Source organism: Hydrogenophaga sp. L99, assembly GCF_058731905.1.
On sequence record NZ_CM178972.1, the window covers coordinates 2,794,685 to 2,851,927 of the forward strand.

Annotated in this window: 51 protein-coding genes and 1 pseudogene (3 of these 52 cut by a window edge); 19 read left to right on the forward strand and 33 right to left on the reverse strand. The window is 62.1% G+C overall.

Going from position 1 to position 57,243, the window contains the following annotated elements; translation table 11 throughout:
* The 3 genes from AC4QBL_RS13305 to AC4QBL_RS13315 all read right to left on the reverse strand — a co-directional run.
* Positions 1-401, reverse strand: partial view of a mechanosensitive ion channel family protein gene (locus AC4QBL_RS13305; protein ID WP_472907010.1) — the 5' end (the start) only. 430 nt of this gene lie to the left of the window's left edge; only the first 401 of its 831 coding nucleotides appear in the window; the start codon lies at positions 399-401; its stop codon lies beyond the left edge, outside the window.
* A gap of 137 nt (positions 402-538) precedes the next feature.
* Positions 539-832, reverse strand: coding sequence for a hypothetical protein (locus AC4QBL_RS13310; protein WP_492131591.1), 294 nt, complete (start codon positions 830-832; stop codon positions 539-541).
* Positions 832-1,470, reverse strand: coding sequence for an exopolysaccharide biosynthesis protein (locus AC4QBL_RS13315; RefSeq protein WP_472900254.1), 639 nt, complete (start codon positions 1,468-1,470; stop codon positions 832-834). Before AC4QBL_RS13315 ends, AC4QBL_RS13310 begins: the two co-directional genes overlap by 1 nt.
* A gap of 338 nt (positions 1,471-1,808) precedes the next feature.
* Between AC4QBL_RS13315 and AC4QBL_RS13320 the strand changes: the two genes are divergently transcribed.
* A complete protein-coding gene (locus AC4QBL_RS13320) occupies positions 1,809-2,861 on the forward strand; it encodes a calcium/sodium antiporter (RefSeq protein WP_492131664.1) in 1,053 nt (350 codons plus the stop codon).
* Positions 2,862-3,073: 212 nt separating this feature from the next.
* On the opposite strand, the gene AC4QBL_RS13325 is transcribed toward AC4QBL_RS13320, so the two are convergent.
* Positions 3,074-4,882: an SLC13 family permease gene (locus AC4QBL_RS13325; RefSeq protein ID WP_472900252.1), complete on the reverse strand. Its 1,809-nt coding sequence runs from the start codon at positions 4,880-4,882 to the stop codon at positions 3,074-3,076.
* Positions 4,883-5,178: 296 nt separating this feature from the next.
* Between AC4QBL_RS13325 and AC4QBL_RS13330 the strand changes: the two genes are divergently transcribed.
* Together AC4QBL_RS13330 and groL are read left to right on the forward strand one after the other, a co-directional pair.
* Positions 5,179-5,472: a co-chaperone GroES gene (locus tag AC4QBL_RS13330; RefSeq protein WP_305334028.1), complete on the forward strand. Its 294-nt coding sequence runs from the start codon at positions 5,179-5,181 to the stop codon at positions 5,470-5,472.
* A gap of 80 nt (positions 5,473-5,552) precedes the next feature.
* Entirely contained in the window at positions 5,553-7,199 is a 1,647-nt protein-coding gene (gene groL / locus AC4QBL_RS13335; protein ID WP_472900251.1) for a chaperonin GroEL, read from the forward strand.
* A gap of 190 nt (positions 7,200-7,389) precedes the next feature.
* On the opposite strand, the gene tal is transcribed toward groL, so the two are convergent.
* Positions 7,390-8,331, reverse strand: a complete 942-nt coding sequence (gene tal, locus AC4QBL_RS13340) for a transaldolase (RefSeq protein WP_472900250.1) — start codon at positions 8,329-8,331, stop codon at positions 7,390-7,392.
* A 70-nt stretch (positions 8,332-8,401) separates the two neighbouring features.
* On the opposite strand from tal, the gene AC4QBL_RS13345 reads away from it, so the two are divergent.
* On the forward strand, positions 8,402-9,250 hold the full coding sequence (locus tag AC4QBL_RS13345; protein ID WP_472907009.1) for a MurR/RpiR family transcriptional regulator: 849 nt from the start codon (positions 8,402-8,404) through the stop codon (positions 9,248-9,250).
* A 386-nt stretch (positions 9,251-9,636) separates the two neighbouring features.
* Here the strand turns inward: AC4QBL_RS13345 and AC4QBL_RS13350 are convergent, their stop codons facing one another.
* The 8 genes from AC4QBL_RS13350 to AC4QBL_RS13385 form a co-directional block, all read right to left on the reverse strand.
* Positions 9,637-10,704 (reverse strand): ABC transporter ATP-binding protein, encoded by a 1,068-nt coding sequence (locus AC4QBL_RS13350; RefSeq protein WP_472907008.1) that lies wholly within the window; start codon positions 10,702-10,704, stop codon positions 9,637-9,639.
* Positions 10,701-11,690: an ABC transporter ATP-binding protein gene (locus AC4QBL_RS13355; RefSeq protein WP_472900248.1), complete on the reverse strand. Its 990-nt coding sequence runs from the start codon at positions 11,688-11,690 to the stop codon at positions 10,701-10,703. Before AC4QBL_RS13355 ends, AC4QBL_RS13350 begins: the two co-directional genes overlap by 4 nt.
* A gap of 7 nt (positions 11,691-11,697) precedes the next feature.
* Entirely contained in the window at positions 11,698-12,609 is a 912-nt protein-coding gene (locus tag AC4QBL_RS13360) for an ABC transporter permease (RefSeq protein WP_472907007.1), read from the reverse strand.
* Positions 12,610-12,737: 128 nt separating this feature from the next.
* Complete coding sequence (locus AC4QBL_RS13365) at positions 12,738-14,315, reverse strand: ABC transporter substrate-binding protein (protein WP_472907006.1); 1,578 nt, start codon at positions 14,313-14,315, stop codon at positions 12,738-12,740.
* Positions 14,316-14,376: 61 nt separating this feature from the next.
* A complete protein-coding gene (locus tag AC4QBL_RS13370) occupies positions 14,377-15,603 on the reverse strand; it encodes a M20 aminoacylase family protein (RefSeq protein ID WP_472900245.1) in 1,227 nt (408 codons plus the stop codon).
* A gap of 41 nt (positions 15,604-15,644) precedes the next feature.
* Positions 15,645-16,625: an ABC transporter permease gene (locus tag AC4QBL_RS13375; protein WP_472907005.1), complete on the reverse strand. Its 981-nt coding sequence runs from the start codon at positions 16,623-16,625 to the stop codon at positions 15,645-15,647.
* Between the two features lie 64 nt (positions 16,626-16,689).
* Positions 16,690-18,261 (reverse strand): ABC transporter substrate-binding protein, encoded by a 1,572-nt coding sequence (locus AC4QBL_RS13380; protein ID WP_472900243.1) that lies wholly within the window; start codon positions 18,259-18,261, stop codon positions 16,690-16,692.
* 184 nt (positions 18,262-18,445) lie between these two features.
* A complete protein-coding gene (locus AC4QBL_RS13385; protein WP_472907004.1) occupies positions 18,446-19,246 on the reverse strand; it encodes a DUF3047 domain-containing protein in 801 nt (266 codons plus the stop codon).
* 316 nt (positions 19,247-19,562) lie between these two features.
* Here AC4QBL_RS13385 and AC4QBL_RS13390 point away from each other — a divergent pair, with 316 nt between their 5' ends.
* The 4 genes from AC4QBL_RS13390 to AC4QBL_RS13405 all read left to right on the forward strand — a co-directional run bounded on the left by AC4QBL_RS13390 (position 19,563) and on the right by AC4QBL_RS13405 (position 22,147).
* Positions 19,563-19,913, forward strand: a complete 351-nt coding sequence (locus AC4QBL_RS13390; RefSeq protein WP_472907003.1) for a ComEA family DNA-binding protein — start codon at positions 19,563-19,565, stop codon at positions 19,911-19,913.
* 260 nt (positions 19,914-20,173) lie between these two features.
* On the forward strand, positions 20,174-21,388 hold the full coding sequence (locus AC4QBL_RS13395; protein ID WP_472907002.1) for a tyrosine-type recombinase/integrase: 1,215 nt from the start codon (positions 20,174-20,176) through the stop codon (positions 21,386-21,388).
* Positions 21,389-21,463: 75 nt separating this feature from the next.
* Positions 21,464-21,823: a type II toxin-antitoxin system RelE/ParE family toxin gene (locus AC4QBL_RS13400; protein WP_472907001.1), complete on the forward strand. Its 360-nt coding sequence runs from the start codon at positions 21,464-21,466 to the stop codon at positions 21,821-21,823.
* A 3-nt stretch (positions 21,824-21,826) separates the two neighbouring features.
* Positions 21,827-22,147 carry a helix-turn-helix domain-containing protein gene (locus AC4QBL_RS13405; protein WP_472907000.1) on the forward strand — a complete coding sequence of 107 codons (321 nt, stop codon included), beginning with the start codon at positions 21,827-21,829 and terminating at the stop codon, positions 22,145-22,147.
* 365 nt (positions 22,148-22,512) lie between these two features.
* On the opposite strand, the gene AC4QBL_RS13410 is transcribed toward AC4QBL_RS13405, so the two are convergent.
* The 8 genes from AC4QBL_RS13410 to AC4QBL_RS13445 form a co-directional block, all read right to left on the reverse strand.
* Positions 22,513-25,428: a Tn3 family transposase gene (locus AC4QBL_RS13410; RefSeq protein WP_492131592.1), complete on the reverse strand. Its 2,916-nt coding sequence runs from the start codon at positions 25,426-25,428 to the stop codon at positions 22,513-22,515.
* A gap of 310 nt (positions 25,429-25,738) precedes the next feature.
* A complete protein-coding gene (locus tag AC4QBL_RS13415; protein ID WP_472908468.1) occupies positions 25,739-26,530 on the reverse strand; it encodes a phosphodiesterase in 792 nt (263 codons plus the stop codon).
* Between the two features lie 15 nt (positions 26,531-26,545).
* Positions 26,546-27,808 carry an ABC transporter substrate-binding protein gene (locus AC4QBL_RS13420; RefSeq protein WP_031942803.1) on the reverse strand — a complete coding sequence of 421 codons (1,263 nt, stop codon included), beginning with the start codon at positions 27,806-27,808 and terminating at the stop codon, positions 26,546-26,548.
* A gap of 18 nt (positions 27,809-27,826) precedes the next feature.
* Positions 27,827-28,660 carry a carbohydrate ABC transporter permease gene (locus AC4QBL_RS13425; RefSeq protein ID WP_026062489.1) on the reverse strand — a complete coding sequence of 278 codons (834 nt, stop codon included), beginning with the start codon at positions 28,658-28,660 and terminating at the stop codon, positions 27,827-27,829.
* On the reverse strand, positions 28,657-29,529 hold the full coding sequence (locus tag AC4QBL_RS13430) for a carbohydrate ABC transporter permease (protein WP_167544086.1): 873 nt from the start codon (positions 29,527-29,529) through the stop codon (positions 28,657-28,659). The genes AC4QBL_RS13425 and AC4QBL_RS13430 overlap by 4 nt, the downstream gene beginning before the upstream one ends.
* Positions 29,530-29,538: 9 nt before the next feature.
* Positions 29,539-30,681, reverse strand: a complete 1,143-nt coding sequence (locus tag AC4QBL_RS13435; RefSeq protein ID WP_472908467.1) for an ABC transporter ATP-binding protein — start codon at positions 30,679-30,681, stop codon at positions 29,539-29,541.
* Positions 30,674-31,387 (reverse strand): HAD family hydrolase, encoded by a 714-nt coding sequence (locus tag AC4QBL_RS13440; protein WP_472908466.1) that lies wholly within the window; start codon positions 31,385-31,387, stop codon positions 30,674-30,676. Before AC4QBL_RS13440 ends, AC4QBL_RS13435 begins: the two co-directional genes overlap by 8 nt.
* Positions 31,388-31,694: 307 nt before the next feature.
* The gene (locus AC4QBL_RS13445) at positions 31,695-34,610 is read right to left on the reverse strand and encodes a Tn3-like element IS1071 family transposase (protein ID WP_377553405.1); all 2,916 of its coding nucleotides are present in this window, start codon (positions 34,608-34,610) and stop codon (positions 31,695-31,697) included.
* 258 nt (positions 34,611-34,868) lie between these two features.
* On the opposite strand from AC4QBL_RS13445, the gene AC4QBL_RS13450 reads away from it, so the two are divergent.
* Positions 34,869-35,981, forward strand: coding sequence for a hypothetical protein (locus AC4QBL_RS13450; protein WP_162015742.1), 1,113 nt, complete (start codon positions 34,869-34,871; stop codon positions 35,979-35,981).
* Between the two features lie 440 nt (positions 35,982-36,421).
* Here the strand turns inward: AC4QBL_RS13450 and AC4QBL_RS13455 are convergent, their stop codons facing one another.
* The 5 genes from AC4QBL_RS13455 to AC4QBL_RS13475 all read right to left on the reverse strand — a co-directional run bounded on the left by AC4QBL_RS13455 (position 36,422) and on the right by AC4QBL_RS13475 (position 43,038).
* Complete coding sequence (locus AC4QBL_RS13455) at positions 36,422-37,774, reverse strand: alpha/beta hydrolase family protein (RefSeq protein WP_162015743.1); 1,353 nt, start codon at positions 37,772-37,774, stop codon at positions 36,422-36,424.
* Between the two features lie 266 nt (positions 37,775-38,040).
* Complete coding sequence (locus AC4QBL_RS13460) at positions 38,041-39,093, reverse strand: IS3 family transposase (RefSeq protein WP_162015744.1); 1,053 nt, start codon at positions 39,091-39,093, stop codon at positions 38,041-38,043.
* 211 nt (positions 39,094-39,304) lie between these two features.
* Positions 39,305-42,220: a Tn3-like element IS1071 family transposase gene (locus tag AC4QBL_RS13465; RefSeq protein ID WP_003049965.1), complete on the reverse strand. Its 2,916-nt coding sequence runs from the start codon at positions 42,218-42,220 to the stop codon at positions 39,305-39,307.
* Positions 42,221-42,334: 114 nt separating this feature from the next.
* Positions 42,335-42,604 carry a cytochrome b gene (locus AC4QBL_RS13470; RefSeq protein ID WP_472908500.1) on the reverse strand — a complete coding sequence of 90 codons (270 nt, stop codon included), beginning with the start codon at positions 42,602-42,604 and terminating at the stop codon, positions 42,335-42,337.
* Positions 42,601-43,038 carry a MarR family winged helix-turn-helix transcriptional regulator gene (locus tag AC4QBL_RS13475; protein ID WP_472908499.1) on the reverse strand — a complete coding sequence of 146 codons (438 nt, stop codon included), beginning with the start codon at positions 43,036-43,038 and terminating at the stop codon, positions 42,601-42,603. Before AC4QBL_RS13475 ends, AC4QBL_RS13470 begins: the two co-directional genes overlap by 4 nt.
* Positions 43,039-43,140: 102 nt before the next feature.
* Between AC4QBL_RS13475 and AC4QBL_RS13480 the strand changes: the two genes are divergently transcribed.
* The gene (locus AC4QBL_RS13480; RefSeq protein ID WP_472908498.1) at positions 43,141-43,545 is read left to right on the forward strand and encodes a thiol-disulfide oxidoreductase DCC family protein; all 405 of its coding nucleotides are present in this window, start codon (positions 43,141-43,143) and stop codon (positions 43,543-43,545) included.
* Positions 43,546-43,576: 31 nt separating this feature from the next.
* Here the strand turns inward: AC4QBL_RS13480 and moaE are convergent, their stop codons facing one another.
* The 5 genes and pseudogenes from moaE to AC4QBL_RS13505 form a co-directional block, all read right to left on the reverse strand.
* On the reverse strand, positions 43,577-43,981 hold the full coding sequence (gene moaE / locus AC4QBL_RS13485; protein ID WP_492131665.1) for a molybdopterin synthase catalytic subunit MoaE: 405 nt from the start codon (positions 43,979-43,981) through the stop codon (positions 43,577-43,579).
* Between the two features lie 114 nt (positions 43,982-44,095).
* A pseudogene (locus AC4QBL_RS13490) lies at positions 44,096-44,476 on the reverse strand (transporter substrate-binding domain-containing protein); the annotation flags it as partial.
* Positions 44,477-44,560: 84 nt separating this feature from the next.
* The gene (locus tag AC4QBL_RS13495) at positions 44,561-45,250 is read right to left on the reverse strand and encodes a haloacid dehalogenase type II (protein ID WP_472908497.1); all 690 of its coding nucleotides are present in this window, start codon (positions 45,248-45,250) and stop codon (positions 44,561-44,563) included.
* A 3-nt stretch (positions 45,251-45,253) separates the two neighbouring features.
* Positions 45,254-45,562: a hypothetical protein gene (locus AC4QBL_RS13500; RefSeq protein WP_472908496.1), complete on the reverse strand. Its 309-nt coding sequence runs from the start codon at positions 45,560-45,562 to the stop codon at positions 45,254-45,256.
* A 640-nt stretch (positions 45,563-46,202) separates the two neighbouring features.
* Positions 46,203-49,118, reverse strand: a complete 2,916-nt coding sequence (locus AC4QBL_RS13505; protein ID WP_457278531.1) for a Tn3-like element IS1071 family transposase — start codon at positions 49,116-49,118, stop codon at positions 46,203-46,205.
* A gap of 144 nt (positions 49,119-49,262) precedes the next feature.
* Here AC4QBL_RS13505 and AC4QBL_RS13510 point away from each other — a divergent pair, with 144 nt between their 5' ends.
* The gene (locus AC4QBL_RS13510) at positions 49,263-50,897 is read left to right on the forward strand and encodes a chromosome partitioning protein ParB (protein WP_472907682.1); all 1,635 of its coding nucleotides are present in this window, start codon (positions 49,263-49,265) and stop codon (positions 50,895-50,897) included.
* A gap of 179 nt (positions 50,898-51,076) precedes the next feature.
* On the opposite strand, the gene AC4QBL_RS13515 is transcribed toward AC4QBL_RS13510, so the two are convergent.
* A complete protein-coding gene (locus AC4QBL_RS13515; protein WP_472907678.1) occupies positions 51,077-51,595 on the reverse strand; it encodes a GNAT family N-acetyltransferase in 519 nt (172 codons plus the stop codon).
* Positions 51,596-52,410: 815 nt separating this feature from the next.
* Here AC4QBL_RS13515 and AC4QBL_RS13520 point away from each other — a divergent pair.
* The gene (locus AC4QBL_RS13520; RefSeq protein WP_472907681.1) at positions 52,411-52,725 is read left to right on the forward strand and encodes a DUF736 domain-containing protein; all 315 of its coding nucleotides are present in this window, start codon (positions 52,411-52,413) and stop codon (positions 52,723-52,725) included.
* 393 nt (positions 52,726-53,118) lie between these two features.
* Here the strand turns inward: AC4QBL_RS13520 and AC4QBL_RS13525 are convergent, their stop codons facing one another.
* Positions 53,119-53,412 carry a helix-turn-helix domain-containing protein gene (locus AC4QBL_RS13525; RefSeq protein WP_472907677.1) on the reverse strand — a complete coding sequence of 98 codons (294 nt, stop codon included), beginning with the start codon at positions 53,410-53,412 and terminating at the stop codon, positions 53,119-53,121.
* 223 nt (positions 53,413-53,635) lie between these two features.
* On the opposite strand from AC4QBL_RS13525, the gene AC4QBL_RS13530 reads away from it, so the two are divergent.
* Positions 53,636-53,983, forward strand: coding sequence for a DUF2958 domain-containing protein (locus AC4QBL_RS13530; RefSeq protein WP_472907676.1), 348 nt, complete (start codon positions 53,636-53,638; stop codon positions 53,981-53,983).
* Positions 53,980-54,282 carry a hypothetical protein gene (locus AC4QBL_RS13535; protein ID WP_492131593.1) on the forward strand — a complete coding sequence of 101 codons (303 nt, stop codon included), beginning with the start codon at positions 53,980-53,982 and terminating at the stop codon, positions 54,280-54,282. The genes AC4QBL_RS13530 and AC4QBL_RS13535 overlap by 4 nt, the downstream gene beginning before the upstream one ends.
* 42 nt (positions 54,283-54,324) lie before the next feature.
* A complete protein-coding gene (locus tag AC4QBL_RS13540) occupies positions 54,325-55,119 on the forward strand; it encodes a DUF2285 domain-containing protein (RefSeq protein WP_472907675.1) in 795 nt (264 codons plus the stop codon).
* Between the two features lie 83 nt (positions 55,120-55,202).
* The gene (locus AC4QBL_RS13545) at positions 55,203-55,493 is read left to right on the forward strand and encodes a helix-turn-helix transcriptional regulator (RefSeq protein ID WP_472907674.1); all 291 of its coding nucleotides are present in this window, start codon (positions 55,203-55,205) and stop codon (positions 55,491-55,493) included.
* Positions 55,494-55,507: 14 nt separating this feature from the next.
* Positions 55,508-56,353 (forward strand): replication initiator protein A, encoded by an 846-nt coding sequence (locus tag AC4QBL_RS13550; protein WP_472907673.1) that lies wholly within the window; start codon positions 55,508-55,510, stop codon positions 56,351-56,353.
* 253 nt (positions 56,354-56,606) lie between these two features.
* On the forward strand, positions 56,607-57,243 hold the 5' portion of the coding sequence (gene parA, locus AC4QBL_RS13555) for a ParA family partition ATPase (protein ID WP_472907672.1). It continues 2 nt past the right edge of the window; only the first 637 of its 639 coding nucleotides appear in the window; the start codon lies at positions 56,607-56,609; its stop codon straddles the right edge of the window (only 1 of its three bases is visible, at position 57,243).
* Positions 57,242-57,243, forward strand: a 2-nt sliver of a protein-coding gene (locus AC4QBL_RS13560; protein ID WP_472907671.1) for a chromosome partitioning protein ParB. Its footprint extends 259 nt past the window's final position; just 2 of its 261 coding nucleotides fall inside the window; its start codon straddles the right edge of the window (only 2 of its three bases are visible, at positions 57,242-57,243); the stop codon falls past the right edge of the window. Before parA ends, AC4QBL_RS13560 begins: the two co-directional genes overlap by 4 nt.

The window sequence follows — 57,243 nt, forward strand, 5'->3', positions numbered from 1 at the left end:
TCGGTCAGCGTGGTGGCGAACATGTCGATGTCGATCACCCGGCCCTTGAGGGCGCCAAATTCGATGACATCACCCACCTTGAACGGCTGAACCAAGGTGACATAGAGGTAGCCGTGCACGCACATCACCAACTCTTTGCTCACAATCAACAGCGCACCCGCCACGGCGGCCAGCGAAAGCGCAAAACCCGCGATCGTGGAAGCCCACAGCGAAATGATCGCGAGCAAGGCAGCGAACCAAATAATGTTGCGCGCCCACACCAGGTGCAGCCTGCGTTTCTGCGCAGAAATCTGCCCGCGGGCCAGATACCGGGCCCAAATTTGAGAAAAAAGCAGCGCGAGGCCGATGAGGATCACCGAGACGATGACCTTGTCCCAATGACCTGGGATCAACAGCGCCAACCGCTCGAACGTCGAGTCAAACGTTGAAATAGACATATCGGCTCATTTTCCACCCTTGACGTACATGTTTTTTGGGCCAGCGCAATGTCCACCCACAAAGCACCTGAACACTCGCAGGTACAGCCCTGAGACGGGACTCAGATAGCAAAAGCCACCAGCAACCAGACAGCGGATGCAGCCCTCATCCAAGGTGGTGTTTTCGCATGGCGCCATATCGACACCACCAAAAACGCGTTGTAAGGGATGACCAACGCATGCACAGCAAACACCCATGCCCAGTCCACCCGTTTTGCCAGCATCAGCAGTGAGACAAATCCAAAGAGCAAGTTCAACACGGTCGCTGTCGCGAGCAAGTCGATCCAGAACAAACGCGGCAACGGCGTCTTGCCTCGCCACCGCTCACGAAAAAAATGGAACACAACCGGGCGCATCAATGAAACAACTGACCAACAAGGAAGACAGCCGCCTGGAGCATGGCGAACACCACGCCAGACACCACCGTGGCGGCAAGCGCTGCAGCCACGAAGCCAGCCAGAACCCAGAGACCGTCTTTTTCCAGCACACCGAGAGCCAAAATACCGATGGCCAAGGCAGGCAATGTGTTTCCCAGCGGAATGGGCAGCGCCAGCGTGACCGACAACAACAGACACAGCAGCCCAATCACGTTCTCTATGGGCGGCGTCGAAAGCACCGCGTAACGAGGGCGCAACAGGCGCTCCGCCCTGACCAACCACGGAAGAATTCGGCGGATCAGCGCCTGGAAGTCGCTACGAAGCAGCGAGCGCTGGCTGATGATGGCCGGCAGCCAGGGGCGCAAATCTAGCATCAACTGGACCGACAGAAAAATCAGCGGCGTGCCCAGGATGGTGGACACACCGGGTGGAACTGGCAGGATGCCAGGGACCGCAAAGACAAACATCAGCGCACCGATGGCTCGATCCCCGAGGGCATCCAACAGGTCTTTGATGCAGATTCGCTCGCTCTTGCCCTGATGGGCCAGATCCGCCAGAACCTGCGACAAAGATTTCCCGCGCATCTGACCACCCGGACGGCTATCCAAAGATTTCATGTTGTTTTTTGCTTGACCCTGAACCACCAAAGCACAGGTCGAATCGCCGACTCGGGCATATGAAGACGCAGCCCATGTGTGCGTTTTTGCCGGGCAGGACCGCGGTTTGGCCAGCAATCATGTCAACTATGCCTCATCTCAAACCCCGCACTTTCACCGGAAGAAGTATCAGCCAAAAGCTGAATTAACTCCCTCTAACCCACAAATTTTTTCTCATATGATTACGGGTTTAGCTCTTTTTGTTTGCGGTTCCTCGACGTTTCACCTGCGGCCCCTCGGCCGCCTAAAAGTGGGTCAATATGCTCTGGATACAGTCGTTGTGGTTTGCAGCAGGCTTGGTGGCCTTGGTCGCCGGTGCCAACTCGCTCGTTCGCGGAGCGTCGAAGCTGGCGCTTTCGTTTGGACTCTCGCCACTGGTGGTCGGGCTGACCATCGTGGCATTTGGCACCAGCGCCCCAGAAATGGCTGTGTCGACCGGTGCTGTGCTTGAGGGTAAAGGCGATATCGCCATTGGCAACGTCGTCGGCAGCAACATCTTCAACGTGCTGTTCATTCTCGGCATCAGCGCGCTGATCGTGCCGCTGGTGGTCCACGTACAGCTGATTCGGCAAGAAATTCCCATCATGTTGGGGGCTTCCCTGCTGCTGCTCGTGATGGCGCTTGACGGCAATATTCAGGTCTGGGAGGGCCTGCTCTTGCTGGTCTTGATGGTGTCCTACACGGCGTTTCTGGTCATTCAGTCGAGAAAAGAAAGCGCACAACAGGCGACCGAATTCGATGCCGAAGTGCGTCCTGCCCAGCAGGGCGCGTGGGATGCGCACTGGGCCGGCCAACTCGGCTTGATCGTTGTTGGGCTCGCGCTGCTGGTCGTCGGGTCCGACTGGCTGGTGAGCTCATCCGTGGTTTTTGCGAAGTCCTTTGGGGTGAGTGATGTGGTTATCGGCCTCACCATCGTGGCAGCAGGCACCTCCATGCCGGAGGTGGCCACCTCGTTGACTGCAGCCATCAAGGGTGAGCGCGACATTGCTGTGGGCAACGTCGTTGGCAGCAACACGTTCAACATTCTTGGCTGTGTAGGCCTGAGCGGACTGGTGGCCGGCAGCGACGGCTTGGCGATTGCACCGTCGATGCTCAACTTTGACATCTGGGTCATGCTGGCCGTTGCGCTGGCCTGCTTGCCCATTTTCGTCACCGGGCGTGAAATTGCGCGCTGGGAAGGCGCCGTGTTTCTGGGCTACTACGTGGCTTACGTAGCCTATCTGCTTCTGGCCGCTCAGCAGCACGCTGCCCTGCCCGCCTTCTCTGCCACGATGATCGGTTTTGTAATTCCACTGACCGTTGTGACGCTGGTGGTGGTGTGGCTGCGCCAACCCAAAAACCACACGACTTAAGCAACATCAGCCCCCGGCATGCGCGGTCTTTGCCGCCGGAGGCGGGGGGCTGTTCAGTGCACGGGCAATCTAGGTGCACGCCGTCTCAGCCAACGGCATTGAGCTTCCGCACTGAGCATCCGGCTGCAGGCGGTCAGCTGTCTGGAAAACCCAACCCAAACTCCACCACTGGCCATACAACGGTGCCTGATCCGTCTGAAGCCGGGCCATCCTCAACTTGTATAAAACGGCCAGAACAGGGGAATCAGCAAGCTGGACGCCGCCCAGGTGAGCATGTTCATGGGCACGCCCAGGCGCGCGAAGTCGCTGAATCGGTAGTTGCCGGCGCTGTAGACCAGGGTGTTGGTTTGGTAGCCGATGGGGGTGGCAAAGCTGAAGCTGGCCGCAAACATGATGCCAACCACAAAGGGCCGGGGGTCCACGCCCAGCTCCAGCGCCACCCCGATCACCACCGGCGTGAACAGCACCGCCACCGCGTTGTTGCTGATGAACTCGGTGGCAATGGACGTGGCCAGGATCACCAGCGACAGCACCAGCCATGGCGAGAGCCCGCCGCCCCACTGCACCAGCGACTGCGCGGCCAGCGCCGACAGGCCCGAATCGCGCATGGCCACGCTCACCGCCAGCATGCCGTAGATCAGCATCAGGATCGGCCACTCGATGGACTTGTAGGCCTCTTCGGGCTTGAGGCAGCCGGTCAGTACCACCAGCACCGCGCCAATCAGCGCCAGCCCCTCGATGGGCATCACGTCAAACGCCGCCAGTGCCATCACCCCCACCATGGTGCCCACTGCGACGGGCGCCTTGCCACGCCGCTGCAGCGCGGGCTGGCGCTCGGTGATGGCGAACAGGTCGCCGTTGTCGCAAAAGCGCTGGATCTGGCGCGGTGCGCCCTCCACCAGCAGCACGTCGCCAAACTGCAGCTGGAAGTCGTCGCCAATATCGGCGATGGATGCGTTCTTGCGGTGCACCGCGATCAGGTGGATGCCGTAGCGCGAGGCCAGGTCCAGGTCGCGGATGGGGCGCATCACATAGCGCGAGGTCTGCCCCACCAGCGCCTCGACGATCACCACATCCCGCTGGCGCAGGGTTTCCAGATCAGTGCCGCTGCCCTGTGGCGCGGGCGCGTGCAGGCCGATCAGATCACTGCCGCGCAGGTCCACCATGGCGCTGCTGCGTGAGTGCACCACCAGGCGGTCGCCGGTCTGCAAGCGAGTCTCAGGCGCGGGCGCGCTCCATTCTTCTTCGCCCCGGAACAGCTTGAGCACCTGCACGCTGCCGTTGGCCAGGCGGGCGTCTTGCAGGCTGCGGCCGTCCAGCCGCGAACCGGCGGGCACAAACAGCTCGGTCATGAACAGGCGGTCGGTGTGGCCGGTGAACTGCTGCGTCAGCGTCTCGCGCGCGGGCAGCCAGCGCCGCGCAAACAGCAGCATGAAAGTGCAACCGAACAACGCGATCACCAGCGCGGGCGCGGTGATCTCGAACATGCTGAACGGCGCCAGCCCCATGCTGCGCGCCACCCCGTCCACCAGGATGTTGGTGGACGTGCCCACCAATGTGACCGTACCGCCCAAGATGGTGGCGTAAGACAGCGGAATCAGCAGCCGCGACGGGCTCAGCGACAGGCGCGTGGCCAGGCTGATCACCACCGGAATCATCACCATCACCACCGGCGTGTTGTTGATGAAGGGCGACACCAGCAAGCCCACCAGCAGCAGACCCACCAGCAAGCGGCCCTCGCTGCGGCCCGCCGCCTGCGCGATGCGCTCGCCCAGCCAGTCCACACAGCCGGTGCGGCTGAGTGCACCGCTGATGATGAACAGGCAGGCGATGGTGAAGGGCGCACTGTTGCTGAACACGCCCAGCACCTTGGCCGGCGTGAGCAGGCCGGTCAGCAGCAACAAGGCCACAGCGGTCAGCACCGCCACGTCGGGCTTGACCCATTCGCGCACAAAACTGATGAACAGGAGAACGAGGAGGATGCCCACGGCCAGGGCGTGGGTGGATTCGGGAAGCGTCATGGCCGCGGATCATGGCGGTCGCGGCCTGAGGAGCTAAATACTTTTAGATCATTTGCATATAGGGATGGGCTGAGTGGCACCAACGGGAAAGATGGGTGGCGCTCCGCAAATCCCCTCGGATTGCGCAAAAAACCAGCCCCTGGTCTTGAAAAGCCGCGGGGTCGCCCTTATCATTAGCACTCGCTGACATTGAGTGCTAACACTCGGTGCCAAGTCGATCAACGGTGTCGCTGGCTCTCAAAGCGGGCGCTGCCGGTCTGAATCCCCCCTTTTACCGTTCTATCTCAGGAGATGCAATGAACCTTCGTCCTCTCGCCGATCGCGTGATCGTCAAGCGTATTGACAGCGAAACCAAGACCGCTTCGGGCATCGTCATCCCCGACGCCGCTGCTGAAAAGCCAGACCAGGGCGAAATCCTGGCCGTTGGTCCCGGCAAGAAAAACGACAAAGGCGAACTGTCCGCCATGAACGTCAAGGTCGGTGACCGCGTTCTGTTTGGCAAGTACAGCGGCCAGACCGTCAAGGTCGACGGCAACGAACTGCTGGTGATGAAAGAAGACGACCTGTTCGCCGTCGTCGAGTCCAAGTAATTTTGCGGGACTGAGCGAACAATGCCCAAGCGCTTGTTCGCCCTCTCTCCAACTGTTCAATCTATCTAGGAGTTATCAACATGGCAGCAAAAGACGTCATTTTCGGCGGCGAAGCCCGCGCACGCATGGTCGAGGGTGTGAACATCCTGGCCAACGCCGTCAAAGTCACCCTGGGCCCCAAAGGCCGCAACGTGGTGCTGGAGCGCTCGTTCGGCGCCCCTACCGTCACAAAAGACGGTGTTTCGGTCGCTAAAGAGATCGAACTGAAGGACAAGCTGCAGAACATGGGCGCCCAGATGGTCAAGGAAGTTGCTTCCAAGACCTCGGACAACGCTGGCGACGGCACCACCACCGCCACCGTGCTGGCACAGGCCATCGTGCGTGAAGGCATGAAGTACGTGGCCGCCGGCATGAACCCGATGGACCTGAAGCGCGGTATCGACAAGGCTGTGACGGCCCTGATCATCGAGCTGAAGAAGGCTTCCAAGGCCACCACCACGTCCAAAGAGATCGCACAGGTCGGCTCCATCTCTGCCAACGCAGACGAAACCATCGGCAAGATCATTGCCGATGCCATGGACAAAGTGGGCAAAGAAGGCGTGATCACCGTGGAAGACGGCAAATCACTGGAATCCGAGCTGGAAGTCGTTGAAGGCATGCAGTTCGACCGCGGCTACCTGTCGCCCTACTTCATCAACAACCCAGAAAAGCAAGCCGCTCTGCTGGACAACCCTTTCGTGCTGCTGTACGACAAGAAGGTTTCCAACATCCGTGACCTGCTGCCCACGCTGGAGCAAGTGGCCAAGGCCGGCCGTCCCCTGCTGATCATTGCCGAAGACGTCGAAGGCGAAGCCCTAGCAACGCTGGTGGTCAACACCATCCGCGGCATCCTGAAGGTTGTGGCTGTCAAGGCTCCTGGCTTCGGCGATCGCCGCAAAGCCATGCTGGAAGACATCGCCATCCTGACCGGCGGCAAAGTGATCGCCGAAGAAGTCGGCATGACGCTGGAAAAAGTGACGCTGGCCGACCTCGGCTCTGCCAAGCGCATCGAAGTCAGCAAAGAGAACACCATCATCATCGACGGCGCCGGCGCTGCTGCTGACATCGAAGCCCGCGTGAAACAAGTGCGCGTGCAGATCGAAGAAGCGACCTCCGACTACGACCGCGAGAAACTGCAAGAGCGCGTGGCCAAGCTGGCCGGCGGTGTGGCCGTGATCAAGGTTGGCGCTGCCACCGAAGTCGAGATGAAGGAAAAGAAAGCCCGCGTGGAAGACGCCCTGCACGCCACCCGCGCTGCAGTGGAAGAAGGCATCGTCGCCGGTGGTGGCGTGGCCCTGCTGCGCGCCCGTCAGGCCGCTGGCACCATCAAAGGTGACAACGCCGACCAGGACGCCGGTATCAAGCTGGTGTTGAAAGCGATTGAAGCGCCTCTGCGCGAGATCGTGGCCAACGCTGGTGGCGAGCCATCGGTGGTGGTCAACGCTATCCTGGCTGGTTCGGGCAACTACGGCTTCAACGCCGCCAACGACACCTACGGCGACATGATCGAAATGGGCATTCTGGACCCAACGAAAGTGACCCGCACCGCGCTGCAAAACGCCGCTTCGGTGTCCAGCCTGATGCTGACGACCGAGTGCATGGTTGCCGAGTCCCCCAAGGATGACGCTCCAGCCATGGGCGGTGGCGGCATGGGTGGGATGGGCGACATGGGCGGCATGGGCATGTAATTACTCCTTGCCTGAGACGCCATGCCGGCGTTGCAAGGGCTTGCCGTGGCGCTGCCACTGCCTACGCCCTTGCGCCTTGGCCTGGCGCCTCATGCTGCGTCGGAATGCATCACTGCAGGCTGACAAAACCCCAAGAAAAAACCCCCGCGAGTCACCTCGCGGGGGTTTTTTCGTTATGGGTCAGCGTTGCTTACTTCATCATGCCTTCGAGCTTGATCGTGTCTGCCACAAACGCACGGATGCCTTCGGCCAGCTTCTCGGTGGCCATCGCGTCTTCGTTCATCGCGAAGCGGAAGCCCGCTTCGTCGTGCTGCACAAACGGAATCTCCATCGCCTTCGCGGCCTCGGCGTCCAGCGCTTTGGGCAAGGCTGCGTCGCTGGCGGCCAGCTGGGCCAACAGGTCGGGGCTGATGGTCAGCAGGTCGCAGCCGGCCAGGGCCGTGATCTGGCCCACGTTGCGAAAGCTCGCGCCCATCACCTCGGTAGCGATACCGTGTTTTTTGTAGAAGTTGTAGATGGCGCGCACCGACTTCACACCCGGGTCGTTGGCGCCCGCCATGGCGGCCTCGTCCCAGGTGGCGCTGGCATTCCTTTTGTACCAGTCGTAAATACGGCCCACAAACGGCGAAATCAGCTGCACCTTGGCCTGGCCGCAGGCCACGGCCTGGGCAAAAGAAAACAGCAGCGTGAGGTTGGTGTGGATGCCGTCGCGCTCCAGTCGGGCTGCGGCCTGAATGCCTTCCCAGGTGGAAGCAATCTTGATCAGCACGCGGTCCACGTGCACGCCTTCGCCTTGATAAAGATCGATGATGCGGCGCGCGCGCGTCACGGTGGCTTCGGTGTCGAAGCTCAGGCGCGCGTCCACTTCGGTGGAGACGCGGCCGGGGATGTGTTTCAAAATTTCACAGCCAAAGGCCACGAGCAGGCGGTTCATCACCTCGTCCGCGCCCTGAGCGCCGTATTTCGCCACCGCGTCTTGCAGCAGATGGGCGTATTCGGGCTTCTGCACCGCTTTCAGGATGAGCGACGGGTTGGTGGTCGCATCCCGTGGCGAAAACGCCGCGATCTGGTTGAAATCACCGGTGTCAGCGACCACGGTGGTGAGTTGTTTGAGTGCGTCTAGCTGGTTCATTTCGCCATTATCGGGTGTAATAAGGTTTCACGTTCTTTTTGTAACTTGTTTCGTAACCGGACTGTCCCCCATGCTCGACCGCATCAAAGCCTCCTTGCCTTCGCTAGCGCCCGCTGAACAACGGGTAGGCAAACTGGTGCTGCTCGACCCGCGCAGCTTCGCCAGCCTGCCGGTGTCTGAACTGGCCGATCGCGCCCACGTGAGCAAGCCCACCGTGGTGCGCTTTTGCCGCAGCATGGGCTACGACGGCCTGTCCGACTTCAAGCTCAAGCTGGCCGGCACGGTGAGCGAGGGCGTGCCCTTCATCCACCGCAGTGTGGACGTGGACGACAAAGTGGGCGATGTGCTGGTCAAGGTGATCGACAACACCGTGGCGGCGTTCCTGAAGTACCGCAACGACGCCTCCACCCACTCGATTGAAAAAGCGGTGGACGCGCTGCTGGCCACCTACAACAACCGGGGCCGCATCGAGTTTTACGGCGCCGGTAACTCAGGCATCGTGGCCCAGGATGCGCAACACAAGTTCTTCCGCCTCGGCATCAACGCCATTGCCTATAGCGACGGCCACATGCAGGTCATGAGCGCCTCGCTGCTGAGGCCGGGCGACTGCCTGGTGATCGTTTCCAACTCGGGGCGCACACGCGACCTGATGGACGCGGCCGACATTGCCCGAAAACACGGCGCCACCGTGATCGTCATCACCGCCAGCGGCTCGCCACTGGCCCTGGCAGGCCACATCCACCTGTCGGCCGATCACCCCGAAGGCTATGACCGTTACAGCCCCATGACCTCGCGCCTGATGCACCTGATGGTGATTGACGTGCTGGCCACCTGCCTGGCGCTGCGCATCGGCGGCAGCAAGCTGCAACCGATGCTCAAGGAAATGAAGAACAACCTGCGGAGTAAGCGATACGCTTGACCGTGCGCGCTGCGCACAGGTCAAGCGCCCCCTGCGCCGCTTCGCGTCTTCCCCCAGAGGGGGACGATGCCTGTGTCTTGGCAAAGCCGAAGCCACGGCATCCAGGGTTTGGGGTACGCGCGCCGAGCAGTGCCCACTGCGCAAACAACGAAATGGTATCCGGAAGCGCTCAACGCCCTCGGCACGGCAAGTGAGGCCAAGCATCTCAACATCTGGACACGCCAGGGACGGGCACACCCGAGGACGAGGGGCGCTCCCCGCAGCGAAATAAAGGAGGAGGTCCGCGCAGCGGACCGGGGGACATTCGCGGAGGGGAGCACCCGTCGTCCGCGCTAACGCCATTCCGTCAGCGTGCCACAGCACCTACCTGCCGATGCGTCAGCCGATCAGATCCGGCCCTCTTCCACTGCGTGGCACGCAATCCGAATACCACCCAGCGTGAGCAGATTCGGACGCTCCGCACGGCAGCGTTCATTGGCATGCGGGCAACGCGGGTTGAACGCGCAACCGTCCGGCGGGTTCAACGGGTTGGGCACCTCGCCTGAAACCGGGGTGCGCGCCCTGCCCGTGTCGTGCATCTTGGGAATCGCGTCCAGCAGCATGCGCGTGTAGGGGTGGCGCGGCGTGTCAAACAGGGTGTGCTTGGGCGCCAGCTCCACCAGACGGCCCAGGTACATCACGCCCACCTGATCGCTCACGTGGCGCACCACGGCCAGGTTGTGGCTGATGAACAGGTAGGTCAGCCCGCGCTCGCGCTGCAGGTCTTTCATGATGTTGAGCACCTGCGCCTGCACGCTCACGTCCAGCGCGCTGGTGGGCTCGTCACACACCAGAAACTCGGGTTGTGTCGCCAGCGCCCGCGCAATGGAAATGCGCTGGCGCTGCCCGCCTGAAAACTGGTGCGGGTACTTCACGCGGTCCAGCGGCGACAAACCCACCGACTTCAGCAGTTCGTCCACCCGCGCACGCAACGCCACCGGCTCGGTTTCAATGCCGTGCTCGCGCAGCGGCTCGGCAATGATGTCCTCCACAATCCAGCGCGGGTTCAGGCTGGCGTAGGGGTCCTGAAAAATCATCTGGATGCGCCGGCGCAGCTGGCGGCCCTGTGGCGTTTTGAACGCCGCGTGGGCGTCCAGCCCGTCAAACTCAAAGCCACCGCGCGTGGGTTCGTACAAACCCACCAGCAGCCGGGCCACCGTGCTTTTACCGCAACCCGACTCACCCACCAGCGCCAGCGTCTGGCCGCGCGGGATGTCAAACGACACGCCGTCCACGGCCCGCAGCAATTGGCGGGGCTGGCGTTCAATCACGCGGTTGAGCCAGGGGGCCGACACATCAAACGTCTTGGCCAGATCGGTGGCCCGCACCAAGGGCGCCTCGTCAGCAGGTGCAGCGGTTGCAGCGTGACGGTCTGCCTGCGCTTGCACCGCTTTTTCAATCAGGTTCGAGCTCATGCGGCCACTCCCGGCGTCAAAACAGTGGAGGCGTCGTGCAGCCAGCAAGCGGCGCGGGTGGCGCCGGCGGGCATCAGGTTGGGCCGCTCCACATGGCAGCGGTCCACCACCCGGTCGCAACGCGGGTTGTAGGCACAACCGGTGGGGATCGCGTTCAGGCGTGGCATGGCGCCGTCAATCTGGTGCAAGCGCTCGCGGTCCTGGCTCATGTCGGGTATGCAGGCCATCAGGCCGGCTGTGTACGGGTGGGCCGGGTGGTTAATGACCTCGTGGACCGGCCCGATTTCGGCAATGCGCCCGGCGTACATCACCGCCACGCGGTCGCAGGTTTCGGCAATCACGCCCATGTCGTGCGTGATCAGCATCACCGCGGCACCACGGTCTTTGCAAATGGTTTTCAGCAACGTGATGATCTGCGCCTGGATCGACACATCGAGCGCAGTGGTGGGCTCATCGGCCACGATCAGCTGCGGCTCGGCGGCCAGCGCCAGTGCAATCACCACCCGCTGGCGCATACCGCCCGAAAACTGGTGCGGAAAGTGGTCAATGCGCTGCTCGGCTGCTGGAATACCGGTGTCTTTCAACAGGTTGATGGCGCGCTTGCGCGCTTCAGCCTGGCTCACCGGCAGGTGGGTGGTGATGGTTTCAATGAGCTGGCGGCCCACCGAGTACAACGGGTTCAGCGAGGTGAGCGGATCTTGAAAAATGGCGCCAATCTTGCGCCCGCGCACCTTGCGCATCTCTTCATAGGGCAGGTTGTCGATGCGCTGGCCGTGCAGGCGTATCTCGCCACTGGCCACGCGGCCCGGTGGCTCCAGCAGGCCAATAATGGACGCCCCGGTGAGCGATTTGCCCGCGCCCGATTCGCCCACCACACCCAGAATTTCACCGGGTGCGATGTCGAAAGAAACGTCGTCCAGCGCGCGCAGCGTGCCGCGGCGACCCGGAAATTCGACCACGAGATTTTTTACTTCTAACAGGCTCATGCTGTGCTTACCGGAGTCGAGGGTTGAGAGCATCACGCAGCCAGTCGCCCAGCAGGTTCACAGAGAGCGCAATCAACACCAACATAGCGCCCGGGAAAATGGTGATCCACCACTCGCCAGAAAACAGGTAGTCGTTGCCCACGCGGATGAGCGTGCCCAACGATGGCGAAGTGGGTGGTGCGCCCACCCCCAGAAACGACAGCGTGGCCTCGGTGATGATGGCCGTGGCCACCTGGATGGTGGCCAGCACCAGCACCGGCCCCATGACGTTGGGCAGCACATGGCTGCGCATGATGCGCAGCGGCGCCACACCCGTCACACGGGCCGCCTGCACGTATTCTTTGTTGCGCTCCACCAGCGTCGATCCGCGCACCGTGCGGGCGTATTGCACCCAGCCGGTGAGCGTGATCGACAGAATCAACACGCCAAACGCGAGCCCTTCGTGCGCGTTGGGAAACATCGCGCGCCCCACACCGGCAATCAGCAGCGCCACCAGAATGGACGGAAACGAGAGCATGACGTCGCACAGGCGCATGAGCACACCGTCCACCCAGCCGCCCAGAAACCCGGCCAGCAAACCAAACGACACGCCAATCACCACCGACAACACCACCGACGCCAAACCGACCGCCAGCGAAATACGGGCGCCATACATGATGGCCGACAGAATGTCGCGCCCTTGGTCGTCGGTGCCGAGCAAGAAGTTGCTTGAACCACCCTCGCTCCAGGCGGGTGGCAACCGGGCGTTGGACAGCTCCAGCGTGGCCAGATCAAACGGGTTGTGCGGCGCCACCCAGGGCGCAAACAAAGCACCAAACACGCAGACACAAGCAATCACCGCCGCCACGATGGCGGTGGGTGAATTCAAAAAACTGTGGCCGACATCGCCGTCGAACCAGCGGCGCAGAGTGGATATCACATCAAAAGTCTCAATGGGTTGTCACAAACGGCCACCAACAGCAACGCCGTGCAGAACCAGTGCGAAACTGGTTTCGCCAAACCGCTGCTGCTGCCCTCTGAGGAGGTGGCACCGCAGGCTGCGGGTGTTTACTTCACGCTCATGTAGCGGAAGGGCATCTGGTTGTCGGCACGCTGGACCAGTTGCACGTTGCTCCCCACGCCCCAGGCGAGCGCCTGCTGGTGCAGCGGCAGGTGGCCGATGTCTTCCGAATGCAAAGCGTAAGCCTCCTTGATCATGGCGTTGCGTTTGGCCTGGTCGGTCTCGGACTGGACCTTCAGTGTCAACTCATCGAGCTTCGGGTTGCAATAGGATCCCAGATTGAACTGACCAGCGCCTTTGTCGTCCACACAGCGCATGATGGCGTTGAGCACGTTGTGTGCATCGTAGGTCGAGGGCGACCAGCCCAGCAGATAGAGGCTGGTGTCGCGCCGCAGAATTTTGGGGAAATAGGTGCCCTTGGTCTCGGCTTGCAGGTTCACCTTCACGCCGATCCGTGCCAGATTCGCCGCCACCGCTTGGCAGATGTTGGCGTCATTGACGTAGCGGTCGTTCGGGCAGTTCATGCCCACTTCGAAACCATTGGCGTAACCCGCATCGGCCAACAGCTTCTTGGCTGCCTCCACGTCGTAGGGCAGCCGCTTGTCAATCGAGGCGTCGTAGCCACTGACACCGGGACCGATCAGCAACGCCGCGGGGGTTGCAGCACCCCGCATGACCGTTTTTTGTATGCCGTTGATGTCAATCGCCTGGTAAAAAGCCTGGCGCACACGCTTGTCTTTGAAGGGATTCTTCCCCTTCACATTGGAAAAGAGGAGTTCGTCGCGTTTTTGGTCCATACCGAGGAAGATCCAACGCAACTCAGGTCCTTCCAAAACGCGGGCTTTGCCACCCGCGTTGATGCGTGCCACATCCTGCAGCGGCACGGGCTCGATCACGTCAACCTGGCCCGACAGCAGCGCAGCAACACGGGTAGAGTCGTTGCCGATCGGCGTGTACTCGACATTGACCACGTTGCCTTCAATTTTTCCCCAGTAGTTGCCATTGCGCACGAACGTGGTTTTCACGTTGGGCTGGCGCTCACGCAGGCGAAACGGTCCGGTGCCGTTGGCACGGAACGACGCTGCGTTCTCAATGCCCTTTCGGCGGTCCACCGGCTTGGTTGCCTGGTTCAACTCCGCCCATTGCTTGCTCATGATGTAGAGAAAGGACAGTTGGGCCGGCAGGATCGGAAAAGGTGCCTTGGTCTCCACCTCGATCACATGGTCGCTGATCTTGCGCACGTCCTTGATGTCATTGGTGTAAGTGCGCATGTCCGATCCGTCGCCGGCGCCGCGCGCGATGCTGAACAGAACATCGTCGGCGGTGAACGGGGTGCCATCGTGAAACTGCACGCCCTTGCGCAGCTCAAAGCGCCAGACCGTGGGTGCTGTCTGTTTCCAAACCGTGGCCAGCGCCGGGATCAGCCGGAGATCCTTGTCGCGAGTGACCAAAGGCTCGTACACATTGCCCGTCACGCTGAGCTGCAGCGATTCGTTCAACGAATGCGGGTCCATCGACAAGGCATCGCCCTGGTTGCCAATGCGCACGGTCTGTGCGGAGGCCGCGCTCATGGCGGTCATGGCAGCAATCACCAGACTGGCGGCCAGCGTTTTCTTCAGTTTCATGCGTTGCTCCTAGCGGTTGGGGGTCAGGGGATCAATAAAACGTTGAAAAGCAAATCTTGGATCACGCCGATTCGGTCAGCGGCATGCCGTGTTCCACCAGGCTGGCATGCAAGGCGGCGCCCAACGGCAGCACATCGTCGTTGAAGTCGTATCGGCTGTTGTGCAAATAGCACCCACCCATGCCGCTCTCAAGGCCCTGGCCGAGCCGCAAATAGGCGCCGGGCTTGACCTGCAGCATGAACGAAAAATCTTCGGCACCCATGCTCGGGTCCATGGCGCGGTCCACATGCTCATGGCCCACCAGCTTTTGCGCCACATCGGCGGCAAAGCGGGCCTCGTCGCGGCTGTTGATGGTGGCCGGGTAAATGCGCTCGTAATGCACATGCGCTGTGGCACCCAGGCCCAGGGCCACGCCCGAACACACCTCATGTATGCGGCGCTCCACCAGGTTTTGTACTTCGGGGCTAAAGGTGCGCACCGTGCCCACCAGCGTGGCCTTGCCGGGCATCACGCTGAAAGCACCCATGTCACCCGCCTGCATGGCGCACACGCTGATCACTGCGCTGTCAATGGCGCGCACGTTGCGAGAGACGATGCTCTGCAAGGCCGTGATCAGATGCGCCGACACCAGTACCGGGTCCACCGTCTGGTACGGGTGGGCGCCGTGGCCGCCTTTGCCCGTCACTTCAATCGTGATGCGGTCGGCCGACGCCATCATGGGCCCCGGGTTCACGCCCACGGTGCCGGGCTTCATCTGCGGCCAGTTGTGCATGCCGTAGACCGACTGCACCGGAAAGCGGTCAAACAGGCCGTCTTCGATCATGGCCTTGGCGCCGGCAAAGCCCTCTTCACCGGGCTGAAAGATCAGCACCGCGGTGCCGTCAAAGTGCCGCGTTTCGGCCAGATAACGCGCTGCCCCCACCAGCATCGCGGTGTGGCCGTCATGGCCGCAACCGTGCATCATGCCGGGCTTGGTGGACTTCCAGGCAAAGTCGTTGTGCTCGGTCATGGGCAGTGCGTCCATGTCGGCGCGCAGGCCCATCATGCGGCCACTGCCGCGCTCGCGGCCGTGAATCACGGCCACCACGCCGGTCTTGCCAATGCCGGTGTGGATCTCGTCCACCCCACACACTTTGAGCGATTCCACCACGCGCTGCGCGGTGTAGTGCTCTTCAAACCCGATTTCAGGGTGGGCGTGCAGGTCACGCCGCAGCGCCGTCAGCTCGGGGTGGAAGGCCGCAATGTGCGCAAACGCGCGGCCATGGGCTTTGATGCGAGGAGCCAGCATGTTGGTCTCTTTAAAGGCGTCGTTCCAGAAGCGTCAGAGGCTCAGTGTCCACCCGACTTTTCCACGCGAAGGCGCGGGTCGACGGCGAAATACAACAGGTCAACCACCAGGTTGATCACCACGAAAATGAGCGCAATCAGGCACAGGTAAGCGGCCATCACCGGAATGTCGGCAAACGTCACCGCCTGAATGAACAGCAAGCCCATGCCCGGCCACTGAAACACGGTCTCGGTGATGATGGCAAACGCAATCAGACCGCCCAGCTGCAAGCCCGTGATGGTCATCACCGGCACCAGGGTGTTTTTCAGCGCGTGGCCAAAGTGCACCGCCCGGTTGGTCAGGCCCCGGGCGCGGGCAAACTTGATGTAGTCGGTGCGCAGCACCTCCAGCATTTCAGCGCGCACCAGCCGCATGATCAGCGTGAGCTGAAAAATGGCCAGCGTGATCGCGGGCAACACAATGTGGTGCCAGCCCTTGGCCGTGAGAAGACCGGTGCTCCACCAGCCCAGCTGGGTCACGTAACCTCGGCCAAAGCTCGGGAACCAGCCCAGGTTCACGGCAAACACCAAGATCAACAAGATGCCGATCAGGAACGTGGGCAGCGACACGCCCAGCAGCGACACCGTCATGAACAACTGGCTAATGAACGTGCCCCGCTTGAGCGCCGCATAGACGCCCATGGGAATGCCCATCACCAAGGCCATCACCGCGGCCACCAGCGCGAGTTCCAGCGTGGCCGGAAAGCGCTCGGCAATCAGGCGCGACACCTTGGCGCCCTGGCGCAGGCTCAGGCCAAATTCCCCCTGCGAAGCGTTGGCCAGAAAATGCCAGAACTGCACCACAAAAGGTTGGTCCAGCCCCAGGTCGGCGCGCAGTTCGCGTATCTGGTCGGCCGTGGCGTCTTGCCCCAGCAAAAACACCACCGGGTCACCCACATACTGGAACAGCATGAACGCGATCAAGGCCACGCTGACCATGACGATCACGGCCTGCGCGAGCCGCCTGAGAATGAATGCAAACATTGTTTTTAGAATTAAAAAGGGGGCCAACCTTCACAGGCTGTGACCCCCTGCGACCGAGCTGAAATCAGTTTACCTTGATCAGGCGCCAGTCCAGCCGGTTGTCGGCGCGGTGCACCACGTCGATGTTTTTCTTCATGGCCCAGGGAATGATCTGGTTGTGCAGCGGAATGTGCGCCACGTCTTCGTTTTGCAACAGCAGCGCTTTGTTCAGCAATTCGGTGCGCAGCTTCAGATCGGTCTCTTTCTTGGTGCGCTCCACCAAAGCGTCCATTTGCGGGTTGCTGTAGCGGCCCACGTTGTAGTTGCCGTCGCCGCCCGCACCCAGCGAGCGCGTGAGCGACTGCAGGCTGTACAGCGCATCAAAGGTGGGCACGCCCCAGCCCAACATGTAAATGCTGGCTTCGTAGCGCTGGATCATGGGGAAATACGTCACCAGCGGCAGCGTACGCAGCTTGGCTTTCACGCCAATGCGCGCCCACATGGAGGTGACGGCCTGGCAAATCTGCTCGTCGTTGATGTAGCGGTTGTTGGGGCAGGCAAAGTCCACCTCAAATCCGTCTTTGTAACCCGCGTCGGCCAGCAGCTTTTGGGCAGCCGCCACGTCAAACGGGTAGCGCTTGTGCACCGCCTCGCTCCAGCCGTTCACCTGCGGCGCCACCAAGGCGCCAGTGGGCTGGCCCAGGCCGCGCAGCGTCACACGGGCAATGGTGTTGATGTCGATCGCCTGGTACAGCGCCTTGCGCACACGCTGGTCTTTCAGCGGGTTCTTGCCCTTGATGTTGCTACCCGGCAGCTCGTTGCGGTGCTGGTCCATGCCAAAGAAAATGGTGCGGTTTTCAATGCCGTCCACCACCTTCAGGCTGCCTTCCGAGCGCACACGGGGCAGATCTTGCGGGCTCGGGTCCAGCACAAAGTCCACCTCGCCCGACAGCAGTGCGGCCATGCGCGTGGCCACGGCCTTCACCGGGGTGTACACAATTTCGGTCGCGTTGCCTTCCATCTTGCCCCACCAGGCCGTGTTGCGGGACAACACCAGCTTCTGGTCGGGCTGCCATTCTTTCAGCACGAACGGACCGGTGCCGTTGGCGTTTCGGTGGGCAAAGTTCTCGTCTTTGGTGCGAATGTCTTTCGGCGCCACCGAGTTGTTTTTCTCGGCCCAGGCCTTGCTCATCATGCGCAGCTCGGTCAGCTGGTTCAGCAGCACCGGATTCGGGTCCTTGGTGAAGATGTCAATGGTGTTGGCATTCACCTTCACCACGCGGTCAATACCCTGGGTGTACACCGCAAAGTTCGACGTCTTGCTCATGGCGCGCTCAATGGAAAACACCGCGTCGTCGGCCGAAAACGTGGAGCCATCGTGAAACTTCACGCCGGTGCGCAACGTCAGGCGCAACTGGGTGGGGGTCACCTGCTTCCAGGCCGTGGCCAAAATGGGCTCGGGCTTGAACGTGCGGCTGTTGTAGTACACCAGTGACTCGTACACCGCCGCGTGCACGCCGTTGGCCAAGGCGTTGTTTTGCGAATGGATGTCCCAAGTGGGGATGTCGCTGGAGCTGGTCCATTTGAAGGTTTTGGCCTGCAGTCCACCAGCGGTCAAAGCCAGGGCTGCACAGAGAACGGTCAGTCGGTATTTCATTGGTTGACACCTGAATTACTTGTAGAAGTTCTTACTATGCAACATCCGTTCCTGGTTGAGCACGGTGCTAACCCGCATCCGTGATGCCCTCGAGACAGCGCCCCTGGCAAAACGCACCATCGAGCCCTACATTCACCCAAATTCAGCGTGCTTTAGCCAAAGTGATGCAACCGTTGAAGCGTCCTCAACGCATACTTTCTGTGACGCGGGGCAACAAGCTCAAGGCCCCGTACCAGGCTTTCAATCGGCTTTCCGTGTTGTCGGTGTCGGTCATCAAGGCCACCGCAATCAAAGGCCCGGGTGGCTCGCCAAACGCCTGCACAAAATCGGCGTACACATCGCGTTCGTGGTCGCGCCAGCGCCCCAGCTGGTCAGCGCCAGACTCCACCACCAGTTTTCGAATACGGTCGGTGCGCGGATTCACCACAACGGTGTCAGCCGGCTCGGTGTTGCTCCAAACATAAACCAGGCTGGCGTAAGGCAGCGGCTCACCCGTGAGCAGGCGCGTGAGTTCAGACAAGCGGTGTGTGCGCGGTGACAGCTTGGTCCAGTCGCCGTCAAAGGCCAACACAATGCGCACCGGCGAGTCCTCGTTCTGCGCATCGGCCAGGTCGGCACCGGGGGCCAGTCCGTCAATCTTCCAGGAAAAAGCCAGGCGTCCCGCCTGCACCGGCGCCGTGTCCATTTGCTGGCGCAAGATGCTCACCGACCGCTCGGCCGACACCACCAACGCCGGGCGGCCCTGAATGGCTGCCGCGTCAAACCGCGCAAACGCTTTGCCCGGCAACACAAACGGCTCCCATTCGCGCACCGTTTCGGGCGTATTGAACAAGCGCCGCGCCGCCTGCCGGGCCGCCTGGCTGTGCAGGGGCTTGGCGCGTTTCCCGGTAGTAGCCGGCTCGCCTGCATCCAGGCTTTCACTGCTGCGCTCGGCAGCCTCGTCTGGCCGCACCGTGGGCAGCGCGCAAGCCGCGAGCCCAACCACCCCCAAGAGCAACCCAACCCGCAGCCACCTCACAGAAACCACCCGCCCACGAGCGGCCCACGCACCACACCACCGGCGCAAGCCAGCGCCAAACCCCGGGTGTTGTCAAAACACATCTTTTTCACCCCATTTAAGCCAGAAAACGTCATAAAAGCCTCTGTATTGGGCGCTCAACAAGGCCTATCCCCCAATGAAGGGATGGGCCAAATACCAGCCACCTCCTACATTGGACCTTGGCAACACGTTGTTGCCAGCAGCCCACCCAAGGTGCGTCAAACCTGGGCTGTATCCACCCGGTCGTTCCAAGGAGGAATTTATGTTCAAAAAAACACTGGCGACGCTGCTCGCCCTCTTCGCCGCCGCCGCGTTTGCGGCTGTCGACGTCAACGAAGCCTCGGTGGCCGACCTCGACAGCATCAAAGGCATTGGCCCCGGCACCTCAGCCAAAATTGTGGAGCAGCGCAAGGTGGCCAAGTTTAAAGACTGGGACGACCTGGTGCAGCGCGTGTCCGGCATTGGCGACAAGCGCGCCGCCAAGCTCTCAGCCGAAGGCCTCACCGTGGGCGGCGCAGCGTTCAAAGCCAGCGACAAGAAAACCGTGGTCGCCAAAGCGACCAAACCCGCTGCAGCCGACAAAGCACCAGACGCAGTGCCCGCCAAGAAGTAAGCGCTTAAGGCAGAGCCACAACGCCACACCCCAACGCTGTGGGCTTTGCAGACATAAAAAAACCCGCCGAGGCGGGTTTTTTTATTTCAGGATGACTCCAGTACCGAACTTTGCTGGACTACGCCGAAGCCCGATACAGCAGGTTTATCAATAACTTAGGCGCGTCCATCATATGCCGGTGCTTTCCGAAACCTGACCCGGCTTGTGCCCGCATGGTTCCCATGTGGCCCCTGGAAACCGGGTCTTTCCAAGGAGTCATCATGGCGAAAACCAAGCTCACCAAGTCCGCAGTCGATGCGGCGCAACCTCAGGCCGAGGCCGTCGAACTACGGGACACGCTGGTGCCCGGCTTCCTGTGCAAGATTACACCAGCGGGCCGCAAGGTGTTCATGCTCCAGTACCGCACGAACGCCGGCGAGCGGCGCAAGCCCGCCCTGGGCTTGTTCGGCGAACTGACAGTGGAGCAAGCGCGCTCGCTGGCGCAGGAATGGCTGGCGCAGGTGCGCCGGGGCGGCGACCCGGCCGCCGACAAGGCGGCAGCGCGCAAGGCGCCCACGGTCAAGGAGCTGTGCGAGAAGTTCATGGAGGACCACTCCAAGCAGCGCAACAAGCCCAGCACGCAAGCCGGCTACCAGAAGTGCATCAACCGCAACATCATCCCAATGCTGGGCCGCATGAAGGTGCAGGACGTGAAGCGTCCGGACGTGGCTGGCGCGATGAAGAAGATGGCGCACAAGCCCGCCGACGCGAACCGCACGTTCAGCGTGATGCGCAAGATGTTCAACCTGGCCGAGGTCTGGGGCTACCGGCCGGACGGCACCAACCCGTGCCGCCACGTCCCGATGTATCCCAATGGACAGGCCACCCACCTCATCAGCGACGAGGAGATGGGCAAGCTGTTCCGGTATCTCGACTATCTGGAAACCGACGGGCTAGGCCTGGATCATGCGGTTCTGCCGCTGGCCATCCGGCTGCAATTCGAGTTCGCGGGGCGCCGCTCCGAGATCGTCTCGCTGCAATGGGATTGGGTGGATCTGGAGAACCGGCGCGTGGTCTGGCCCGACAGCAAGACTGGCGGCATGTCCAAACCCTTGAGCGAGGAAGCCTACCGGCTGCTGTCCACCGCGCCCCGCCAAGATGGGTGCCCGCACGTGTTCCCTTCGCCGAACCATCCGGGGCAGCACATGACCACGGGCGAGTATTACGGCGGCTGGACGCGCATCCTGAAGCGTGCCGATGTGAGCCACGTGGGCACGCATGGTATCCGCCACCGCTCGGCGACCGACATCGCCAACTCGGGGATTCCGGTGAAGGTCGGCATGGCCCTGACGGCGCACAAGACCGTGGCGATGTTCATGCGCTACGTTCACACCGAAGACAAGCCGGTGCGCGAGGCGGCCGAGCTGGTGGCCAACCGGCGCCAGGCCATCACGGGCGTCCGGCGCAACGCGCCGGCCGAGGCAGTGCCCGCCTGAGCTGCCAGCCCGGATTGTCGTGCCACTGTCACGACAATCCGGGGGCTTGCAATCTATACCTGAACGGATATAATCATGAACCCTGAACGCAAGCTGCTGTATTGGGAAGGCTCCTCGAAAAAGGACTTCAAGGCATTCCCCATCGACGTGCAGAAGGACATGGGCGTGGCTTTGTTCATCGTCCAGTTGGGCAGCACGCCGGATTCGGCCAAGCCCTGGAAGGGGCTGGGTTCCGGCGTGTACGAGCTGGTGGAAGATCACCGGGGCGATACCTTCCGGGCGGTCTACACCGTGAAGGTCGGCGACGCAGTGCATGTGCTGCATGCGTTCCAGAAGAAGTCCAAGTCCGGCATCGCCACGCCGCAGCCGGACGTGGAGTTGATCGAGAAGCGGCTGAAAGCAGTGCTCGCCCGCTATGGGGCGAGCGGGAGATAGATGATGACCCGTATCGACCATCCCGAAGGCACCGACAACGTGCTGGCAGACCTGGGCTTCGACGATGCCGAGGAACTGACGGCCAAGGCTGCGCTCGCCCTCAAGCTCAACACCCTGATCGGGCAACGCGGCCTGAGCCAGGTGGAAGCGGCGGCGATCACCGGCATGACCCAGCCCAAGGTGTCCCAGGTGCGCCGCTACAAGCTCCAGAACATCTCGCTGGAGCGGCTGATGCAGGCGCTGGTGTCGCTAGATCAGCGGGTCGAGATCGTGGTGCAGCCGGCGCGGCGCGCGCATGCAGCGGGCATCACGGTAGCGGCCTGACCAGAATGGACAGTTCCGTGGAGCATTCGCCAGGCAGTGTCTGGCGAATTTTCCGTCAGGTGTTCCGGGCCTGAAAACACAACCCCCGGCGGCAAGCTGAGGCACTGATCCTGTTGCTGCCGATTGATCGCTGCTGCCGTCGCATGGCAGCGGTGCTCAATTTCCCAGACAGTGTCTCGGAAATCTGGTGGTGCGTTCCACACACCACGTCGTCAGGCTCTCGGGGTCTCCTCGTTTTCAGTGCAATAAGTGACGGTACGAAAAGCTAGCACTGGCGCGGAGGTGGTGTTGGTAGATCGTTGATTTCATTGACTTTCCTGTTCACTTTCAAATCTGCGATTCGTGGCGTCAAACCGTGGTCGGTTTCATCCATTGGTGCCAGTTATCGATGCATTTGGCCGCGAAGGCAGGATTTGGTCAGCATAGCGGTCAACCGGGAAGCGAAACACACCCCGCAAGTTGATGCTCTCCAGCCTGGTGGGCGCAATCTTCCCGATCAGTTCCGGTGGAATGACCTGGCGGCGGTTCGACCAGCGATCCAGGACCGCCTGCATCTGTGAGGTATTCCACGCCATCACGATGTTGGCCATCAGGCTCAACGCATCGGCCACAGCCTGCATTTCATCGACACGTTTGGCCTGCGCCGGGCTGATCCGGCCGGTATAAATGGCGCGCTTGAGGGCGTTAACAGCCTCGCCCCGATTGAGCACCCGGCGCAACTCGTTCCTGAAAGCGTCCTTGACAAAGTAGTCAGCCAAAAACGCCGTACGCAGCAACCGCCCCAATTGCACGCCAGCCTCATAGATTGGATCGCCCTGGGCGGCAGAACCGAACCGCGCAAGAGCTGCCACCGCACTGGCATGTCCGCTCATGACCGAGGCTGCCAGGTGCACCAGACTATCCCAATGCTTTTCGATCAAAGCGACGTCGACATTGGCTTCGCACACCGCAGCGATTTCTGCGGGCACTTTGGTGCCGCGTGGCACAAAGAGGTGGCGCTGTTTGAGTTCCTTCAACCGCGGGCAAAGATCAAAACCAAGCAAACGGGCATGTGACATGGCAAAGTCGGTGTAGCCATGGGTATCCACAGCAAGCTGGCTGGTCTCCAGCTTTTCTTGGCGGATGACACCTTCAATGGCCACGCCCGCCTGGCGCTCATTGAGCACAAAGGGCTGCGCATGGAAGATGCCCCACCGGTCTTTTACATGGGAGTAGATTCCAATGGAAGGTGTGTTGCGCCGAGGATCAAGCCGGGCTTGCCACACCCGTTTGGTGGTCTCCATGGTCATCATGTCAGAAGATGCCAAATCGGACCGCCCCCAGGTGGCGGCAATCGGGTGTCGCTGCATGAATTCCAGCACAGCCTGGCAGGCCTGGCTCAGACGCCGTTCGTCCCGCGCCCAGCGCATGGCCTGGCGAATGCTGGTGGCAGACAATTGCGGAATCATGCGCGCGCATTCGACCGCAGTCAGACTGGTGCCGTGGGCCATGATGCCGGCATAGACCATCAGCAGCTCGTCGGTAGAGCGCGGCTCACGTCCGAGCATGATCCAGCTAAAGCGCACCTGGGCGTCAACGGCCAGAATCACTTCCGGCAATTGAACCTCACCGATGCGGTGATCCAAAGCCGCGCGCAGCTTGGTCACTTCTGGGTCTTCGTCTTCGGCGGGTAAAACTGAGAGGTGGAGTTCATCGTCGACGCGCAGTACGCCACTGCGTGCCGCCGCAGCCACAGCATCGACACCTGCAGTTACCTTGGCCAACAATGGCTTCAGAAAGGTGGCCGCCTTGCCGGGCAGCGACAGACGGGCATAGTGCTTCTTGGACTCGTCCTTCCAACGTTCGTCCGTGAAGAACAGGCGTGCACGGCCCCTAAAACTCAAGCTGTGCTCGATCCAGACCGATCCATTGCGCACCGCGCGGCGCAGGGCAAACAAGGTGGCAACCTCCAATGCCCGAAACGCCCGTTCCCGGTCTGGGCTGGATATGGCGGCTTGCCAGACCTTCCCCAGGCCTGGCGCGACAACGCCATCCGGCAACTTTCTGATGTTACTGGCGTAATAGGCGCTCAATTTCGTCAGGGCGTCGATGGTGGGATGCTCTCCGGTGGCTTGCCATGGAAGCTTTGCAATTGCCACAAGCAGTGAGCGTACGGGGCGAATGACATCAATCAATCCTTCGCGCACAAGGGAGGCCCGACTGGGTGGCTTGCGTTTCTGGGTTTCGATGACCAAGGCTTCAAGCCGTGCGCGCAGCTCGGCGTCCGGCACAGCGCCCTGGGCGCTCAAGGCCACGAGTTCGGCCAGTAGCGTTTTGTACATCGCCGCCCAGTTGACGGTGGCGGGGACCTCGGCAGCGGTCTGGCGCCACAGATCGGCAATCCGGCGCTGCACCATCAAAATCAACTGGTCCGTGGTGGTGAACAGGCAATACCGCAGAAAGCAGGCGACCTCCACGGTGCGCGCGGGTTCCTTGATCTTGGCGCCGGCAGACGGCGGCCGAGAGACTAGTCGGCGCGCGTAACGGCGCAAGATGAGATCGGGGATGTCGGTCAGGTGTTTATGAACGTCCAGCTCGTACAGCAGATCGATGCGTTCAAGTACCTCGCTGATTTGGCGGGTTGAGTGCTTGGCCGGCGCCGACCACAGCCAGCTTTGTTGGGTTTGTCCATCTGGGCGCAGCTCTGCAACCGAGGTTCGCCACCGATCAAGGGTTGCCGGATCGACGCTGGCGGCGATTGCAGCACCTGTCTCCGCTTCGAGCTGGGTGAGTGCGCTCGCAATCAAAGTCCGGATGGCCCGCTCGTGCACGATCACCAGCTTATTCTTGTACAGCCATTGGCGGGCCCTCCCGAGCAGTTGATCGCGGTCGGCGCAACGGGCCACTTCGTCCCGCAGTTCACGCACCAGGGAGCGGCGTTGGTGCTCGCTCATCCACCGAAAACCAAGGGCCGTGCACGCTACTTGCTGGTGATCGAACAGTGTCTTCTCCCGCCCGTACAGCGTGCGCAGCGAAGCCACATCAGGGGTGGCAATGCCAAGTTCCTCGCTCAAGTGGCGCCACAGGGCGACGGGAACCACCCGAAAGGCATACAGCAGGCGGCCACTCATGCGCAAAAACCCGATATGCAGCGCCAGACCGAGCTTGTGGGCGTCACCCCGGCGCGCATTGATTGCCTCGCGCTCTGCACCATCGAAGGTGAAAAACGCCTTCATCTCGAAGTCACTGATATCGCGGGGCAGCTCACGCATCCCCAAAAACGTCGTTTGCCAGTCCTGCATCGTGAACCCCATTAGCGGGAGGCCACGATACCCGCTTGAGAAGTGAACAGGAAAGCCAACAGAATCAACGATCTACCAACACCACCCCCGCGCCAGTGCTGGGTTTGCGTACCGCCAGTTATTGCACTGAAAACGAGGGGACCCCGAACAGGAGAGTTTTCTTCATGGACTTCTTTCGTTGGTTGAGATGCTTCAACGCGGTTTTACAAAGCCATGAAGCGTGGGTCTGTGCGCTGGCGCACTGCAACGTCCAAGGCACCAGCTTCGGTTGCTGGCCGTTGACGCTGAGCATGCCGGCCCTGCATCTGGGCTATGCGCCCAACCAGAATCGCTCGCTGCGATCGAGAAAGTCATGCAGGTGCACGAGCACCGAATCCTCGTCGAGCAGCACGACGCCGTACTGTGGCGGCTCGAAGCTGCCCGGGATGTCTTCCGATTCCCGAAGGTGCAGCGCCACCTGGTGGTTGGTTCCGCGCAATGTCGAGAACGGGATGCCGCGCCAGCTGCCCGAGATGGGGCGATGAATGTGGCCGAAGAACAAGTGCTTGACGCGGTGCTCGTGGCCCTTCAACGCCGTCAGCAACCATTCGTTGTCGACCAATCCGATTCGATCCGCGACCGGGATGCCAAGGTGGAATGCCGGATGATGCATGAACAGGAGCACCGGTGAATCATCCTCCGCCAAGCGCTGGGAAAGCCAGTTTGCCCGTTGCTCGCAGAAGACGCCGCAATGCGTTCCCGGTTCGTTGGTATCCAGAAACAGACCCCTGAACCTCCCGATGGCCTGCTCGTACTGGACGAACCCATTGCTGTCCACCGGCACCTGTGGGAAGCGCTCGCGGAAGTTGGTCCGGCTGTCGTGGTTGCCGAGAATCAGATGAACCGGCATTGGCAACCGCGCGCATTGCTCCGACAGCTGGCGGTAGGCGTCCGGGTGCCCGACATGTGCGAGGTCGCCCGTGATCACGCAAGACGCTGCGTCCGCGTGCTCGGCGATCACGCTGTCGATGCAGCGCTCGAACCGTTTGCCGGGGTCATGGCCGTAGAGGGCGCGACCCTGCTCGACAAGATGAATGTCCGTGATGTGGATGAACTTGTGCATGGTCGTGCCTTGCACTCAGCGCGGCAGCAATGCCTGGACGGCCTTGCTCATCTCGCTAAGGGCAACGGCGGGTTGCACCTCTTGCGAAACCACGGTCTGGAGGTGATCCTTGATTACGTCGGTAATCTTGAAGCCGTTGTCACCCGGAAACGCGTACGGGCCGGTGAGTACCGGCATCTGCGCGATGGCGGTCAGATGATTGGGGTTTGCCTTGTAGAAGGGCGCAAGCAGGTTCGGGTCGGTCGCTGGCAACGTGTTGGCCGGGAAGTAGCCGGTTGCCTTGACCATGGTCGTCGCGCCCAGCGGGCCGGTGGCGAACTTGATGTATTCCCAAGCAGCGGCCTGCTTGGCAGGATCCTTGGAAAACATCATCGCTGCATTGCCGCCGGCCGGCAGTCGGCCGTCCTTGGCAACGGGCATGCGGGCGGTACGAATCTCGAACTTGCCTCCCACCTGCTTCGTGATGCTGCCCAGGCGCGCAGTGGTTGTCGCCAGTACCGCGAGCTTGCCGCTCACGAAGTCCTGCAAGGCGGCCGAATAGGAGATGTTGCGCATCTCACCCTGCTTGACGAGCTGCTCGAGGGTCAGCATGGCGGCCTTGCCTGCGGGGCCGTCGAAGGCCACCTTCTTCTCGTCGGCGGTCAACATGGTGCCGCCGTTGCTGAAGACCAGCACCTGCCACATCCAGTTGCCCGTGATGTCCCACTCGACGTGAAGGCTCTCGGTGCCGGGCGTTGCCGCCTTCGACTTTTTGGCCGCGTTCATGATGGCATCCCAGTTCATGGGAAAGCGATCGGGCTCCACGCCCGCCTTGCGCATCAGGTCGGCGTTGTAGTAGATGACGGGTGTAGACAGCGCGAAGCCGATGCCGACCTGCTGACCCTTGACTTGCCCCAGTGAAAGCAACGCTTGGTCGTAACCCATCCCCGCCCAGCCCTTCTCCGCCTTGATGAAGGGCGTCAGGTCGACAGCGAGCCCACGGTCGGCAAACACGCGCAGACGATTGAGGCCCTGATAAGACACATCGGGGAGCTGGCCCGTGACGGCCTGGCGCAGAACCTGTTGTGCCGCGACCTCGTAGTCAGACGTGGGCGCACGGAACGTGACCTTGTACTGGGGGAACTTCGCCATGAAGTCTTTTGCGATTGATTCATGGACCTCTTTGAAGAGATCAGCGTACGCGTAGTCGATCACGATCTCAGTCGGTTGCTGAGCCTGTGCCAGGCCGGTGGTCATTAACACGGCCAGTGCGGCGGTTTTCTTAAACAGTTGTTTCATTGCTTGATTCCTTGCGGTTTAACCTTTGACGCCGGTGAGCGTCACACCTTCGATGAAGCGCTTTTGCGCGACGACGAACAACAGCACCAGCGGCGCCGTGATCAGCACCGTGCCGGCCATCAAAGGACCGAACGCGCTGCCTGCTTCCTCATTGCGGAAGAACATGGTTCCCAATGGCGGTGTCGCCAGATCGGGTGAATTGATGACCAGGAGGGGCCAGAAATAGTCGTTCCAGTGCCAGACCACCGAGAAGATCGAGAACGCCAGCAAGGCGGGCATGGCGGTGGGCAGCATCACGCGCCAGACGATCTCCAGCTCACCCATGCCGTCCAGCCGCGCGGCATGGATCAGGTCGTCGGGCACGGTGCGAAAGAACTGCCGCATCAGGAAGATGCCGAACGCCGACACGCTGAAAGGCAGGATCAGCGCGCCCATCGTGTCGAGCAGACCTGCGTGGTACAGCATCACGTAGAGTGGGATGGCCGTGGCCTGGTACGGCACCATGAGCGCAAGCATCACCAGGCGCCATGCCCACGGCTTGCCGCGGAACGACAGCTTGGCGAAGGCGTAGGCGGCAGGCAGCGCCACCAGGATCTGAAGCACCAGGATCCCCGCGCAGACGAGAACGCCGTTCCACAGGTAGCGCAGCAAGGGGACCTTGGTCAGCGCCAGGGTGTAGTTCTCGACCGCGGCAAAGCGCGTCGGAAAGAGATGGATCTCGCTGCCGAAGATTTCGTCGGCGGGCTTGAGCGAGGTCAGCACCATCCAGATGAAGGGCATCAGGAAGACGAGCGCCACGGCCATCAGGACCCCGTGGCGAAGGATCCGAAAGGAAGGAGAAGGACGTTTCATGCGTAGTGCGTCCGGCGCTCCAGCGCGGCGTGCTGGATCTGGGTCAAGAGGAAGATGCCTGCAATGAAGACGACCGTCATGGCGCTGGCGTAACCCATGCGGAAGAAGCTGAAACCTTCGGTGTAGATCGTGTGGAGCAGCACCTCGGTGGCCTTGTTCGGCCCGCCCTTCGTGAGCACATGCACGGTGTCGAAGACCTGCAGGGCGCGGATGGCGCACACGGTGATGACGAACAGGGTGGTGGGGCCCAGCAACGGCCAGGTGACGAAGCGGAATCGATCGAAGGCGCCTTCGATGCCGTCGAGTTCCGCCGCATCGCGCACGTCGCGCGGAATCCCTTGCAGCCCGGCCAGGAAGAACACCAAGGCCAGCCCGGACATCTGCCAGATGCCGATCGCGGCGAGCGAGTACAGCGCGAGCCGGCGGTCGTTGAGCCAGTTCTGGGGCGAGATACCGACCTGCATCAGCAGGTGATTGACGAGCCCGGCGCTCGGATGCAGCAGGAACTCCCACACGACCGCCATGGCGATCAGCGTCGATGCGGCCGGCATGAAGAAAGCCGTTCGGTAGAAGCCGCGTCCCGATCGATCGGATTCGATCAACAGGGCGAGGCTCAGGCCCAGCGCGATCGAGCCCCCGGTGACCAGTACCAGGTAGACGAGGGTGTTGGTCACGGATTTCCGAAAGACTTCGTCCGACCAGAGTTCGGCATAGTTCTGCAGGCCGACCCAGTTCAGCGTGGTGGCGCCGAACTGCCAATCGGTCAGGGACATCAGAACGACAGCCAGCACGGGGATGAACAGCAGCAGCGTCGCGAGAAGTCCCGCGGGTGCGAGAAGCGACGCTGTGGAGAGGGGACGGATGCGCATCGTCGGCTTTCAGGCCACGCGAACCAGCGCGTCGCATCGGTCGATCGACAGGCGCTGACCGCCTGCATCGAAGACATGCAGGGCTTCCCACGGCACCGTGACCTCGAACTCGGCCCCTGCGCGCGCAGCCGTGCCTGCCGGGAGGCAGACGATGCAGGCCTCACCCTGGCTCGGCAGGGTCAGCGTGGCCATCAATTCGGTCCCCGCGTATTCCACATGGCCGACCACGCCGCGCACGGTGAGGCCATGCGCCTTGGCCAAGGTGACCGCCTGAGGCCGGAAGGCGACATGGCAGGGCCCACTGTTCACCGCGGTATTCGCGATGCGTTGCGCCAGGCAATGGATCTCGCCGTTGGCGCGGATCTCGCCCGGCACGACGTTGATCCGCGGCGCGCCGACGAATCGCGCGACTTCGAGGCTTCGGGGTCGCATGTACAGATCTTCGGGTGGCGCCACCTGAAGGATGCGGCCTTCGCGCATGACCGCCACACGGTCCGACATGGACATGGCTTCGTGCTGATCGTGTGTGACGTAGATGAACGTCACGCCCAGTTGGTCGTGAAGCTGGCGGATTTCGGCACGCAGCGCATGGCGAAGGTTGGCGTCGAGATTCGAGAGAGGCTCGTCGAACAGGAACACGGAAGGGTGGCGAACCATTGCACGCGCCAGTGCCACGCGTTGGCGCTGGCCGCCCGACAGATGGGCCGGCTTGCGATCGAGCAATCCGTCGATGGCAAGTCGTCGTGCGACCTCCTGTGCGCTGGCATGTATGTCGGCGAGCCTGCGGCGCACCGCAGGAGACACCAGGCGCGCGCCCGGCAGGCGACCCCAGAATCCGAGGCCGCGCATCACCAGCGGCATCGAGATGTTCTCGCGCACGGTCATGTGCGGATACAGCGCATAGGACTGGAACACCATCGCGCAGTCCCGCGCGCTGGGCGACAGGGCGAGCAAGTCGCGGTCTCCCATGCGGATCGAGCCGGTGTCGGGCGTGTCCAGGCCGGCGATCAGCTTCAGCAAGGTGGACTTGCCGCAACCGGACGCGCCCAGCAAGGTGAGGAACTCGCCGTCGCGCACGGTCAGGTCGAGTTCCTGAAGAACGGCCGCGTTGCCGTAGCGTTTGGTCAGGCCCGAGATCTGGATGTCAGACATGGTGATTCGTCTCCGTCGTTGACTGAGTCGATGTCCGGGCGGCCATCCAGCTGTGGAATTCTGCGTAGTCTGAAAACGCCACGGTGCAGGGGCGCAAGTCGTCAGGGTCCGCGGCGTAGCCGCCCAGGTGAGCCGCCAGCGGTACGCCAGCCGCCTGAGCGCATGCCGCGTCGATGCCGGAGTCCCCGACGAAGAGCGCTGTCTGCGGCGTCGCGCCCAACTGGGTCAGTGCGAGGTGCAACGGCGCGGCGTCCGGCTTGGGATGCTCGGTGTCGCCCAGGCCCACGATCGCGTCGAAGAAGCCGGTCAGTGCTGCCTTGTCCAGCAGCGTGCGTGTGGAGTCTTGATCGCGGTTCGTGCAGATGCCCAGGGCGATGCGCTGCGAACGAAGCATCGACAGCAGATCGAGAGCGCCGTCGTACACCACGGCCTGGTGCAGCCAGTGCGATGCGTAGCGGTGCTCGAAGGCATCTTCGAGTCGCGAGGCCAGCGCGAGCGGCACAGACGCCGCCTGAAGCCGGAGCGCGCTCTGGAAGAGGGCGGTGATGCCCTGGCTCAAGGCGGGACGAAGATGCTGCGGCTCGACGGCCTGCAATCCGGCCAGCACAAGCACCTCGTTGGCGGCCGCTGCGAGGGAGGGCAAGGTGTCGAAAAGGGTTCCATCGACATCAAAGACGACTGTTCGTATTTGATCGTTAGTGTTCATGAACTGGATGCTACGAACATGATGAGTCAAACTCGTGACAAATACGGGCGGTACAGTTTCCGCACCGATCACGCGCACACCTCGCGCGTCAACCGTCCTGAGATGCAAGAAAACAGATGCTCAAAGCAGCTCGCCAGAAAGAAATCGTCGCCCTGTTGCAAGGAGGGGTCTCCTCGTTTTCAGTGCAATAAGTGACGGTACGAAAAGCTAGCACTGGCGCGGAGGTGGTGTTGGTAGATCGTTGATTTCATTGACTTTCCTGTTCACTTTCAAATCTGCGATTCGTGGCGTCAAACCGTGGTCGGTTTCATCCATTGGTGCCAGTTATCGATGCATTTGGCCGCGAAGGCAGGATTTGGTCAGCATAGCGGTCAACCGGGAGGCGAAACACACCCCGCAAGTTGATGCTCTCCAGCCTGGTGGGCGCAATCTTCCCGATCAGTTCCGGTGGAATGACCTGGCGGCGGTTCGACCAGCGATCCAGGACCGCCTGCATCTGTGAGGTATTCCACGCCATCACGATGTTGGCCATCAGGCTCAACGCATCGGCCACAGCCTGCATTTCATCGACACGTTTGGCCTGCGCCGGGCTGATCCGGCCGGTATAAATGGCGCGCTTGAGGGCGTTAACAGCCTCGCCCCGATTGAGCACCCGGCGCAACTCGTTCCTGAAAGCGTCCTTGACAAAGTAGTCAGCCAAAAACGCCGTACGCAGCAACCGCCCCAATTGCACGCCAGCCTCATAGATTGGATCGCCCTGGGCGGCAGAACCGAACCGCGCAAGAGCTGCCACCGCACTGGCATGTCCGCTCATGACCGAGGCTGCCAGGTGCACCAGACTATCCCAATGCTTTTCGATCAAAGCGACGTCGACATTGGCTTCGCACACCGCAGCGATTTCTGCGGGCACTTTGGTGCCGCGTGGCACAAAGAGGTGGCGCTGTTTGAGTTCCTTCAACCGCGGGCAAAGATCAAAACCAAGCAAACGGGCATGTGACATGGCAAAGTCGGTGTAGCCATGGGTATCCACAGCAAGCTGGCTGGTCTCCAGCTTTTCTTGGCGGATGACACCTTCAATGGCCACGCCCGCCTGGCGCTCATTGAGCACAAAGGGCTGCGCATGGAAGATGCCCCACCGGTCTTTTACATGGGAGTAGATTCCAATGGAAGGTGTGTTGCGCCGAGGATCAAGCCGGGCTTGCCACACCCGTTTGGTGGTCTCCATGCTCATCATGTCAGAAGATGCCAAATCGGACCGCCCCCAGGTGGCGGCAATCGGGTGTCGCTGCATGAATTCCAGCACAGCCTGGCAGGCCTGGCTCAGACGCCGTTCGTCCCGCGCCCAGCGCATGGCCTGGCGAATGCTGGTGGCAGACAATTGCGGAATCATGCGCGCGCATTCGACCGCAGTCAGACTGGTGCCGTGGGCCATGATGCCGGCATAGACCATCAGCAGCTCGTCGGTAGAGCGCGGCTCACGTCCGAGCATGATCCAGCTAAAGCGCACCTGGGCGTCAACGGCCAGAATCACTTCCGGCAATTGAACCTCACCGATGCGGTGATCCAAAGCCGCGCGCAGCTTGGTCACTTCTGGGTCTTCGTCCTCTGCGGGCAATGGCGACAAATGGAGTTCATCATCCACGCGCAGTACGCCACTGCGGGCTGCAGCGGCCACCGCATCGACACCGGCAGTTACTCTGGCCAGCAAAGGCTTCAAGAAAGTGGCAGCCTTGCTGGGTAACGATAGACGGGCATAGTGTTTCTTGGACTCTGCCTGCCAACGCTCGTCCGTGAAGAACAAGCGCGCACGACCCCGAAAGCTCAGGCTGTGCTCAATCCAGACCGAGCCATTGCGCACCGCGCGGCGCAGGGCAAACAGGGTGGCCACCTCCAACGCCTGAAACGCCCGTTCCCGGTCTGGGCTGGAGATCGAAACCTGCCAGATCATTCCCAGACTTGGTGCCACCACTTCAACTGGCAGCTTTCTGGATCCTTTGAGATATAAAGCTTGCAGCTTGGCAAGGTACTCGATGGCAGGATGCTCGCCGGTGGCCTGCCAGGGCAGCTTTGCAATGGCGACGAGCAACGACCGCACGGGGCGAATTCCATCAATCAATCCCTCGCGGACCAGGGAGGCCCTGCTCGGTGGTTTGCGTTTCTGGGTTTCGGTGATCAAGGCTTCAAGACGGGCACGCAACTCAGCATCTGGCACCGCACCTTGCGCGCTCAAGGCAACAAGTTCGCCGAGCAGCGTTTTGTACATTGCGGCCCAATTGACGGTAGCGGGGACATCGGCGGCAGCCTGACGCCACAGATCGGCGATCCGGCGCTGCACCATAAGGATCAACTGGTCTGTGGTGGTGAACAGGCAATACCGAAGAAAGCATGCGACCTCCACGGTGCGCGCTGGCTCTTTGATCTTGGCTCCGGCTGAGGGCGGCCTGGAGACAAGTCGGCGCGCGTAGCGGCGCAAGATGAGATCGGGGATGTCTGCCAGGTGCTTATGAACGTCCAGCGTGTAAAGCAGGTCGATGCGCTCCAGTACCTCGCTGATTTGGCGGGTTGAGTGTTTCGCCGGTGCAGCCCATAGCCAACTCTGCTGGGTTTGTCCATCTGGGCGCAGCTCTGAAACTGAGGCTCGCCAGCGATCAAGTGTTGCTGGATCAACGCTGGCGGCGATGGCGGTGCCTGTTTCAACTTCAAGCTGGGCAAGTGCCGCCGCAATCAGTGTCCGAATTGCCCGCTCGTGCACGATCACCAGCTTGTTCTTGTACAGCCATTGACGCGCCCGCACGAGTAGCTGATCGCGGTCGGCGCAGCGCGCCACTTCGTCGCGCAGTTCACGTACCAGTGAGCGGCGCTGGTGCTCGCTCATCCACTGGAATCCAAGGACCGTGCAGGCTACTTGTTGGTGATCGAATAGCGTGCGCCCGCGTTCATACATGGCTCTCAGCGAGGCGACTTCTGGTGCTGCAATGCCAAGCTCGTTGCCAAGGTGGCGCCACAAGGCTACTGGAATTACCCGAAAGGCACCGAGCAAACGCCCACTCATGCGCAGGAAACCAATATGGAGCGCCAGACCAAGCTTGTGGGAATCACCTCGGCGTGCATTGATTGCGTCGCGCTCGGCACCATCGAAGGTGAAAAATGCCTTCATCTCGAAGTCGCTGATATCGCGGGGGAGCCCACGCATCCCCAAAAACGTTGTGTGCCAACCCTGCATCGTGAACCTCAAAAGTGGGAGGCCACCATACCCGTTTACAAAGCGAACAGGAAAGTCAATGAAATCAACGGTCTACCCAGACCACCCCCGCGCCAGTGCTAGCTTTGCGTACCGTCACTTATTGCACTGAAAACGAGGAGACCCCGGCAAGCAGTTCTCGACGCAGTTCCAGACGGTGACCGGTTCCTGCGCAGTGCAGTCGAGCGCCATCGTCTTTGGCTCAAGGAGTTTGGCGAGAAGGGCGTCGCTAAGAGCCTCGTGGATGCATCAGCCTCATTGCAGTCGGTCGCCACCATTGCCGAGTTCGAGTCCATCTGCAAAACACTGGCGGGCATACCGTTGCCGATCGGGGTGTTCTCGGAGGAGCGGCCACGCATTCCGGCCGGTCCGAAACAAGTTGAAGAGCGCCCACGGCCTACTGAGCTCTCAGTAGCCTTCTTGAAGTTCCAGCTTGGTGGCCAACCAGCGGCCAACATCCACCACCTGGTTCCGCGCGAATTGCATGACATGGAGATCGAGGTCAGAGTCTCTCGATGGCCAGAGGGTGCCACGCACCTGGTGCTGACGCCGATCTCGGCAGAGCCCAGGAGCACCTACGAGCTCTCCGAGTTCACGTTCACGAAGCCGTCCACAGAGCCGCCGTACACGCTCATCCAGACGGGTCGTGCGGCTCTCCAGATCGCACAGGGACTGAAATCGAGGCCTTTCGAGTTCAAATACACGGCGGCATTCCAACCTGCCAGCGCAGAGCAGCCCGTTGCTGTCGTCGGCCACCGTACGCTTTTGGTGGAGGGCTTCGACATACGGGTCAACTCGATAACCGGCTATCAGCCTGTCGACGAAAAGATCCTGTTGATCCGCGATCTACTAAGACGGGAAGGCTGGGCAAATGCCGAGGAGCTGTCGGACATTCTTGAGCTGCTGACCAGTCTGGGCAATCTTGCTGGGAGAGCAGTTCAAGACGCCGTGTTCGATGGCGCGTGGGGCGAGAAAGAATTCCAAGTCCAGGTTCGAAAGGACCTTCGCCGGTCGCCTCGCATCGGGTCGGATCTGGAGGAGCACGCCGCGGCCGCAGGGGGCTTCACTGACTTGAGCCTTCGAGGAATCACGATCGAGCTCAAGGAGACGGACACGCGGATCAAACAGATGGAAGACTGCCGCAAGTTTGTCGAGCAAGCTGCCAGCTACGCGGTGGCCAAGGGCAAGCGCGTAGCTCTTTTGTGCATTCTGGATACCAGCGCCAAAGACTCTGCGCCTTGGTCGGCGGCCGACGGCATCGACGTTCTGATGTCAGCACCGCCAGCCAACGTGGCGGTCATCACGCTCGTCATCCAGGGGAACATCACTCGTCCGAGCAAGTTGTCCCGTTGAGGCCTTAGTCGCCTCGCTGGATGTCAAACGCGCACGACATCGTCAGTCAAGTTCCGGGTCTGAATTGGCAGCCCCTTGCAGGTTCTTGCTCGAGTCGCAGCTTTCCTTGGGGGCCTTGAAACTGACCACATCGAACTGAACCGCCCCGGGGCGATTCAAACAAGGAGCCGAGATGCCGCAAAGGAGTCGTTGCTGAACCTCAGCAATCAGTCTTGACCCGACTTTCGCCGCCACCGGCGCCACGACCGCTGCTAGGTGCAATCGCCAGTTTGAGCACCGCGACCCGCTTTATCGAAGCTCCTCGCCCGTTCTCCTTGACAACGGCACGGGTCTCCTGATGCCGGCAACCCACCGATCGGTTGAACAACGCGTCTCCTGAAGATGCGCATAGGTCCGCCAATCCTCTCGGTCTCGCAGGTCGGAGTACAGCAGAACATGGTTTACTTGAACCTAGCTCTAGTCCAGTTCCCAACGTAGTCGAACAGATTCTTCACACTGTTCGAATAGGCCCCATCCGGCGCACCGCAGTTGCCGCATGGCGTGAATCCGTGGGTAGCGCCTTCGATAAAAACAAGGTCCTTGTCGGTGCTCTTCGAATTCTCGAACTCCTCTTCCGAGTCGCGGATGAACAGATAGCCACCCATGCCGGCAACCAGAGTCGGCGCCGAGATGGACCTCACGGCACAGACGGTGGAGTTGTTGCTGGAACAGTGGTCAATACCATCCAGCGAGTTGTTCGACATCACCGCTTGTGTGCTCAGGAAGGAGCGGATGCTCAAGAGCTTGGTGCCGCGATCGAACGCATTGGTTGAATCCTTCGTCTGCAGCTCAACCGGGCTGACCGACACCACCATCTGTTCCGAGATGGAGCCGTCGTTCTTGAGCAGCTTGCGCGGCAGCTTGGTAAAGCGTAGCTTGTCTTTGGGATCCAGGCTGTGCAACTGTGATGCGCCGCCAGGGCCAGCACCGGGATTGCCACCATGCGGGATGAGGAAGATGTCGTTGTCTGGATACGGGCCGCTACCGGCTTGGAGCGCACGGCGCTTTGCGAGCGCCGATTCGATCAACGCGTTCATGCGCTTCGACTGGGCGGCGTAGTAGCGGGCCTGGAAGTCGGCCGTGTACGCGGAGGCACCGCTGGGGTTATATCCATTCGCGGGGTTATAGGGGTCCAGCGCGGGATCGAAGCTCTTCGGCGTTTCATTGACGACCGACCCGTTCAGACTGCGCAACAAGATGACTGGCACGCCCGGGTGCGCGTCGGCCAGCACCAGTGCATCGCCTTTGGGCAGGTTGGCGAGTTCATCGCGGCAAGGAACGAGTTTCTGCGGGCTCTTGCAGAATGCGGTGCCATTTTCTGCAACGGCCTGGTAGTAGCTGAGGGTTGGCCCCCCGCCGCTGTGACCGAACAAGACCACCTTCTCGATACCTGCCTGCTTGCGCAGGTATTCCATGCCGGCCTTGACATCCAGTGCGATGAGGTCCCAATCAACAAGGAATTCGTTGTTGTCGAAGCGCGTGTTCATGCACAGCGCGGCAAAACCTCGCTTGGGCAATTCTTGGCATCCAGGGTGCTGCAGATAGTTGCTCGTGCGATGCACGATCAGGAACGCAACGCGCGGCGCAGGCCCGGAATCTGGCTTGTAGTACATGGCCTTGGCGGGGCCAAGACCGATGTAGGTCGGATTGCCTTGCGCCTGGCTGGATGCCGCCGCAAACACCGTCAGGCCAGCTACTGCAATCTGGAGAAGCTTTGCAGCTCTCTTCCAACCCGAACAAAGCTTCTGATTCACATGGGCCTCCATATTCTGTACTGGCACTTCGCCGAACTCGCGGCCGAATTGCGTGGGGAATCAAACTACCGAACTACCGAACTACCAAACGATCAAACTGACGTATGCCCGAAAAGTCCCAGAGGTCAGGACTTCCGTAGGCGTCCTCTCGCGAGCGACGCTTCGAGGACGCCAGGTGGCGCGTGATGATCCGCCCTGCATCGGTCCAGGCCAATAGATTTGAATCGATAGGCCGGAACGTGTCAATGACTTTGCTGCACCGCTTGTCATAAATTTACTGCGCAGTGCTGGGTTGTTCTCTGGACGTTGGCCTCCGATGGTGGTGGGTTGATCCAGGCTGCGGTCGGCAGCGCATGGGGTTTGGGACGACGGCCCTTGAAGCGCTTCGGTGTCGCGAGGAACGCGGCATCCAGCGCGACCTGACGCGCATCGCGCAGGGCCGGTGCCTGACCGTAGTGCACCGCTTGCGGCGTCATGTAGCCGATGCCCGAGTGCCGGTGCTCGGTGTTGTACCAAGAGAAGAATGCTTGGCAGTGGAGCCGAGCGTCCTCGATGCAGCCGAACCGCGCCGGGAAGTCAGGCCGGTACTTCATGGTCTTGAACTGCGACTCCGAATACGGGTTGTCGTCCGAGACGTGCGGCCTGCTGTGGCTCTTGGCGATGTCCAGCTCCACCAGCAAGGCGGCCACCGGCTTGGAGCGCATGGCCGCCCCCCGGTCGGCGTGCAGCGTGAGCATGCCGCGCTGCACGTCGTGGCGCGAGACGGTGTCGGCGATCAGCTGCTCGGCCAGATCGGCGCTCTCGCGCTCGGCGAGCATCCAGCCCACCACGTGGCGGCTGAAGATGTCCAGGATCACGTACAGATGGAAGCAGGTCCATTTGGCCGGCCCTTTCAGCTTGGTGATGTCCCAGGACCAGATCTGGTTCGGAGCGCTGGCCAGCAGTTCGGGTTTGACGTAGGCCGGGTGGGTGAGCTGGCGGCGACGCTCGCACGAGCCGCCTTGGGTGTTCAGCAGGCGGTACATGGTGCGCACCGAGCCCAGGTATCGCCCCTCGTCGAGCAGCGTGGCGTGCACGGCCGCAGGGGCGGTGTCGGCGAAGCGTTCGCTGTTCAAAGTGTCCAGCAGCAGCGTGCTCTCTTGCGCATCCAAGGCCAGCGGTGGGCGCACTCGCACCGCGCGAGGAGGCCTGGGTCCGACCATGGCTGCGCGCCTTGCCTGGGCCCGCTGGCGGGCCGGCACGCCGCGCGGCAGGCCCAGGGCGCGGCATGCGGCGCCAGCGCCCAGAACGGGGCTGAGTTCGAGCACTGCGGCGATCACGGCAAGTCGCCGGTGGCGTCCATCGAGTTGCCCAGCAAGGCAGCAAGTTTTTTTTGGACATCGATCACGGGGTCTCCTCGTTTTCAGTGCAATAAGTGACGGTACGAAAAGCTAGCACTGGCGCGGAGGTGGTGTTGGTAGATCGTTGATTTCATTGACTTTCCTGTTCACTTTCAAATCTGCGATTCGTGGCGTCAAACCGTGGTCGGTTTCATCCATTGGTGCCAGTTATCGATGCATTTGGCCGCGAAGGCAGGATTTGGTCAGCATAGCGGTCAACCGGGAAGCGAAACACACCCCGCAAGTTGATGCTCTCCAGCCTGGTGGGCGCAATCTTCCCGATCAGTTCCGGTGGAATGACCTGGCGGCGGTTCGACCAGCGATCCAGGACCGCCTGCATCTGTGAGGTATTCCACGCCATCACGATGTTGGCCATCAGGCTCAACGCATCGGCCACAGCCTGCATTTCATCGACACGTTTGGCCTGCGCCGGGCTGATCCGGCCGGTATAAATGGCGCGCTTGAGGGCGTTAACAGCCTCGCCCCGATTGAGCACCCGGCGCAACTCGTTCCTGAAAGCGTCCTTGACAAAGTAGTCAGCCAAAAACGCCGTACGCAGCAACCGCCCCAATTGCACGCCAGCCTCATAGATTGGATCGCCCTGGGCGGCAGAACCGAACCGCGCAAGAGCTGCCACCGCACTGGCATGTCCGCTCATGACCGAGGCTGCCAGGTGCACCAGACTATCCCAATGCTTTTCGATCAAAGCGACGTCGACATTGGCTTCGCACACCGCAGCGATTTCTGCGGGCACTTTGGTGCCGCGTGGCACAAAGAGGTGGCGCTGTTTGAGTTCCTTCAACCGCGGGCAAAGATCAAAACCAAGCAAACGGGCATGTGACATGGCAAAGTCGGTGTAGCCATGGGTATCCACAGCAAGCTGGCTGGTCTCCAGCTTTTCTTGGCGGATGACACCTTCAATGGCCACGCCCGCCTGGCGCTCATTGAGCACAAAGGGCTGCGCATGGAAGATGCCCCACCGGTCTTTTACATGGGAGTAGATTCCAATGGAAGGTGTGTTGCGCCGAGGATCAAGCCGGGCTTGCCACACCCGTTTGGTGGTCTCCATGCTCATCATGTCAGAAGATGCCAAATCGGACCGCCCCCAGGTGGCGGCAATCGGGTGTCGCTGCATGAATTCCAGCACAGCCTGGCAGGCCTGGCTCAGACGCCGTTCGTCCCGCGCCCAGCGCATGGCCTGGCGAATGCTGGTGGCAGACAATTGCGGAATCATGCGCGCGCATTCGACCGCAGTCAGACTGGTGCCGTGGGCCATGATGCCGGCATAGACCATCAGCAGCTCGTCGGTAGAGCGCGGCTCACGTCCGAGCATGATCCAGCTAAAGCGCACCTGGGCGTCAACGGCCAGAATCACTTCCGGCAATTGAACCTCACCGATGCGGTGATCCAAAGCCGCGCGCAGCTTGGTCACTTCTGGGTCTTCGTCCTCTGCGGGCAATGGCGACAAATGGAGTTCATCATCCACGCGCAGTACGCCACTGCGGGCTGCAGCGGCCACCGCATCGACACCGGCAGTTACTCTGGCCAGCAAAGGCTTCAAGAAAGTGGCAGCCTTGCTGGGTAACGATAGACGGGCATAGTGTTTCTTGGACTCTGCCTGCCAACGCTCGTCCGTGAAGAACAAGCGCGCACGACCCCGAAAGCTCAGGCTGTGCTCAATCCAGACCGAGCCATTGCGCACCGCGCGGCGCAGGGCAAACAGGGTGGCCACCTCCAACGCCTGAAACGCCCGTTCCCGGTCTGGGCTGGAGATCGAAACCTGCCAGATCATTCCCAGACTTGGTGCCACCACTTCAACTGGCAGCTTTCTGGATCCTTTGAGATATAAAGCTTGCAGCTTGGCAAGGTACTCGATGGCAGGATGCTCGCCGGTGGCCTGCCAGGGCAGCTTTGCAATGGCGACGAGCAACGACCGCACGGGGCGAATTCCATCAATCAATCCCTCGCGGACCAGGGAGGCCCTGCTCGGTGGTTTGCGTTTCTGGGTTTCGGTGATCAAGGCTTCAAGACGGGCACGCAACTCAGCATCTGGCACCGCACCTTGCGCGCTCAAGGCAACAAGTTCGCCGAGCAGCGTTTTGTACATTGCGGCCCAATTGACGGTAGCGGGGACATCGGCGGCAGCCTGACGCCACAGATCGGCGATCCGGCGCTGCACCATAAGGATCAACTGGTCTGTGGTGGTGAACAGGCAATACCGAAGAAAGCATGCGACCTCCACGGTGCGCGCTGGCTCTTTGATCTTGGCTCCGGCTGAGGGCGGCCTGGAGACAAGTCGGCGCGCGTAGCGGCGCAAGATGAGATCGGGGATGTCTGCCAGGTGCTTATGAACGTCCAGCGTGTAAAGCAGGTCGATGCGCTCCAGTACCTCGCTGATTTGGCGGGTTGAGTGTTTCGCCGGTGCAGCCCATAGCCAACTCTGCTGGGTTTGTCCATCTGGGCGCAGCTCTGAAACTGAGGCTCGCCAGCGATCAAGTGTTGCTGGATCAACGCTGGCGGCGATGGCGGTGCCTGTTTCAACTTCAAGCTGGGCAAGTGCCGCCGCAATCAGTGTCCGAATTGCCCGCTCGTGCACGATCACCAGCTTGTTCTTGTACAGCCATTGACGCGCCCGCACGAGTAGCTGATCGCGGTCGGCGCAGCGCGCCACTTCGTCGCGCAGTTCACGTACCAGTGAGCGGCGCTGGTGCTCGCTCATCCACTGGAATCCAAGGACCGTGCAGGCTACTTGTTGGTGATCGAATAGCGTGCGCCCGCGTTCATACATGGCTCTCAGCGAGGCGACTTCTGGTGCTGCAATGCCAAGCTCGTTGCCAAGGTGGCGCCACAAGGCTACTGGAATTACCCGAAAGGCACCGAGCAAACGCCCACTCATGCGCAGGAAACCAATATGGAGCGCCAGACCAAGCTTGTGGGAATCACCTCGGCGTGCATTGATTGCGTCGCGCTCGGCACCATCGAAGGTGAAAAATGCCTTCATCTCGAAGTCGCTGATATCGCGGGGGAGCCCACGCATCCCCAAAAACGTTGTGTGCCAACCCTGCATCGTGAACCTCAAAAGTGGGAGGCCACCATACCCGTTTACAAAGCGAACAGGAAAGTCAATGAAATCAACGGTCTACCCAGACCACCCCCGCGCCAGTGCTAGCTTTGCGTACCGTCACTTATTGCACTGAAAACGAGGAGACCCCCACCTCGAGATGTGCCCGGGCAACGCAGGCGGTGTATGGGCCAGCCGCCAAACAAGGCGGATCGCCACCAGCAACAGCACCGTGACGCCGATCCACTTGTGATAGCTGTAGAGCCGGAGCTTGTCGGGCGACAGTGGCAGGTCCGCCATATATAGCCCGAGCGGAAACGCGGCAAAGATCGCCAGCGCCATCAGCCAGTGCAGCACGATCGCGGGGGTGGAATAGCGCGCGATGCTCATGCCGCGTTTTTTCTGAACACCTGCTCGAGACCGCGCAACGCGGCCTGCCAACGCTTGTGCTCGGCGGCGCTGGCACCGGTAAGTCGGGCGCCGAGATGCGCCATCTGGCTCGGAAACGCCTGGGCGAACAAGGCTTCTCCCGATGGGGTCAGCCGGATGATCTGGCAGCGACGGTCGCTGCCGTGCGCCACACGCTCCACCCAGCCCCGGTCGATCAATCGGTCGACCACGCCTGTCAGCGTGCCCTTGGTGATCAGCGTCCTCTCGCCCAGTTCGGTCGCCGTCATGCCCGGCGTGTTGCCGAGCGTGGCGATGATGTCGAACTGCGGCGGGGTGAGTCCGAGCGCGCGGACATTCGCGGCGGAATAGGCCTCGAACGCCTGGTAGCACTGCACCAGGGCTTGCACGGTCGGGAGAAAGTCGGCGGGGGGCATCATCACGGATTAAATTGGTTCTAATAAGAATTAAATTTAGTTCGGGTTAGAACCAATGTCAAGCGTATGATGTGGGGTCAGTTCCTCTCCCTCAAAACGCGCATGAGCCTTTCCCTCCCTTTTCTGCTGACGGTGTATTACGACGGCGGTTGCCCGGTATGCACCCGCGAAATCGGCTTTTATCAACGCCAGCGCGGCGCCGATCGCGTGCGCTGGATCAACCTCGCACAATGCGACGACACGCAATTAGGAATGGATTTGAGTCTGGAGGCCGCTTATGCACGCCTGCATGCGCGGCTGCCCGGCGGGGGACTCGTCGCGGGGGCGCGGGCGTTTGCCGCACTGTGGCAGGCGCTTCCCGCTTTTCGGGTATTCGGGCAGATCGCCGCCCTCCCCGGCGTGATTCACCTGCTGGAAGGAAGTTATCGCGGGTTTTTGATGGTGCGCCGACTGTGGCGGCGGCCGTCGTCGGCCTGCCCGCTTCCCGGCCGGCCGCCCAAAACCTGAGCTGGAGCGCGACGGCCGCCGTGAGAACGCCTCAGGCGTCGGGTTCCCAGCGAGCGGCGGCGGCCTCGTCGCTGGCGCGCGCGTCGACCCAGCGCTCGCCTTGAGACGTTTCTTCTTTCTTCCAGAAAGGCGCCTGCGTCTTCAGGTAATCCATGATGAACTCGCAGGCCGCGAAGGCTTCGGCCCGATGGGCGCCTGCAACGGTGACCAGCACGATGGGATCCCCCGGTAGCAGTCGCCCCACGCGATGGATCACGGTCACGTCGAGCAGTGTCCAGCGACGGCAGGCGTCGTCCACCAGGGTCGCCAGCGATTTTTCGGTCATGCCCGGATAATGCTCGAGCGTCATGGCGTTCACGTCACTGCCGTTATTGAGATCGCGCGCGAGCCCGACAAAACTGGCGACCGCGCCGATGTCGGTCCGTCCCCGCGTCATCGCATCGACCTCTGCGCCGAGATCGAAGCATTCGGTCTGCACCTGCTGGCGGGTGAGGAATAAATCGTAGGCGCTGCCCGCGCCCACCGTCACGCGGTGGGCTGCCTGGTCCACCTCGTCGTTGCTTTGCAGTGGCGAGTCGCTGCGGACCATGTAAGCGCCTTCAATTTGTACATAGGGCGGCGAAAAATGAAGGCCTTCACCACGCACCGGATCGATGGCAAAAAAGCCGATATCGGCCTCGTCGGCGCGCACGCACTGCACCGATTCATCCGCCTTTTTGAAGATGCGCCATTCAATGTCGACCCCCAACTGTGCGGCCAGCAGGCGTGACAAGTCGGCCGAGATGCCCGAGGGCTCACCTGCCGCATCGAGCCTCGCCAACACCGGGTTGCCCAGGTTGATGGCCACGCGCAAAAGGCCATGGGGTGCAATCAAGGCGGCGAGCCCGGCTGCGCTGGGTGCGGTGGGTGATGAATCGTTGGCGGTGTTCATGGGGTCTTTACCAGGGCTGTTCGGATCGTCGGTATTTTAAAAATGCGAACCGTGCACGGCGCTGACAAGACCGCACGCCCTGACTCAGCCCAGGATCTGCAGCACCGCCCTCAAGTCGCGGCCCGTGTGGTGCGGCGCAGGGCCTATGGCTTCGGGCGGCAGGCCCTGGCGGTTGACCCACAAGGTGGTGAAGCCAAACCAGGTGGCGCCCAGCGCATCCCAGGCGTTGCTCGACACAAACAGCACATCAGCGGGGGCCAAGCCAAAGTGCTTCTGCACCAGCTGGTAGCTGGTGGGTGTGGTCTTGAACTGGCCCACGCTGTCGACCGACAGCACGGCGTCCAACAAATCGGCCATGCCTGCGCTGCGCACGGCCGACTGCAGCATCTCGGGGCTGCCGTTCGACAAAATCGCCGTGGCGATGCCGCGCTGGCGCAGGGTTTGCAGCACACCCAGGTTTTCCGGGAAGGCCGAGAGCTGAGCATATTGCGCCATCAGCGCGTCTTCATTCGCGCTGGTGTGCGCCAAGCCTAAACGCGCCAGGGCATAACGCAGGGCTGCGCGCGTGATGTCCCAAAACGGTTGGTAGTGCCGGCTGCCTCGTGGGTCAGGGTCACTCAGCGAGATCAGGCGCGTGTACTCGATCTGCTTGTCGCGCCACAGCACCGACAGCGCCGCACCGTGGCCGGGGTACAGCTGTTCGGCCAAAGCGCCGATCGAATACACATCGAACAGCGTGCCGTAGGCATCAAAAACAACCGCTTGAATGGCCATGGCTTAACCGCCTCCTCGGTGGGTGTGCAGATCAAAGAATTTTTGCCGAGCGTACCGCGCCGCATCGTCCAGGCCCTGAAACGCAAAGTGCACCTGCAGCTGCGGAATGCGCAGCAGCGCGATGCAGCGATCCGGCAGGGGAGACCACTGCAAACTCAATGAACCCTCGGGCCAGGTCGCTTTGCAGCGGCCCAGCGCCGCGTCCACCGTCAACTGGGCATCCTGCAAAGAGCGCGGCAACCAGCTGATCAGCTCGGCTGCGGTACAACCCATGGTGCGGTCAAATTGTTCGGGAACGTGTGTGGGGGTCATGCGGCAAAAATCCGGTGAAGGATGCACATTGTGGGGGATGTCTGCGCCAAGGCCTGCGCCTGGGGATAGGAAATCCAACCGCATGAGCGCAAGTATGGCACACGTTTGGGGCGTCTCAGGCATGCACACAGAGGACTGCTGGGTTGATTTCTCAAAGCCAGTTGCCCGAGATTTTTCGGTATGACCCGTTTTTGGCGGTGACAGGCGCAGCGCTGCCTCGCAACGTTGGCAAAAGCGTGTCGGGGATAGGAAATCCAACCGCATGAGCACAAGTATGGCACACGTTTGGGGCGTCTCAGGCATGCACACAGGGGACTGCTGGGTTGATTTCTCAAAGCCAGTTGCCCGAGATTTTTCGGTATGACCCGTTTTTGGCGGTGACAGGCGCAGCGCTGCCTCGCAACGTTGGCAAAACCACTGTTAACCGCTGTTGCCACCCTACCAACTGACGCGCTGATCGACCTCGAAGTCCGGGGCCGGTTGGGTCGCTTTATCCCGGGGTCTCCTCGTTTTCAGTGCAATAAGTGACGGTACGAAAAGCTAGCACTGGCGCGGAGGTGGTGTTGGTAGATCGTTGATTTCATTGACTTTCCTGTTCACTTTCAAATCTGCGATTCGTGGCGTCAAACCGTGGTCGGTTTCATCCATTGGTGCCAGTTATCGATGCATTTGGCCGCGAAGGCAGGATTTGGTCAGCATAGCGGTCAACCGGGAAGCGAAACACACCCCGCAAGTTGATGCTCTCCAGCCTGGTGGGCGCAATCTTCCCGATCAGTTCCGGTGGAATGACCTGGCGGCGGTTCGACCAGCGATCCAGGACCGCCTGCATCTGTGAGGTATTCCACGCCATCACGATGTTGGCCATCAGGCTCAACGCATCGGCCACAGCCTGCATTTCATCGACACGTTTGGCCTGCGCCGGGCTGATCCGGCCGGTATAAATGGCGCGCTTGAGGGCGTTAACAGCCTCGCCCCGATTGAGCACCCGGCGCAACTCGTTCCTGAAAGCGTCCTTGACAAAGTAGTCAGCCAAAAACGCCGTACGCAGCAACCGCCCCAATTGCACGCCAGCCTCATAGATTGGATCGCCCTGGGCGGCAGAACCGAACCGCGCAAGAGCTGCCACCGCACTGGCATGTCCGCTCATGACCGAGGCTGCCAGGTGCACCAGACTATCCCAATGCTTTTCGATCAAAGCGACGTCGACATTGGCTTCGCACACCGCAGCGATTTCTGCGGGCACTTTGGTGCCGCGTGGCACAAAGAGGTGGCGCTGTTTGAGTTCCTTCAACCGCGGGCAAAGATCAAAACCAAGCAAACGGGCATGTGACATGGCAAAGTCGGTGTAGCCATGGGTATCCACAGCAAGCTGGCTGGTCTCCAGCTTTTCTTGGCGGATGACACCTTCAATGGCCACGCCCGCCTGGCGCTCATTGAGCACAAAGGGCTGCGCATGGAAGATGCCCCACCGGTCTTTTACATGGGAGTAGATTCCAATGGAAGGTGTGTTGCGCCGAGGATCAAGCCGGGCTTGCCACACCCGTTTGGTGGTCTCCATGCTCATCATGTCAGAAGATGCCAAATCGGACCGCCCCCAGGTGGCGGCAATCGGGTGTCGCTGCATGAATTCCAGCACAGCCTGGCAGGCCTGGCTCAGACGCCGTTCGTCCCGCGCCCAGCGCATGGCCTGGCGAATGCTGGTGGCAGACAATTGCGGAATCATGCGCGCGCATTCGACCGCAGTCAGACTGGTGCCGTGGGCCATGATGCCGGCATAGACCATCAGCAGCTCGTCGGTAGAGCGCGGCTCACGTCCGAGCATGATCCAGCTAAAGCGCACCTGGGCGTCAACGGCCAGAATCACTTCCGGCAATTGAACCTCACCGATGCGGTGATCCAAAGCCGCGCGCAGCTTGGTCACTTCTGGGTCTTCGTCCTCTGCGGGCAATGGCGACAAATGGAGTTCATCATCCACGCGCAGTACGCCACTGCGGGCTGCAGCGGCCACCGCATCGACACCGGCAGTTACTCTGGCCAGCAAAGGCTTCAAGAAAGTGGCAGCCTTGCTGGGTAACGATAGACGGGCATAGTGTTTCTTGGACTCTGCCTGCCAACGCTCGTCCGTGAAGAACAAGCGCGCACGACCCCGAAAGCTCAGGCTGTGCTCAATCCAGACCGAGCCATTGCGCACCGCGCGGCGCAGGGCAAACAGGGTGGCCACCTCCAACGCCTGAAACGCCCGTTCCCGGTCTGGGCTGGAGATCGAAACCTGCCAGATCATTCCCAGACTTGGTGCCACCACTTCAACTGGCAGCTTTCTGGATCCTTTGAGATATAAAGCTTGCAGCTTGGCAAGGTACTCGATGGCAGGATGCTCGCCGGTGGCCTGCCAGGGCAGCTTTGCAATGGCGACGAGCAACGACCGCACGGGGCGAATTCCATCAATCAATCCCTCGCGGACCAGGGAGGCCCTGCTCGGTGGTTTGCGTTTCTGGGTTTCGGTGATCAAGGCTTCAAGACGGGCACGCAACTCAGCATCTGGCACCGCACCTTGCGCGCTCAAGGCAACAAGTTCGCCGAGCAGCGTTTTGTACATTGCGGCCCAATTGACGGTAGCGGGGACATCGGCGGCAGCCTGACGCCACAGATCGGCGATCCGGCGCTGCACCATAAGGATCAACTGGTCTGTGGTGGCGAACAGGCAATACCGAAGAAAGCATGCGACCTCCACGGTGCGCGCTGGCTCTTTGATCTTGGCTCCGGCTGAGGGCGGCCTGGAGACAAGTCGGCGCGCGTAGCGGCGCAAGATGAGATCGGGGATGTCTGCCAGGTGCTTATGAACGTCCAGCGTGTAAAGCAGGTCGATGCGCTCCAGTACCTCGCTGATTTGGCGGGTTGAGTGTTTCGCCGGTGCAGCCCATAGCCAACTCTGCTGGGTTTGTCCATCTGGGCGCAGCTCTGAAACTGAGGCTCGCCAGCGATCAAGTGTTGCTGGATCAACGCTGGCGGCGATGGCGGTGCCTGTTTCAACTTCAAGCTGGGCAAGTGCCGCCGCAATCAGTGTCCGAATTGCCCGCTCGTGCACGATCACCAGCTTGTTCTTGTACAGCCATTGACGCGCCCGCACGAGTAGCTGATCGCGGTCGGCGCAGCGCGCCACTTCGTCGCGCAGTTCACGTACCAGTGAGCGGCGCTGGTGCTCGCTCATCCACTGGAATCCAAGGACCGTGCAGGCTACTTGTTGGTGATCGAATAGCGTGCGCCCGCGTTCATACATGGCTCTCAGCGAGGCGACTTCTGGTGCTGCAATGCCAAGCTCGTTGCCAAGGTGGCGCCACAAGGCTACTGGAATTACCCGAAAGGCACCGAGCAAACGCCCACTCATGCGCAGGAAACCAATATGGAGCGCCAGACCAAGCTTGTGGGAATCACCTCGGCGTGCATTGATTGCGTCGCGCTCGGCACCATCGAAGGTGAAAAATGCCTTCATCTCGAAGTCGCTGATATCGCGGGGGAGCCCACGCATCCCCAAAAACGTTGTGTGCCAACCCTGCATCGTGAACCTCAAAAGTGGGAGGCCACCATACCCGTTTACAAAGCGAACAGGAAAGTCAATGAAATCAACGGTCTACCCAGACCACCCCCGCGCCAGTGCTAGCTTTGCGTACCGTCACTTATTGCACTGAAAACGAGGAGACCCCTGGTGGCCGAAGGCCGACCCATCGAGGACATTGCGGCCGATTTTTCCGTCACGCCGCTGGTGGTGCAGCGCCGCTTGAAGCTGGCCAACGTCTCGCCGCGCCTGATGGCGGACTATCGCGCCGATGCCGTCACGCTCGATCAATTGATGGCGCTTGCCATCACCGACGACCCCGCCGCGCAGGAGAGCGCGTTCTACGACGCGCCGACGTGGCAGCGCCAGCCGTCCGCGCTGCGCGAACGCCTCACCGAACGCGAAATCGACGCCTACCGGCATCCGCTGGTGCGCTTCGTCGGACTGGACGCCTACGAGCAGGCGGGCGGCGGTATCCGCCGCGACCTGTTCGCGGAAGGCGATGCAGGCGTGTATCTGACCGATGCCGCCCTGCTGGAACGGCTGGCGCAAGACAAGCTGGCGGGCATCGCCACCGAGGTGCGCGGCGAAGGTTGGGCATGGGTGGATGCCACGCCCGGCGTGACCCATGCCGACCTGCACGCCTTCCAGCGTGCCCCGAGGGAGCGGCGCGAGCCGACCAAGCGCGAGGCGCAGCGCATCGAGAAGCTGCAAGCCAAGATGCGGGAAGTGGGCGAAGCCCTCGATGCCGCATTGGAGGCCGAGGACGAGGACAAGGCCGATGCGCTGCAAGAGGAAGGCGAAGCATTGGGCGAGCAGTTGCAGGCGCTGGAAGATGGCTTGCAGGACTACGGCGCGAACGTGAAGGCCGCCGCCGGTGCCATCGTCACCATCGACCGCAACGGCGAGGCCGTGATTCATCGCGGCCTACTGCGCGAGGCCGAGGCCAAGGCGCTGCGCACGCTGGAACGGCTGCGGCAGGGCTTCGGCAGCGACGATGCTGCGAACGACGCCGAAGGCGAGGACGACGAGCAGCCCAAGACCGTCGCCATGTCCGACCGGCTGGCGCAACGCTTGAGCGCGCACCGCACGGCAGCGCTGCAAATCGAAGTCGCCCGGCATCCGCAAGCGGCGCTGGCCGCGCTGGTGCATGGCATGGTGCAGACCGTCTTGCAGGAAAGCCGCTACGGCCTCAACCGTGATTCTCTGCCGCTGAGCGTGCGCCTCACGCAGCAAGACCGGCTGGAAAGCATGGCCCCCGACTGGCCGGAATCGTCCGCCGCCGTGGCGCTGCGCGAACTGCAACAGGCATGGGCCGGCAAGCTGCCCGAGGACAGCGCCGAACTGTTCGCCGCGCTGCTGGCGATGGAGCAAGGCGAGCTGGTCAAGTTGCTGGCCGTGTGCGTGGCTTCCACGGTGGACGTGGTGACGCCGCGCGCCGTACCGCACCAGCCCGGCAAGGAACTGGCGCAGGCCGTGAGCCTCGACATGGCCGCATGGTGGCAGCCAACCGCAGAAGGCTACTTCAAGCACGTCCCGAAGGCCGTGATTCTGCAAGCCGTGGGCGAGTACGCGCCGGAGCACGTTACGCGGCTGGCGAAGCTGAAGAAGGCCGACATTGCCAGCGAAGCCGAGCGGCTGGCCGATGGCACGGGCTGGATGCCTGCGATCTTCAATGCCCAAGGCCCGCAGCAAGCCACGCCGGACGATGGCCCGCAGCAGGACGCCCCGGAGGATGCCGAGGCAATGGCGGATGAACCCGCCGAGGCGCTGGCCGCTTGAGCCGTGCCGAAGCAAGCGCCCCGGCCTCGACCGGGGCGCTTCGCTTGGAAGGAGATCAGCACCGCGCCCAGGCCGTTCCGCCCTGGGCGCGGTGGACGCAAAAATCCGGGCGCGGCGGTGGCCGCGCCCGGTGTCGAAGGCCAATAGCCGAACCAGAACGTCGCCGCCTTCGCCGTGGCTCAGGCGGCGGCGTTGAAGGCATCGCTGTATTGCGCGATGCCGTCCGGCACTGGCCCATGCAGGGCCAGCGCCATGAAATAGCCGGGCGGCACGCCCGGAAGTTTCAGGCCCGCATGGGCCTGAAAGCCAAAGCGCCCGTAGTACGCGGGATCGCCCAACAGCACGCAACCAGCGGCCCGCATGGCCCGCAGTTCGGACAGCGCATGCTCCATCAAGCGCGAACCGATGCCTTGCCCCTGTCTTTGCGGCAGGACGGAGATTGGCCCCAAGCCGTACCAGCCTTCGGCTTTCCGTCCGTGGTCATCGGTGATCGTGACGGGAGACAGTGCGACGTGGCCGACGACCTGCCCATGTTCCTCGGCCACGATGGAAAGCGTCAGTTCGTTTGCTGCACGCAAGGCACGCACGATGAATTGTTCGGTGTGGCTGGTGTGCGGTGCATCGGCGAAAGCGGCGGTTGTGACGGCTTCGATGGCGGCAATGTCGTGCAGCGTTTCGTGGCGGAGCTGGATGGTCATGGGCTTATCTTCAGTTCCTTCGTGAAAATATAGAACGGCCTGGGCGTGTCGGCGCGATGCGCCGCCGGGCTTTCGGGCTGCGCCCCGTGCCGTCCTTGCCGTCACGGCCATTCGGCGTCAATCCCTCACGCCTTCGCGCCTGCGGCGCTGCGCGCTTCGCTTGCCTCCAGGGGATCGGCCGCAAGGCCCATCCCCGCCGCGCGCAGCTTGGCGCCCCTCGAAGTCCACCGAACCGGCGTTGCCGGATCGGCCGAGCCAGCGCCCCGCCGCAATGGCCGGGCGTGACGGGGTACGCCGCGACTTGCTGTGGCAGGTTGTGCGAATGCGTGCCGTCCTCGACGCTGGCAGTTGGCCTGTCACGTCACGAAGGACGGCTCACGGACACACCGCCCGGCATCGCTATGGAGTTTCCATGCCACGCCTCAAGACTGGCGCAGCAGCGTGCGGCGGAGGCGTTCTCGCCCGTCGTCGGGCGCTTGACCTGGCCCGCGTCAGCAAGCGTGCCGGTGCAGCCTTCGTGCGGGGATGCCGAGCCGGCCATATCTCCTTTCGGAGCGGTTCGGCCCAAGGCGTCCTTGTCTCGTTGTGAATCCTGGCGGGGGCGCGGCTGCGCCTCGGGCTTCATGGCGGCAACCGTCCGGCGAAAACAATTTCCCCTGCGCTGCGCGCATTCCTCGCGCGGCAAATTCTTTTCGCCTTCCGGTTCTCCACTGCGTTGCGACCGCAAGCGGTGCAGCCCGCCCATCCCCCGCCGGCCGGATCACAACAAGGACGCGATGGGCGCGAACCTTGTTCAACCGAAAGGAGAAATCATCATGGCCAACATCGGCACCTTCACCGCAGACAAAGACGGCTACACCGGCGCGCTCCGTACCCTGACGCTCAACGTCAAGGTCAAGCTGGTTCCCAACGACAAGGGGGACAGCGAGAACGCCCCCGACTTCCGCGTGCAGGCGGCGGGCCACGACATCGGCGCGGCGTGGAAGAAGACCAGCGAAGCCGGGCGGCCCTACGTGTCCGTGGCCCTCGACGATCCTTCGTTCCCGGCAACGGTCTATGCCCGCCTGATCGAGAACGAGGACGGCACGCACGACCTGATCTGGTCGCGCAGCAAGCCCAAGGCGGCCTGACGGCCGCCCACCGCGCCCCGCCCATCGCGGCGGGGCGCGGTACTGCTCATCGCAGCACTGCACGCACGGGGTTCGGCAGCGGGTGCCCCTTGGCGTATTCACCAGGGCCGGTATTCATCGGTGGATGGATGGCTCGCAGCGTGTGGAGTAGCAAGCACAGGATGGCGTGTTGGCGCTGCGAGCGCCGCCGGGCTTTCGGGCTGCGCCCCGTGCCGTCTTTGACGTCACGGCCATCCGGCTTCAATCCCTCACGCCTTCGCGCCTGCGGCGCTGCGCGCTTCGCTTGCCTCCAGGGGAAAGCCCTGCGGGCTATCCCCGCCGCGCGATGCTTGGCACCCCTCGATGCCGCCGAACCGGCATTCGCCGGATCGGCCAGGCCGACGCCGATGCGTGCTATGACGCATCGGCTGGCTGCGTCACGGACTCCAACTCCTGCCGCACCCGCGCCAGAAGCTGCTCGGCGCGCCGCGTGTCGTCACCAGCATAGGCCAGTGTCAGCAGCGTGAGCGGATGGACCTCCATGACCTCGCACAGCTCAGTCAGCTTGTTCAGGGTCGGGCTTTTCAGGTCGCGCTCCAGCGAACTCATGTAGGTGCGGCTGGACACGTTGGAGAAAGCTTCTTGGCTCAACCCCCGCGCCTTCCTGATGGTCTTCAACGCCTCCGACAATGTGTGCTTCGCTGCCAAGCTTGGATCTCCGCAAAATCCAAGATGACATCCGATTGCGCCCTATAGAGCTACAATCTATAGTATTCATTGCTGCGCTTTCCCGCTTTTGCTCCTGTACGGAAACCCGCTTGCGTTGATTCCCACAGAACCGTAAAACCGCATGCGTGCCTTTCCCCAAATGCGCCGATGCGGCTTTGCGTTTTCACGTTTCGGCGGATTTGTTCAAAAAAGGGGCCGCCCCATGAACCGACTTACCACCGAGGACGAGCACAGGCAACTGCTGGCCAACGGCCAGGCTCGCGCCGCCGGCGAAGCCATCGACCCGCGGCCCGTGGTGCGGCTGTTCACGCCGGACGCGCACGCCACCTGGCTGCTGGCCGCGCTGGACGCCGCCGATGGCGACACTGCCTGGGGTTTGATCGACCTGGGATTGGGAATGCCCGAGCTGGGGGAGATCAAGCTGTCGGATTTGGCTGCCATCGTCGGACCGCGCCAACAGCCCGTGATGCGGGACCGGTATTTCCAGGCGGCGCGTCCGCTGTCGGAATACCTGCGACTGGCCCAGGAGAACGGCTACATCGTCGATTGAGCCGTTCACACCTCGGCGGCGCAGCCGGGTATATTGGGGCTATTTTCGTCTGGCTCCAGACTCGTCAGGTCTTAATCCACGGTGTTGCAGCAAACGGGGCGGTTCTGGCGCAAACGGCCATGATGATTGGCGCGGTTTGCGGCAGTGTGGGTGTTGCAGGAGGCGATTTCTCTCATGCGCCACCGCTGCATTCAGACAATTGGCGCAATGTACCGCATCCATATCGTCTTGACACAAGATTTACTGTTGTCCCGTTTTTTTCACGATTGGATTCTGATCCGGTAACGCTTGCGCAGTGATGCCTGTAGTGCTGCTCCTGCAGTTCGACAGGAGTTTGCGCCATGACCGACCACCACACCGCGCCCTGGTATCCGACAGCCGCGTACCTCTATGCGCTGCACCTCGATGGCCCCGCACTGGCCTGGGAGTACCTGCGCCGCAATCCCGACTACAGGCTCGACTGGCTGTACCGACATCGTCGGCCGCAGACCGCACTGGCCTGGGGTCTGCGCCTGCTGGAGGATCCGGCGCTCGATGCGCGTGACGCGCAACCGGCCTGGTTCCCCGACCATGAAGCCGTGGTACATCTCTACGCCGACGATGATCCGCCACCAGATGCGGGCGCCTTCGAGTTCTGGAATGTTCCTGGCCACAAGCGCCTGATCCACGACGGCAAGCGCCTCGTGCTGACGGCACACTGGCCCGGCTGCTGCGTGCGCCTCGCGCTCGCGCCGGGCCTGGAAGACGGCATGGCCTGCCTCTGCGCCATGCGGACCTGCGCCTCGCCCTGCGCGCGCTACCGCGCGCTGGCGGCCGGGCTGGATGCGTTGACCGCAGCCACTGCGGCCACGCCTGCGGCGGCGGCTCGCGGACGGCCCACGCCTGCTGCCTTGCAAGAACTGCACACCCTGCAGGCGCTCGACGCGACCCTGGCGGGCGCGTCCTTGCGCGAAGCGGCCGAAGGGTTGTTCGGTGTGGACGCCGTGGCCGATTGGTACAGCGATGGCGGTTTGCGCTCCAAGGCCCGGCGCCTGGTGCAGCGCGGCGATGCGCTGATGCGCGGCGGCTACCGCCGCCTAGCACAGCTTGCACCGCTTGAGAAGGGTCGTTCTGCATCCGGCACAGATCGGCCCTGAGCAGGAGGGCCGCGTTTTCTGAGACTGCCTCCATCCGGTTGCGCTGTGCGGCCGGAGCTTTGACACCGATGGAGGTTCACACCATGCGTCCTGCTCCCTTGCGGCCTGCCGCCGCTGCCGCAACTGTCTCGACCGCTGCCGCGCAGCCGCAGCGCTATCTCACCAACGACGAAGCTGCCGACTACCTGCGGCTGTCGCCGCGCACGCTGGAGAAGCAGCGCGTGTTCGGTGGCGGCCCCAAGTTCCGCAAGTTCGGGCGCCGCGTCATGTACGCCGCAGCCGACCTCGATGCCTGGGCCGCCGAGCGCAGCTTCGACAGCACGTCCGATCCCGAGTACGCCGAGCACCACTCGGCCGACAGCCGTGCGCGCTGACCGCTGGCGCGCGGATGGCCTTCGCCCTGTCCAAGCCATCGCAAGAGCGCGAACAGCTCGACCTGTTCCGCGCCCTGCCGGGCGACATGGCGCCGCGCGACAGCCAGGACCTGATGGCCTTCCCGTTCTTCTCGCTTGCCAAGTCGCGGCGCACCGCGCCGATCGACTTTCGCGGCGGGAACGTCACGATCCGCGTGGAGGGCACGGTCGAGCACGGCATCGCCACCATCTGGGATGCCGACGTGCTGATCTGGGCCGCCAGCCAGATCGTGGAAGCGCGCGACGCGGGCTTGCGCCCCTCGCGCCTGATGCACGCCACGCCCTACGAGATCCTGCGCTACATCGGGCGCGGCACCTCGCTGCGCGACTACCAGCGCCTCAAGGCCGCGCTGGATCGGCTGCAGTCCACCACGGTGGCCACCTCCATCCGCGAGACCACGGGGCGGCGCCTGCACCGCTTCTCGTGGGTCAACGAGTGGAAGGAGCTGGCCGACGCCCGCGGTACGCCGCTGGGCATCGAGCTGATCCTGCCGGACTGGTTCTATGGCGGCGTGATGGACGAGGCCCTGGTGCTGACCATCGACCCGGCCTATTTCCGGCTCACGGGCGGCATCGAGCGCTGGCTGTACCGCCTGGTGCGCAAGCACGGCGGGCGCCAGGAAGCCGGCTGGCAGTTCGACTTCCAGCATCTGTACCGCAAATCGGGCAGCGTGGCGCGCTACTACGACTTCGCTGCCGACATGCGCGCGCTGGTCGCGCGGCAGGCCTTGCCAGGCTACCGCCTTGGCATCGAGCACGTTGCCGGGATCGCCTCGCCGCTGCTGACGTTCCGGCCCGTGCCGTCCACGGCACGGGGATAAACGGTGCGTGGCCTGTGGACGGACTCGTGCTATCAGGCAACGGAAGTATCGTGCTATCAGGCAACGAATCCTCGTGCTATCAGGCAACAAAATCGGCCGCAAAGCCAATAGCGGCGCGGGTTTTGGCCTCTCTTAACTTACCTAACCTAAATTCTCTAACTGGTAGTAGAAGCGCCGCGCCACGGTGGACAACCGCCACGCGGCACGAAGCGCAGCAGCCCAAGCCCGGCTCTCCAGCAGGGAGGGCCGCGCCATGATCGTCGCCCTGCTCAACCAGAAAGGCGGCGTAGGCAAGACCACGCTCGCCACCCACATCGCGGGCGAACTCGCGCTGCGCGGCCAGCACGTCGTTCTGCTCGATGCAGACCCGCAAGGCTCCGCGCTGGACTGGACGCAGCGCAGAAGCCAGCAAGGCTTGCCAAGGCTGTTCAGCGCCGTGGGCCTGGCACGCGAAACCCTGCACCAGGAAGCGCCAGAACTCGCCAGGCGGGCCGATCACGTCGTCATCGATGGTCCGCCCAGGATTGCCGCCCTGGCGCGCTCCGCGCTGCTGGCGGCCGAGCGCGTACTGATCCCGGTGCAGCCCAGTCCCTACGACCTGTGGGCCAGCGCCGAGATGGTAGCGCTGATCCGCGAGGCGCAAGTGTTCCGGCCTGCGCTGCGCGCGGCCTTCGTCATCAACCGGCGCGTCAGCACCACCGTGATCGGGCGGGAAGCACGCGGCGCGCTGGCCGAGCAGCCACTGCCTGCGCTGCGCTCGGAAGTGCGCCAGCGCATCGTCTTCGCCGACAGCGTGGCTGCAGGCCGCCTCGCGTGCGAAACGGCGCCCGACAGCGCCGCCGCGCGTGAAATCACCGCGCTGGTGGATGAACTGCTGCGGTGGCCCTCAT

Bases quoted from the DNA above. Each gene is read 5' to 3' on its own strand.
- AC4QBL_RS13445 (WP_377553405.1), bottom strand. From the start codon at position 34,610: ATGCAGGGTTGGCACACAACGTTTTTGGGGATGCGTGGGCTCCCCCGC.
- AC4QBL_RS13505 (WP_457278531.1), bottom strand. From the start codon at position 49,118: ATGCAGGGTTGGCACACAACGTTTTTGGGGATGCGTGGGCTCCCCCGC.
- AC4QBL_RS13365 (WP_472907006.1), bottom strand. From the start codon at position 14,315: ATGAAACTGAAGAAAACGCTGGCCGCCAGTCTGGTGATTGCTGCCATG.
- AC4QBL_RS13440 (WP_472908466.1), bottom strand. From the start codon at position 31,387: ATGAACACTAACGATCAAATACGAACAGTCGTCTTTGATGTCGATGGA.
- moaE (WP_492131665.1), bottom strand. From the start codon at position 43,981: ATGACGCGGGGACGGACCGACATCGGCGCGGTCGCCAGTTTTGTCGGG.
- AC4QBL_RS13550 (WP_472907673.1), top strand. From the start codon at position 55,508: ATGGCCTTCGCCCTGTCCAAGCCATCGCAAGAGCGCGAACAGCTCGAC.
- AC4QBL_RS13330 (WP_305334028.1), top strand. From the start codon at position 5,179: ATGAACCTTCGTCCTCTCGCCGATCGCGTGATCGTCAAGCGTATTGAC.
- AC4QBL_RS13515 (WP_472907678.1), bottom strand. From the start codon at position 51,595: ATGACCATCCAGCTCCGCCACGAAACGCTGCACGACATTGCCGCCATC.
- AC4QBL_RS13400 (WP_472907001.1), top strand. From the start codon at position 21,464: ATGAACCCTGAACGCAAGCTGCTGTATTGGGAAGGCTCCTCGAAAAAG.
- AC4QBL_RS13435 (WP_472908467.1), bottom strand. From the start codon at position 30,681: ATGTCTGACATCCAGATCTCGGGCCTGACCAAACGCTACGGCAACGCG.
- AC4QBL_RS13345 (WP_472907009.1), top strand. From the start codon at position 8,402: ATGCTCGACCGCATCAAAGCCTCCTTGCCTTCGCTAGCGCCCGCTGAA.
- AC4QBL_RS13390 (WP_472907003.1), top strand. From the start codon at position 19,563: ATGTTCAAAAAAACACTGGCGACGCTGCTCGCCCTCTTCGCCGCCGCC.
- AC4QBL_RS13520 (WP_472907681.1), top strand. From the start codon at position 52,411: ATGGCCAACATCGGCACCTTCACCGCAGACAAAGACGGCTACACCGGC.
- AC4QBL_RS13425 (WP_026062489.1), bottom strand. From the start codon at position 28,660: ATGAAACGTCCTTCTCCTTCCTTTCGGATCCTTCGCCACGGGGTCCTG.
- AC4QBL_RS13410 (WP_492131592.1), bottom strand. From the start codon at position 25,428: ATGCAGGACTGGCAAACGACGTTTTTGGGGATGCGTGAGCTGCCCCGC.
- AC4QBL_RS13430 (WP_167544086.1), bottom strand. From the start codon at position 29,529: ATGCGCATCCGTCCCCTCTCCACAGCGTCGCTTCTCGCACCCGCGGGA.
- AC4QBL_RS13495 (WP_472908497.1), bottom strand. From the start codon at position 45,250: ATGGCCATTCAAGCGGTTGTTTTTGATGCCTACGGCACGCTGTTCGAT.
- AC4QBL_RS13530 (WP_472907676.1), top strand. From the start codon at position 53,636: ATGAACCGACTTACCACCGAGGACGAGCACAGGCAACTGCTGGCCAAC.
- AC4QBL_RS13475 (WP_472908499.1), bottom strand. From the start codon at position 43,038: ATGCCCCCCGCCGACTTTCTCCCGACCGTGCAAGCCCTGGTGCAGTGC.
- AC4QBL_RS13350 (WP_472907008.1), bottom strand. From the start codon at position 10,704: ATGAGCTCGAACCTGATTGAAAAAGCGGTGCAAGCGCAGGCAGACCGT.
- AC4QBL_RS13380 (WP_472900243.1), bottom strand. From the start codon at position 18,261: ATGAAATACCGACTGACCGTTCTCTGTGCAGCCCTGGCTTTGACCGCT.
- AC4QBL_RS13420 (WP_031942803.1), bottom strand. From the start codon at position 27,808: ATGAAACAACTGTTTAAGAAAACCGCCGCACTGGCCGTGTTAATGACC.
- groL (WP_472900251.1), top strand. From the start codon at position 5,553: ATGGCAGCAAAAGACGTCATTTTCGGCGGCGAAGCCCGCGCACGCATG.
- AC4QBL_RS13500 (WP_472908496.1), bottom strand. From the start codon at position 45,562: ATGACCCCCACACACGTTCCCGAACAATTTGACCGCACCATGGGTTGT.
- AC4QBL_RS13310 (WP_492131591.1), bottom strand. From the start codon at position 832: ATGCGCCCGGTTGTGTTCCATTTTTTTCGTGAGCGGTGGCGAGGCAAG.
- AC4QBL_RS13395 (WP_472907002.1), top strand. From the start codon at position 20,174: ATGGCGAAAACCAAGCTCACCAAGTCCGCAGTCGATGCGGCGCAACCT.
- AC4QBL_RS13325 (WP_472900252.1), bottom strand. From the start codon at position 4,882: ATGACGCTTCCCGAATCCACCCACGCCCTGGCCGTGGGCATCCTCCTC.
- AC4QBL_RS13470 (WP_472908500.1), bottom strand. From the start codon at position 42,604: ATGAGCATCGCGCGCTATTCCACCCCCGCGATCGTGCTGCACTGGCTG.
- AC4QBL_RS13375 (WP_472907005.1), bottom strand. From the start codon at position 16,625: ATGTTTGCATTCATTCTCAGGCGGCTCGCGCAGGCCGTGATCGTCATG.
- AC4QBL_RS13370 (WP_472900245.1), bottom strand. From the start codon at position 15,603: ATGCTGGCTCCTCGCATCAAAGCCCATGGCCGCGCGTTTGCGCACATT.
- AC4QBL_RS13405 (WP_472907000.1), top strand. From the start codon at position 21,827: ATGACCCGTATCGACCATCCCGAAGGCACCGACAACGTGCTGGCAGAC.
- AC4QBL_RS13465 (WP_003049965.1), bottom strand. From the start codon at position 42,220: ATGCAGGGTTGGCACACAACGTTTTTGGGGATGCGTGGGCTCCCCCGC.
- AC4QBL_RS13315 (WP_472900254.1), bottom strand. From the start codon at position 1,470: ATGAAATCTTTGGATAGCCGTCCGGGTGGTCAGATGCGCGGGAAATCT.
- AC4QBL_RS13540 (WP_472907675.1), top strand. From the start codon at position 54,325: ATGACCGACCACCACACCGCGCCCTGGTATCCGACAGCCGCGTACCTC.
- AC4QBL_RS13480 (WP_472908498.1), top strand. From the start codon at position 43,141: ATGAGCCTTTCCCTCCCTTTTCTGCTGACGGTGTATTACGACGGCGGT.
- AC4QBL_RS13415 (WP_472908468.1), bottom strand. From the start codon at position 26,530: ATGCACAAGTTCATCCACATCACGGACATTCATCTTGTCGAGCAGGGT.
- AC4QBL_RS13355 (WP_472900248.1), bottom strand. From the start codon at position 11,690: ATGAGCCTGTTAGAAGTAAAAAATCTCGTGGTCGAATTTCCGGGTCGC.
- tal (WP_472900250.1), bottom strand. From the start codon at position 8,331: ATGAACCAGCTAGACGCACTCAAACAACTCACCACCGTGGTCGCTGAC.
- AC4QBL_RS13545 (WP_472907674.1), top strand. From the start codon at position 55,203: ATGCGTCCTGCTCCCTTGCGGCCTGCCGCCGCTGCCGCAACTGTCTCG.